This window comes from Pseudoalteromonas agarivorans (assembly GCF_024518735.1).
Lineage (GTDB): Bacteria > Pseudomonadota > Gammaproteobacteria > Enterobacterales > Alteromonadaceae > Pseudoalteromonas > Pseudoalteromonas atlantica.
The window spans coordinates 57,672-114,806 of record NZ_JANIGJ010000012.1; the positions used below are offsets into that span (position 1 = coordinate 57,672).

At 41.9% G+C, this 57,135-nt stretch carries 60 protein-coding genes and 1 pseudogene (2 of these 61 running past the window's edge); 24 read left to right on the top strand and 37 right to left on the bottom strand.

Going from position 1 to position 57,135, the window contains the following annotated elements; translation table 11 throughout:
* Positions 1–531 carry the 3' portion of a ComF family protein gene (locus NQT65_RS17675; protein WP_256851676.1) on the top strand. Its footprint begins 147 nt before the window's first position, so only the last 531 of its 678 coding nucleotides appear in the window; the start codon falls outside the window, past its left edge; its stop codon occupies positions 529–531.
* Positions 532–539: 8 nt separating this feature from the next.
* On the opposite strand, the gene NQT65_RS17680 is transcribed toward NQT65_RS17675, so the two are convergent.
* The gene (locus NQT65_RS17680; protein ID WP_256851677.1) at positions 540–3,095 is read right to left on the bottom strand and encodes a M14 metallopeptidase family protein; all 2,556 of its coding nucleotides are present in this window, start codon (positions 3,093–3,095) and stop codon (positions 540–542) included.
* A 146-nt stretch (positions 3,096–3,241) separates the two neighbouring features.
* Between NQT65_RS17680 and nfuA the strand changes: the two genes are divergently transcribed.
* A complete protein-coding gene (gene nfuA, locus NQT65_RS17685) occupies positions 3,242–3,817 on the top strand; it encodes a Fe-S biogenesis protein NfuA (protein WP_096042447.1) in 576 nt (191 codons plus the stop codon).
* 6 nt (positions 3,818–3,823) lie between these two features.
* On the top strand, positions 3,824–4,093 hold the full coding sequence (locus NQT65_RS17690) for a hypothetical protein (protein WP_029774191.1): 270 nt from the start codon (positions 3,824–3,826) through the stop codon (positions 4,091–4,093).
* A gap of 9 nt (positions 4,094–4,102) precedes the next feature.
* Here NQT65_RS17690 and NQT65_RS17695 read toward each other — a convergent pair whose 3' ends face one another.
* The gene (locus NQT65_RS17695; protein ID WP_054983329.1) at positions 4,103–5,374 is read right to left on the bottom strand and encodes an MATE family efflux transporter; all 1,272 of its coding nucleotides are present in this window, start codon (positions 5,372–5,374) and stop codon (positions 4,103–4,105) included.
* 42 nt (positions 5,375–5,416) lie between these two features.
* On the opposite strand from NQT65_RS17695, the gene NQT65_RS17700 reads away from it, so the two are divergent.
* On the top strand, positions 5,417–6,442 hold the full coding sequence (locus tag NQT65_RS17700; RefSeq protein ID WP_256851678.1) for a polysaccharide deacetylase family protein: 1,026 nt from the start codon (positions 5,417–5,419) through the stop codon (positions 6,440–6,442).
* A 3-nt stretch (positions 6,443–6,445) separates the two neighbouring features.
* Here the strand turns inward: NQT65_RS17700 and NQT65_RS17705 are convergent, their stop codons facing one another.
* The 13 genes from NQT65_RS17705 to NQT65_RS17765 form a co-directional block, all read right to left on the bottom strand.
* Positions 6,446–7,477: a protein-glutamate methylesterase/protein-glutamine glutaminase gene (locus tag NQT65_RS17705; protein WP_256851679.1), complete on the bottom strand. Its 1,032-nt coding sequence runs from the start codon at positions 7,475–7,477 to the stop codon at positions 6,446–6,448.
* An 8-nt stretch (positions 7,478–7,485) separates the two neighbouring features.
* On the bottom strand, positions 7,486–8,109 hold the full coding sequence (gene cheD, locus NQT65_RS17710) for a chemoreceptor glutamine deamidase CheD (RefSeq protein ID WP_029774194.1): 624 nt from the start codon (positions 8,107–8,109) through the stop codon (positions 7,486–7,488).
* On the bottom strand, positions 8,093–8,923 hold the full coding sequence (locus NQT65_RS17715; RefSeq protein ID WP_054983326.1) for a CheR family methyltransferase: 831 nt from the start codon (positions 8,921–8,923) through the stop codon (positions 8,093–8,095). The genes cheD and NQT65_RS17715 overlap by 17 nt, the downstream gene beginning before the upstream one ends.
* Before the next feature lie 60 nt (positions 8,924–8,983).
* Complete coding sequence (locus NQT65_RS17720) at positions 8,984–11,689, bottom strand: methyl-accepting chemotaxis protein (protein ID WP_121638242.1); 2,706 nt, start codon at positions 11,687–11,689, stop codon at positions 8,984–8,986.
* Between the two features lie 48 nt (positions 11,690–11,737).
* Entirely contained in the window at positions 11,738–12,223 is a 486-nt protein-coding gene (locus tag NQT65_RS17725) for a chemotaxis protein CheW (protein ID WP_004588228.1), read from the bottom strand.
* Entirely contained in the window at positions 12,220–14,307 is a 2,088-nt protein-coding gene (locus NQT65_RS17730; protein ID WP_256851680.1) for a chemotaxis protein CheA, read from the bottom strand. The genes NQT65_RS17725 and NQT65_RS17730 overlap by 4 nt, the downstream gene beginning before the upstream one ends.
* 14 nt (positions 14,308–14,321) lie before the next feature.
* On the bottom strand, positions 14,322–14,684 hold the full coding sequence (locus NQT65_RS17735; RefSeq protein ID WP_029773320.1) for a response regulator: 363 nt from the start codon (positions 14,682–14,684) through the stop codon (positions 14,322–14,324).
* Between the two features lie 8 nt (positions 14,685–14,692).
* Complete coding sequence (locus NQT65_RS17740; RefSeq protein WP_004588224.1) at positions 14,693–14,965, bottom strand: STAS domain-containing protein; 273 nt, start codon at positions 14,963–14,965, stop codon at positions 14,693–14,695.
* A gap of 163 nt (positions 14,966–15,128) precedes the next feature.
* A complete protein-coding gene (locus NQT65_RS17745; RefSeq protein ID WP_256851681.1) occupies positions 15,129–15,746 on the bottom strand; it encodes an SCO family protein in 618 nt (205 codons plus the stop codon).
* A complete protein-coding gene (cyoE, locus tag NQT65_RS17750; RefSeq protein WP_256851682.1) occupies positions 15,743–16,672 on the bottom strand; it encodes a heme o synthase in 930 nt (309 codons plus the stop codon). The genes NQT65_RS17745 and cyoE overlap by 4 nt, the downstream gene beginning before the upstream one ends.
* A gap of 12 nt (positions 16,673–16,684) precedes the next feature.
* Positions 16,685–17,674 carry a COX15/CtaA family protein gene (locus NQT65_RS17755; RefSeq protein WP_024033913.1) on the bottom strand — a complete coding sequence of 330 codons (990 nt, stop codon included), beginning with the start codon at positions 17,672–17,674 and terminating at the stop codon, positions 16,685–16,687.
* Positions 17,675–17,704: 30 nt separating this feature from the next.
* Entirely contained in the window at positions 17,705–18,199 is a 495-nt protein-coding gene (locus NQT65_RS17760) for a transmembrane cytochrome oxidase associated protein (RefSeq protein WP_126008519.1), read from the bottom strand.
* Positions 18,189–18,929, bottom strand: a complete 741-nt coding sequence (locus tag NQT65_RS17765) for an SURF1 family protein (protein WP_121638116.1) — start codon at positions 18,927–18,929, stop codon at positions 18,189–18,191. The genes NQT65_RS17760 and NQT65_RS17765 overlap by 11 nt, the downstream gene beginning before the upstream one ends.
* Positions 18,930–18,943: 14 nt before the next feature.
* Between NQT65_RS17765 and NQT65_RS20265 the strand changes: the two genes are divergently transcribed.
* Positions 18,944–19,255 (top strand): DUF2909 domain-containing protein, encoded by a 312-nt coding sequence (locus tag NQT65_RS20265; RefSeq protein ID WP_337939369.1) that lies wholly within the window; start codon positions 18,944–18,946, stop codon positions 19,253–19,255.
* On the opposite strand, the gene NQT65_RS17775 is transcribed toward NQT65_RS20265, so the two are convergent.
* The 5 genes from NQT65_RS17775 to lexA form a co-directional block, all read right to left on the bottom strand.
* Entirely contained in the window at positions 19,155–20,030 is an 876-nt protein-coding gene (locus NQT65_RS17775; protein WP_004588217.1) for a cytochrome c oxidase subunit 3, read from the bottom strand. The genes NQT65_RS20265 and NQT65_RS17775 overlap by 101 nt on opposite strands.
* A gap of 35 nt (positions 20,031–20,065) precedes the next feature.
* Complete coding sequence (locus tag NQT65_RS17780; RefSeq protein ID WP_004588216.1) at positions 20,066–20,596, bottom strand: cytochrome c oxidase assembly protein; 531 nt, start codon at positions 20,594–20,596, stop codon at positions 20,066–20,068.
* Positions 20,596–22,188 (bottom strand): cytochrome c oxidase subunit I, encoded by a 1,593-nt coding sequence (gene ctaD / locus NQT65_RS17785; RefSeq protein WP_004588215.1) that lies wholly within the window; start codon positions 22,186–22,188, stop codon positions 20,596–20,598. Before ctaD ends, NQT65_RS17780 begins: the two co-directional genes overlap by 1 nt.
* The gene (coxB, locus tag NQT65_RS17790) at positions 22,188–23,324 is read right to left on the bottom strand and encodes a cytochrome c oxidase subunit II (RefSeq protein ID WP_126008528.1); all 1,137 of its coding nucleotides are present in this window, start codon (positions 23,322–23,324) and stop codon (positions 22,188–22,190) included. The genes ctaD and coxB overlap by 1 nt, the downstream gene beginning before the upstream one ends.
* Before the next feature lie 462 nt (positions 23,325–23,786).
* On the bottom strand, positions 23,787–24,404 hold the full coding sequence (lexA, locus tag NQT65_RS17795; protein WP_004588213.1) for a transcriptional repressor LexA: 618 nt from the start codon (positions 24,402–24,404) through the stop codon (positions 23,787–23,789).
* A gap of 177 nt (positions 24,405–24,581) precedes the next feature.
* Here lexA and NQT65_RS17800 point away from each other — a divergent pair, with 177 nt between their 5' ends.
* A complete protein-coding gene (locus tag NQT65_RS17800) occupies positions 24,582–25,022 on the top strand; it encodes a PaaI family thioesterase (protein ID WP_004589367.1) in 441 nt (146 codons plus the stop codon).
* Between the two features lie 10 nt (positions 25,023–25,032).
* Here NQT65_RS17800 and NQT65_RS17805 read toward each other — a convergent pair whose 3' ends face one another.
* Positions 25,033–25,413 (bottom strand): hypothetical protein, encoded by a 381-nt coding sequence (locus NQT65_RS17805; protein ID WP_004589368.1) that lies wholly within the window; start codon positions 25,411–25,413, stop codon positions 25,033–25,035.
* 231 nt (positions 25,414–25,644) lie between these two features.
* Here NQT65_RS17805 and NQT65_RS17810 point away from each other — a divergent pair, with 231 nt between their 5' ends.
* Complete coding sequence (locus NQT65_RS17810; RefSeq protein WP_029773325.1) at positions 25,645–25,896, top strand: DUF7218 family protein; 252 nt, start codon at positions 25,645–25,647, stop codon at positions 25,894–25,896.
* A 143-nt stretch (positions 25,897–26,039) separates the two neighbouring features.
* Positions 26,040–26,756 carry a hypothetical protein gene (locus tag NQT65_RS17815; protein WP_256851683.1) on the top strand — a complete coding sequence of 239 codons (717 nt, stop codon included), beginning with the start codon at positions 26,040–26,042 and terminating at the stop codon, positions 26,754–26,756.
* Here the strand turns inward: NQT65_RS17815 and NQT65_RS17820 are convergent.
* Positions 26,731–27,081 carry a VOC family protein gene (locus tag NQT65_RS17820; protein WP_138579339.1) on the bottom strand — a complete coding sequence of 117 codons (351 nt, stop codon included), beginning with the start codon at positions 27,079–27,081 and terminating at the stop codon, positions 26,731–26,733. The two genes, NQT65_RS17815 and NQT65_RS17820, sit on opposite strands and share 26 nt — an antisense overlap.
* A 126-nt stretch (positions 27,082–27,207) precedes the next feature.
* Here NQT65_RS17820 and NQT65_RS17825 point away from each other — a divergent pair, with 126 nt between their 5' ends.
* The 3 genes from NQT65_RS17825 to NQT65_RS17835 all read left to right on the top strand — a co-directional run bounded on the left by NQT65_RS17825 (position 27,208) and on the right by NQT65_RS17835 (position 29,963).
* Entirely contained in the window at positions 27,208–27,867 is a 660-nt protein-coding gene (locus tag NQT65_RS17825; RefSeq protein WP_256851684.1) for an endonuclease, read from the top strand.
* A 108-nt stretch (positions 27,868–27,975) separates the two neighbouring features.
* Positions 27,976–29,595: a S41 family peptidase gene (locus NQT65_RS17830; protein WP_256851685.1), complete on the top strand. Its 1,620-nt coding sequence runs from the start codon at positions 27,976–27,978 to the stop codon at positions 29,593–29,595.
* Entirely contained in the window at positions 29,595–29,963 is a 369-nt protein-coding gene (locus tag NQT65_RS17835) for a hypothetical protein (RefSeq protein ID WP_138579345.1), read from the top strand. The genes NQT65_RS17830 and NQT65_RS17835 overlap by 1 nt, the downstream gene beginning before the upstream one ends.
* A 60-nt stretch (positions 29,964–30,023) precedes the next feature.
* Here the strand turns inward: NQT65_RS17835 and hmpA are convergent, their stop codons facing one another.
* The 3 genes and pseudogenes from hmpA to NQT65_RS17850 form a co-directional block, all read right to left on the bottom strand.
* Positions 30,024–31,205 carry an NO-inducible flavohemoprotein gene (gene hmpA / locus NQT65_RS17840; RefSeq protein ID WP_256851686.1) on the bottom strand — a complete coding sequence of 394 codons (1,182 nt, stop codon included), beginning with the start codon at positions 31,203–31,205 and terminating at the stop codon, positions 30,024–30,026.
* 20 nt (positions 31,206–31,225) lie between these two features.
* Positions 31,226–32,456 (bottom strand): annotated as a pseudogene (locus NQT65_RS17845) (NnrS family protein).
* Positions 32,456–32,725 (bottom strand): hypothetical protein, encoded by a 270-nt coding sequence (locus NQT65_RS17850; RefSeq protein ID WP_054983355.1) that lies wholly within the window; start codon positions 32,723–32,725, stop codon positions 32,456–32,458. Before NQT65_RS17850 ends, NQT65_RS17845 begins: the two are co-directional and overlap by 1 nt.
* A gap of 160 nt (positions 32,726–32,885) precedes the next feature.
* Here NQT65_RS17850 and norR point away from each other — a divergent pair, with 160 nt between their 5' ends.
* Positions 32,886–34,442, top strand: a complete 1,557-nt coding sequence (gene norR / locus NQT65_RS17855) for a nitric oxide reductase transcriptional regulator NorR (protein ID WP_256851688.1) — start codon at positions 32,886–32,888, stop codon at positions 34,440–34,442.
* Here norR and NQT65_RS17860 read toward each other — a convergent pair.
* Entirely contained in the window at positions 34,435–35,334 is a 900-nt protein-coding gene (locus tag NQT65_RS17860) for a LysR family transcriptional regulator (protein WP_256851689.1), read from the bottom strand. The two genes, norR and NQT65_RS17860, sit on opposite strands and share 8 nt — an antisense overlap.
* Before the next feature lie 117 nt (positions 35,335–35,451).
* Between NQT65_RS17860 and NQT65_RS17865 the strand changes: the two genes are divergently transcribed.
* Positions 35,452–36,018 carry an NADPH-dependent FMN reductase gene (locus NQT65_RS17865; RefSeq protein ID WP_029773331.1) on the top strand — a complete coding sequence of 189 codons (567 nt, stop codon included), beginning with the start codon at positions 35,452–35,454 and terminating at the stop codon, positions 36,016–36,018.
* Between the two features lie 3 nt (positions 36,019–36,021).
* On the opposite strand, the gene NQT65_RS17870 is transcribed toward NQT65_RS17865, so the two are convergent.
* A complete protein-coding gene (locus NQT65_RS17870; RefSeq protein ID WP_024033928.1) occupies positions 36,022–36,465 on the bottom strand; it encodes a tellurite resistance TerB family protein in 444 nt (147 codons plus the stop codon).
* Between the two features lie 98 nt (positions 36,466–36,563).
* On the opposite strand from NQT65_RS17870, the gene NQT65_RS17875 reads away from it, so the two are divergent.
* Complete coding sequence (locus tag NQT65_RS17875) at positions 36,564–36,938, top strand: hypothetical protein (RefSeq protein ID WP_004589382.1); 375 nt, start codon at positions 36,564–36,566, stop codon at positions 36,936–36,938.
* Between the two features lies 1 nt (position 36,939).
* On the opposite strand, the gene NQT65_RS17880 is transcribed toward NQT65_RS17875, so the two are convergent.
* Positions 36,940–37,533 carry a hypothetical protein gene (locus tag NQT65_RS17880; protein ID WP_256851690.1) on the bottom strand — a complete coding sequence of 198 codons (594 nt, stop codon included), beginning with the start codon at positions 37,531–37,533 and terminating at the stop codon, positions 36,940–36,942.
* A 43-nt stretch (positions 37,534–37,576) separates the two neighbouring features.
* The gene (locus tag NQT65_RS17885) at positions 37,577–38,563 is read right to left on the bottom strand and encodes an SRPBCC family protein (protein WP_256851691.1); all 987 of its coding nucleotides are present in this window, start codon (positions 38,561–38,563) and stop codon (positions 37,577–37,579) included.
* Between the two features lie 341 nt (positions 38,564–38,904).
* On the opposite strand from NQT65_RS17885, the gene NQT65_RS17890 reads away from it, so the two are divergent.
* On the top strand, positions 38,905–40,416 hold the full coding sequence (locus NQT65_RS17890) for a DUF3360 family protein (RefSeq protein ID WP_256851692.1): 1,512 nt from the start codon (positions 38,905–38,907) through the stop codon (positions 40,414–40,416).
* Positions 40,417–40,499: 83 nt separating this feature from the next.
* Here NQT65_RS17890 and leuD read toward each other — a convergent pair whose 3' ends face one another.
* From leuD to fabR, 5 genes are all read right to left on the bottom strand, one after another.
* Positions 40,500–41,099 (bottom strand): 3-isopropylmalate dehydratase small subunit, encoded by a 600-nt coding sequence (leuD, locus tag NQT65_RS17895; protein ID WP_004589386.1) that lies wholly within the window; start codon positions 41,097–41,099, stop codon positions 40,500–40,502.
* Positions 41,099–42,499, bottom strand: a complete 1,401-nt coding sequence (gene leuC, locus NQT65_RS17900) for a 3-isopropylmalate dehydratase large subunit (protein ID WP_024033932.1) — start codon at positions 42,497–42,499, stop codon at positions 41,099–41,101. Before leuC ends, leuD begins: the two co-directional genes overlap by 1 nt.
* 54 nt (positions 42,500–42,553) lie before the next feature.
* A complete protein-coding gene (gene leuB, locus NQT65_RS17905; protein ID WP_004589388.1) occupies positions 42,554–43,630 on the bottom strand; it encodes a 3-isopropylmalate dehydrogenase in 1,077 nt (358 codons plus the stop codon).
* Positions 43,627–45,180, bottom strand: a complete 1,554-nt coding sequence (gene leuA, locus NQT65_RS17910) for a 2-isopropylmalate synthase (RefSeq protein ID WP_004589389.1) — start codon at positions 45,178–45,180, stop codon at positions 43,627–43,629. The genes leuB and leuA overlap by 4 nt, the downstream gene beginning before the upstream one ends.
* 405 nt (positions 45,181–45,585) lie before the next feature.
* Positions 45,586–46,206, bottom strand: a complete 621-nt coding sequence (fabR, locus tag NQT65_RS17915) for an HTH-type transcriptional repressor FabR (RefSeq protein ID WP_004589390.1) — start codon at positions 46,204–46,206, stop codon at positions 45,586–45,588.
* Positions 46,207–46,333: 127 nt separating this feature from the next.
* Between fabR and NQT65_RS17920 the strand changes: the two genes are divergently transcribed.
* Positions 46,334–47,467: an acyl-CoA desaturase gene (locus NQT65_RS17920; protein ID WP_054983308.1), complete on the top strand. Its 1,134-nt coding sequence runs from the start codon at positions 46,334–46,336 to the stop codon at positions 47,465–47,467.
* A gap of 13 nt (positions 47,468–47,480) precedes the next feature.
* Positions 47,481–48,911, top strand: coding sequence for a Si-specific NAD(P)(+) transhydrogenase (gene sthA, locus NQT65_RS17925; RefSeq protein ID WP_029774151.1), 1,431 nt, complete (start codon positions 47,481–47,483; stop codon positions 48,909–48,911).
* Positions 48,912–48,979: 68 nt separating this feature from the next.
* On the opposite strand, the gene hemE is transcribed toward sthA, so the two are convergent.
* A complete protein-coding gene (gene hemE, locus NQT65_RS17930) occupies positions 48,980–50,044 on the bottom strand; it encodes a uroporphyrinogen decarboxylase (RefSeq protein WP_256851693.1) in 1,065 nt (354 codons plus the stop codon).
* 522 nt (positions 50,045–50,566) lie between these two features.
* Here hemE and NQT65_RS17935 point away from each other — a divergent pair.
* Positions 50,567–51,037, top strand: a complete 471-nt coding sequence (locus tag NQT65_RS17935) for an Rsd/AlgQ family anti-sigma factor (protein WP_004589394.1) — start codon at positions 50,567–50,569, stop codon at positions 51,035–51,037.
* 58 nt (positions 51,038–51,095) lie between these two features.
* Here the strand turns inward: NQT65_RS17935 and fkpA are convergent, their stop codons facing one another.
* A complete protein-coding gene (gene fkpA, locus NQT65_RS17940; RefSeq protein WP_004589617.1) occupies positions 51,096–51,842 on the bottom strand; it encodes an FKBP-type peptidyl-prolyl cis-trans isomerase in 747 nt (248 codons plus the stop codon).
* A gap of 204 nt (positions 51,843–52,046) precedes the next feature.
* Between fkpA and NQT65_RS17945 the strand changes: the two genes are divergently transcribed.
* The gene (locus tag NQT65_RS17945; protein ID WP_024033936.1) at positions 52,047–53,045 is read left to right on the top strand and encodes a WD40 repeat domain-containing protein; all 999 of its coding nucleotides are present in this window, start codon (positions 52,047–52,049) and stop codon (positions 53,043–53,045) included.
* Positions 53,032–53,244: a SlyX family protein gene (locus NQT65_RS17950; RefSeq protein WP_004589619.1), complete on the top strand. Its 213-nt coding sequence runs from the start codon at positions 53,032–53,034 to the stop codon at positions 53,242–53,244. The genes NQT65_RS17945 and NQT65_RS17950 overlap by 14 nt, the downstream gene beginning before the upstream one ends.
* 24 nt (positions 53,245–53,268) lie before the next feature.
* On the opposite strand, the gene NQT65_RS17955 is transcribed toward NQT65_RS17950, so the two are convergent.
* Positions 53,269–53,472 (bottom strand): YheV family putative zinc ribbon protein, encoded by a 204-nt coding sequence (locus NQT65_RS17955; RefSeq protein WP_004589620.1) that lies wholly within the window; start codon positions 53,470–53,472, stop codon positions 53,269–53,271.
* Positions 53,473–53,604: 132 nt separating this feature from the next.
* Here NQT65_RS17955 and NQT65_RS17960 point away from each other — a divergent pair, with 132 nt between their 5' ends.
* From NQT65_RS17960 to NQT65_RS17975, 4 genes are all read left to right on the top strand, one after another.
* Positions 53,605–55,527 carry an ATP-binding cassette domain-containing protein gene (locus NQT65_RS17960; protein ID WP_064384660.1) on the top strand — a complete coding sequence of 641 codons (1,923 nt, stop codon included), beginning with the start codon at positions 53,605–53,607 and terminating at the stop codon, positions 55,525–55,527.
* Entirely contained in the window at positions 55,511–55,933 is a 423-nt protein-coding gene (locus NQT65_RS17965) for a TIGR02444 family protein (protein ID WP_256851694.1), read from the top strand. The genes NQT65_RS17960 and NQT65_RS17965 overlap by 17 nt, the downstream gene beginning before the upstream one ends.
* 245 nt (positions 55,934–56,178) lie before the next feature.
* Positions 56,179–56,325, top strand: coding sequence for a hypothetical protein (locus NQT65_RS17970; protein WP_004589623.1), 147 nt, complete (start codon positions 56,179–56,181; stop codon positions 56,323–56,325).
* Positions 56,326–56,436: 111 nt separating this feature from the next.
* Positions 56,437–57,135 carry the 5' portion of a hydrolase gene (locus tag NQT65_RS17975; protein WP_024033940.1) on the top strand. Its footprint extends 294 nt past the window's final position, so only the first 699 of its 993 coding nucleotides appear in the window; its start codon is at positions 56,437–56,439; its stop codon lies off the right edge, out of view.

Below are 57,135 nucleotides of genomic sequence, written 5' to 3' on the forward strand. Positions count from 1 at the left end.
CCGGATATTGTAGAAATGTTTCCGCATTGCGAATTTGATAAGCTCTTTGCCTGTACTTTTTATCAGCCCCCTTTTGAGCATTGGCTTAAACGGCTCAAATTTAATAATCAAATTCACTATAAAAAAGCGCTGCAACAAGTAATTAAACGCCAGCTATCGGTGTTTTTTGAAAATTTAACTACCCAGCCCGACATAGCTATTATTTTACCTTTGCACCGAGGGCGCTTTTTAACACGCGGGTTTAATCAGGTAAGCCAAGTGTGGCAACCGTGTTTGGCAAAACATATTTGTATAAGTAATGTGCTAATACGCAATAAAGCCACGCAAGCACAGTCACAATTATCTAGAGCCAAGCGGATTAAAAATGTAAAAAATGCCTTTGTATGTACACAAGATATGAGCGGTAAAACGGTGGTTATTGTAGATGATGTAATGACCACAGGCGCCACGCTCAACGCGGCTACCCGAGTATTAAAACAAGCGGGCGCTAAACAAGTCTGGGCTTTTGCTACGTGTTTAACGCCACTTTAAAGGGGTAGTTAATCACCTCTTACTCTAAATGTGTGGCCAAAAAATAAAGCATTACTAAGTAATCGGCTTGTGCCGTACCAGTATCCTCTAAATACAGGGTTATCTGTCATCGCAATAACACTGCCACGCCCGTATGAGTGGGCCATCATGGCTGCTGCACCGGCAATTTGCTGCTCATTTACGCCATCGGTAAACCCTGCTAATAGTGGTTTTTGCGGATAAGTGAGTATGTTTACAAACGGGGCGGATGATTTTTCTAATAACCAGGTACTATTTTTAAATACAGGCAGCGTTTCACGATTAAGCGAAAACGTTAGTGGATGCGTGGTGTCTACATCGGTATTAAAAATAGCGCCGGCTATGCGTTGTCGCCCTGCTAAATGATCTTTATCGGCGTAATTTAGTCCTTGAGTATTAAAAGCGCTGGCTACATCTTGCCTAGATAAATAATTAGCCTTAAGTAATTGCTGATCAGCTAAAAATTTAGCGCCGCCTTTGTGGCCCCAAATTACGCCGCCTTTTCTTACCCAGCTTTTAATGGCAACTTTATCGCTATCGGGTAAGCCCGAATAATTGCCATTAGCTAGTACAATGTGGCTGTAATTATTTAAATCTAGGTTACCTAAACGTTCCATTTCTACTATGGTCGGAGAAATACCAACAAAGCGGTCAAGGTAATACCATACTTCACCCGCTTCGTATTGGCTTACGCCTTTACCGCCCACAAGCAGTACTTTTGGCTCTTTTAATACCGCCATAGTGCGCGACCCTAAATCGGCGCCTTTCCCTGTAAGGCCCGTGGTAATAGGCTTTATCGCAATGCCAAACTGGGTTTGAGCATCGTTTAAAATAGCCACCCAATCAGGGTTTGTTTGCAGCCCTGCAGGAACAATAATGCTGCCAGGTGCAAAGTCTATTTCGGTGGAGCTGCTTTTAGCTGTTAAGGCGCTTAACGCGACACGCGCTTTAATGCCTTGCTTTAGCAAGCTATTTAACATTTTAGGCGCTAAGTAATCGTCCCAGGCAAAGCCAAATGCATAGCTTTGCTTTAACGCAGCAAATGATGGTTTAACTGCTTTTTGCCACGCAGTGCTGGCTACTTCTAAGCCCCAACTACTTTTTACTTGTGCAAACTCTAAATTAAAAGCGTGGGCGAGTGTCCAGCCCGACACATCATAAAATGTGTTATCGGCAAAACTTTTTTGCTCACTAAAAATAGCTTTTACTAAACGAAACTGTGGCTGAGCTAACGGCACAAAATAGCTCTGGGTGCTAAAGTTTTTGCCATTGGCTTTTAGCGCTTTTGTAAGTGGATAGGCGTTAATTTGATGCTGCTTTAACAGGTTTAAAAATAGTTTAATCCGGGTGTTGTCTTTAGCACCCTCAACCACATAGCCTTCAAAACTTTCATCATGAGCTAAATCAACTGCTTGGTTATAAAATTTAGCCTGATAGGTTAATAGCGCCTCGCGGTTATCTACCGCTGCTTGAAAGGTTGATAGGCTTGTTAATAACTGATTTTTAATAGTAAAAGGAAACGTAAGCGTACCATTTATGGTTTCTTGTACATGCCCACGTGAGCTGGCTTGCTCAAATAAAATACCTATACCGCCGTTTACATCGGGGTAGGTTGAACCCTTGCCGTAATAAAAGTCGTCAAAGCTTTCTTCGGTAAAATAAAGAGCGTTATTTTTATCTAAAGTTTTAGCATGGTAATTGGCTATGGCTTTAGTAAGCGTTACGTTTTCATCTGGGGTAATTGGGTGCTTGCGACTGGCAATGCCAGGTTGAAAAAAGTAGCTGCTGTTTGGCCCCATTTCATGAAAGTCGGTAAGAATATTTGGCTTCCATTGATGAAATTTAGCAATGCGTGCACGTGACTCTGGGTGTTGTAGTAATAACCAATCGCGGTTTAAATCAAACCAATAGTGATTTGTACGGCTACTTGGCCAGCTTTCTACGTGTTCACGCGTTTTAGGGTCGCTTGATAAGTTCATCCCCCGATTACTATTAGCCCAATTGGCAAAGCGAGCCAAGCCATCAGGGTTAAGTGAAGGGTCGAGCAAAATAACGGTATTATTTAATAATTTTTCTATTTCTGGGCCTTGCGCTGCAGCAAGGTAATACGCAACCAATAAAGCGGCATTGCTGCCTGATGACTCATTGCCATGCACACTGTATCCCATCCAAACTACAGCAGGCTCATTTTGTGTGTTTTTAGCTTGCTCACTGTTTGTTAAACGGGCTAAGTGCGCTTGGCGAATTTGCTCTAAGTTAGCTAGTTTTTCAGCGCTGCTAATACTTAGCATCACAAGCGGACGTTGCTCGTGTGTGCGCCCTATTACTTCAAAATTTATACGATTACTTTTTTGCGCTAGAATTTCCATGTAACGCACCAGTTGGTCGTGCCTTACATGCCACTCACCTACTTCGTAACCAAGTACGTCTTGTGGGGTGGGTATTGTTTTATCAAACTCTACATCTTGTTCAAAATAATACGAAAGTGGTTTTGCCATACTTGAAAAGCTAAGCATTGCCACCATTATAGTTACTATCCAGCGCATATAAATCACTCTAAAAATGTTTGTTATTTGCACGCTAGCATTGCTTAAAATAGATGCCAACTTTTTACGCTCAACACTAGCCGCAACACGATGAGCGGAGTATGATATGCAGTATCCGAGTAATTTAGTCAAGTATAGACGGTTTTATGATTTCTATTTCCGAAACAGCACAAGCGCATTTTGCTAAACTTTTAGCAGATCAAGCACAACAAACTAATATTCGTGTGTTTGTTGTAAACCCTGGTACATCACAAGCGGAATGTGGTGTTTCTTATTGCCCAGAAGACGCCGTAGAAGACAGCGATATTCGTCTTAACTTTAATGGTTTTGATGCCGTAGTAGATACAGAAAGCGCTCCTTTTTTAGAAGAAGCTGAAATTGATTTTGTTACCGACAAAATGGGCACTCAGTTAACTTTAAAAGCGCCTAATGCAAAGGCACGTAAACTAGGCGATAACGCATCGCTAAATGAGCGTGTTCAACACATGCTAGAAACCGAAGTAAACCCGCAGCTAGCTAACCACGGTGGCCAAGTAAGCCTAGTTGAAGTAACCGCTGAAGGTATTGCAGTACTTCAATTTGGTGGTGGTTGTAATGGCTGTTCTATGATCGATGTAACGCTTAAAGAAGGCATCGAGAAAGAAATGATTGCAAAGTTTGATGAAATCACCGGTGTTGCCGACATTACCGAGCACCAAGCGGGCGATCACTCTTATTACTAAGCAATAATGTTAAAGCCGCTTATTTATCGCTTAGGGAGTAACCCTAAGTTGAGTTTAACGCGCTTTTTTCGCGGCTTAGCACTGTTTGTGCTAGCCGTGATATTTATTGCCCTTGGCTACTACACCCACTTTAGTTTACAAATTATAGGTGTGGTTATTTTAATCCCGGCATTATTTTTTGCTGCATGGGGTTATAGCGGTATTTTTGCCAATCGTTTCTCGCAAGTTTTAAAAGATATGGGGCCAAAAGATCACGACCCCGACCTATGGAAATGACACGTTCGCTTAATCTAGCAGCTGATTAGTTGCTTTTAACTGCAAATACTTAATAATTAACGTAACGCCGCGCATAAGCATAAAGCAACTCATAGCCAGCCATAACGCATTATTTTGCCACTCTATAAACACCCAAAACACCCCAAAAAAGCCAACAGCAGCAGAAAGAATCATACTGTTACGCATATTTTTTGCCCGTGTGAGCCCTACAAATACGCCATCAAACAAAAAGCAGCTCATTGCTAACATAGGCAATACTATTACCCACGGTAAGTAATTTGTCGCAGCTTCTATCACCTCGGGTACATTGGTTAAAAGCTTAATAATAGCGCTGCCAAACACAGCAAAAAATACGCTGTATAACACGCCAAAAAGCATCCCCCAAAACACACTTATTTTTACCCATAATCTAATGTTATTAACGCTTCGCTGGCCTTTAGCTTGACCAACTTTGGCTTCGCTTGCATAGGCTATTCCATCAAGTGCAAAGCTTACTAACATTAAAAAGTTAAGTAACACGGCATTCGCTGCAAGCGTTGTTTCACCTATGCGGGCGCCATAAAAGGTCATAAAGCTAAAGCATAATTGCAAAATTAAAGAGCGAATAAATATATCTCTATTTAAACTAAGTAGCTCTGCCATTTTGCTAACACTGAGCCAGTTGGGCACGCTTAGCTCCACGCCTTGCTTTTTAGCGAGCTTAATCACTAGTAGCAACGCAAAAGCCAACGCGCTGTAATCTGCAATTAACGACGCCCACGCAGCTCCCGCTACTGCCCAGTCTAAATACACCACAAAATATATATCGAGCACTATGTTGGTAATATTGGTCACTAGCAGCAAGTAAAATGGCCCACGCCCATAATGTACGCCAAGCATCCAGCCAAGCAGCACTAAATTACAAAGTGCGGCAGGGGCACTAAATATACGAATACTGAAATACTGATATGCTTGAGCAAGAACCTCACTATTTGCGCCTGATAAAAATGCAATAGCTTGTTTTATCAAAGGCGATAAAGCTATAAGCGCTAACGCCACACACACGGCAAGTAATAAGCTGCGTTTTAAAAGCGCTGCCAACTGTGTTAAGTTATTTTGCCCGTATGCTTGGGCCACTAACCCTGTGGTGCTCATACGTAAAAAACCGGCGAGCCAAAATAAAATAGAAATAACAGCTGAGCCAAGTGCGATGCCCGCTAAGTAATGCGCGCTACCTAAGTGGCCAATAACAGCGGTATCAACAATTCCTAACAGTGGGACAGTAATATTTGATAATATCATTGGACCCGCTAGCAACAGCAAGCTTTTATGGTGTGCCTTATTATGTTTAAGAAATTGTTTCATTTAGTTTTAATTACTCTCATTTGTTTATCAGTACGTGCTCATGCGGCGGTTATTTTACAGTATCACCATGTAAGCGAAACCCTTCCGGCTGTGACCAGTGTAAGCGCAAATACGTTTACCAAGCATTTGAGCTACTTAAAAGAGCATAATTTTAATGTTATTGCACTAAATGAGCTAATAAGCGCTATACAACAAGGCAAAACCTTACCTGAGAAAACAGTCGCTATCACCTTTGACGATGGTTACAACAATAACTACGAACAAGCTGCGCCTATTTTAGAAAAATTTGGTTACCCCTATACTATTTTTGTAAACCCTACCCTTATTGATGAAGGCAAAGGCTACGTAATGGGGTGGGATAAATTAAAAGAGCTCGCAGGCAAAGGGGCGTTAATTGCCAATCACACTGCCCAGCATGACTACCTGCATATTAAGCTAAAAGATGAGAGCGATGCACAGTGGCAAGCACGTATAAAACAAGATATTTTGCATTCTCAACAGCGTATTAAAGAAGAAATAGGCCACGACTATAAATACCTAGCGTACCCGTATGGTGAGTTTAATAACAAACTACAAGCGCTTGTAAAAGAGCTTGGCTTTATTGGCATTGGTCAGCACTCAGGCGCTGTAAATAAAAACGCTAACTTTACCCGCTTACCGCGTTTTCCAGCCTCTGGCTTTTACAGTAAATTAGATACGTTAATTACAAAATTAAACTCTCGGGCGTTTAGTATTAAAAACCTAGATTACCAAGACAGTGTAACCTCACAAAACCCACCAACGCTCAGCATTGAGTTTGAAATGGGTGATTTTCATAAGAGTCAGTTTGCGTGTTATGTATCAAGTGTTGGGCAGGCTAAATTAACTTGGATAAACGACACAACTGTAAAAATTGACTCGCCAAAGGCGCTAAATAAAGGTCGTTCACGCTTTAATTGTACCGCCCCTTCGATTAAGCACCCTGGTAGTTACTATTGGTTTTCGCAGCCGTGGGTTATTCAGTAGCAATTACACCTTTATAGTCTGATGCAATAAGCGTTGGGTTACTTTATCAAGCGCAACAATTTCGTGAGCGGCGCCTAAATCAACCGCCGCTTTGGGCATTCCCCACACCACAGAAGAAAACTCATCCTGTGCAATGGTGTAACCACCCGCTTGTTTAATGCTAAGCAAGCCCTTTGCTCCATCGCTCCCCATACCGGTTAGTAACGCTGCCACAATGTTTTTTCCACCGCACTCAAGTAACGAGTTAAATAATACATCTACTGCCGGTTTATGGCGGTTAACAGGCTCAGAATCATCAAGCTCGCAATATAAACTTGCCCCTCTTTTTTTTATACTTAAGTGCAAACCACCTGGGGCTATATAAGCCCATCCCGCAGTGAGCTTGTCGCCGTGCTGCGCTTCTTTTACGTTAATTGCACAGGTGCGGTCCATACGCTGGGCAAACGAGGTACTAAATACCGGAGGAATATGCTGGGTAATCACAATGGCAGGGCAATTGGTCGGCATTTTTATAAGCACTTCTTTTATTGCTTCTGTGCCCCCTGTTGAAGCCCCTATCGCTATTACCTTGTTTAATAAAAATTGTGCATTGCTAGGTAAAGGCTCACTTACGGTGCTTACCTTTTTAAAACTTCTTACCCTTGCACCTGCCGCCACACGCACTTTTTGCTGCACAACATATGCATATTGACTCATTTGCTGCTTAACATTCACAGTTGGCTTGGCAATAAAATCCACGGCACCAAGCTCAAGCGCTTCTAAGGTGATAGGCGAGCCTTGCTGGGTTAGTGTAGAAATCATCACAACGGGCATAGGTCTTAAGCGCATTAGGTTTCTTAAAAAGCTAATGCCATCCATTTTTGGCATTTCTACATCGAGGGTAAGCACATCTGGATTGAGCAATTTAATCATTTCTCGTGCTTGATAAGGGTCTTCAGCACAGCCAACAACCTCGATATCGCTAGCCTGAGATAATATTTCGCTCAGCAAACGCCTTATCAGTGGTGAATCATCTATTATCAGAACTTTAACCATTACGGCTCCTAAAACAGCTCTATGTTAGTCTCGGTGGCTTTATCTTGTTGCTTAAGGTTTTGCAGGTAGCGCACTTCGCGTTTTTCAATTGTATTGTTGTGCAAATTCTTCAGCTTCTTTACGTGGACTTTGCCCGTATGCGGATGAAAAAAAATTTTTCGAGGCCACGGCCCCCCCATATCTTGTGCAACAAGATTGAGCGACTCTTCCTGAATATACGCATTGGCAAAGCTAATATTACCTATCCCTATGTCGGTCATTGCGCTAATTATTTTGCCGCCACCAAAGAGTTTTATTTTTAAATTTTTTCGCGCAGCACCACCTTTGAGTACTTCGTTGATCAGGTATTCCATTGCCCAATTCCCGTAGCGGCAGCTCAAACTATGGGCACTGTTTAATTCTAGGCCTTTTTTTACTGGCAACATAAAATGATTTACGCCACCTATACCGGCTTTTTCATCGTAAACACACGCTGCTATGCACGACCCAAGCACTGTAGAAATAAGCTCATCATTTTTTGAGACATAAAATTCGCCAGGTAATATTTTTGCCACCACGCTTGTGCGCCCTGCATCCCAGTAACGTTTTATATGTTCAAACCCTGGGAGCACCGGCCTAAACTGTGCGTGCATTGTGTTGCTTTTGATACATGGTTTTCCCTAAATTTTTAAACTCAGAATGCTCTTTTCCCATACTCTCTGAGTGCCCTAAAAACAAATAACCGTCACGATTAAGTGCATTTGCATAACGTTTAAATAAGGTGTCTTTTGTTTCTTTATCAAAATAAATAACCACGTTACGACATAAAATTAAGTCAAACTGCCCTTTCATGGGCCATTCTTGTAAAAGGTTAAGGCGTTTAAAAAAAATGTGTTTATTTAACTGTGGTTTTACTTTATATGTTTGCCCATCTTTGCTTTTTAAAAACCACTTTTTAAGTACATTGTTTTCTAAGCCATTTACATTAGCCGCGGTATAAATACCCGCTTGTGCTTTGGCTAATACATTAGAATCTAAATCGGTTGCTAAAATTTTTACATCCCAAGAACTTGGGAATAAATCGGCAAGGGTTATTGCTAAGCTGTAAGGCTCTTCGCCTGTAGAGCAACCCGCTGACCATACGCGTACTCGTTTTGTTACTTTGTTACTGCTAAGTAACTGCGGCACTATGGTGTTTTTTAAAAACTCAAAGTGGTGGGGCTCTCTAAAAAAGGAGGTTAAGTTAGTGGTAATAGCATTAATAAATGCGTCAAACTCAGCCTCTTTATTATTGTGTAAGTACTCTAAGTATTGAGAAAAGTTTTTAAGTTTATGCTCTCTTACCCTTCTTGCTAAGCGGGAATACACCATTTCGCGTTTGTGATCGCCAAGCACAATTCCGCACGCGTTATAAACTAAAGTGGCAATGTCTTTAAAATCTTTATCGGTACATAAAAATTCTTTCATTGTCATACCATCCCTTGTAAAGCAGGCTTGCTAGGGTATTAACTAGCAAGCCAGTAATGACTAAAACTCTTCCCATTCATCTGCTGAGTCTATAAAGTTTTCGCCTTTGGGTTGGGTATTTTTTAAATAGCCACTAGGTTGGCGTGCAGGGGGCGCTGAGCGTTCAAAGTGCGTATTTGGCAATGTGTTCATGCCTTGCTGCCCGAGTGAAAAAAAGTGCAATAACTGACGCATCTCGTTTGCTTGCTCAGCCATTGACTCGCCCGCCGCAGACGCTTCTTCTACAAGTGCCGCATTTTGCTGGGTCATTTCATCCATTTGGGCAACCGCTTTATTAACTTGCTCAATGCCTGCGCTTTGCTCTTCAGAGGCCTCGGTTATATCCGAAATCATTTGCGTAACACGTTGTACGCTTGAAACAATTTCTCTGAGTGTTTCGCCCGACTCATTTACAAGCACAGAGCCATCGGTCACTTTTGCAACGCTGTCTCTAATAAGCTCTTTAATTTCTTTGGCTGCTCCAGCTGAGCGCTGCGCTAAATTACGCACCTCACCAGCAACAACGGCAAAGCCACGGCCTTGCTCACCCGCTCTAGCTGCTTCAACGGCGGCGTTAAGTGCCAGTAAATTAGTTTGAAAGGCAATTTCATCAATCACGCCTATAATGTCTGCAATTTTTTTACTCGACTCGTTAATGGCCGACATACTCGTTACAGCTCTATTAACTACTTCACCACCTTGAATTGCTTTCTCGCAGGTTTCTTCGGCTAAATCGTTAGCGACTTTTGCGTTATCTGCATTTTGTCTTACGGTACTGGTCATTTCCTCCATACTTGACGCGGTTTCTTCAAGTGATGAAGCTTGTTCTTCGGTACGCTGGCTTAAATCGGCGTTGCCTTGCGAAATTTCCTCTGCGCCACTGGCCACTAACGTGGCCGATGAGTTAATTCGGTTAATCACATCGGTCAATTTATCTGCTGTGGTATTAGCATCTTGCTTGAGCTTATCAAACGAGCCTTGATACTCTTTTTCTATGCGTTTTGATAGGTCGCCATTGGCCATTGCATCAAGCATTTGCGCGGTATCACTAACGGCATCATCCACAATTTCAACTAAGCTGTTTAAGCCCTGCGCTAAGCGTAAGAAAAAGCCTTCTTTACCTTTTTCATCTACTCGGGTTTCTAAATCGCCATTTCCTGCATCGCTGACTAATTGTGCAATTTCTTTTTCTATTGCAACTTCGCCCGTTCTATCTTCCCACTCAACTACGGTGCCTATGCGTTCTTGTTCTGGTGTAAAAATAGGGTTTGCAACTAAACCAAAGGTGCGCCCGCCTACTTTTATTTCGGCTCGGTAAGTTGTTGTAAGCTTAGCTAGTAGGTTTTGTTGATGAGCCGGATTTTTATGGAATATATCAATGTTTTGCTGCATTAAATTGGTGCTATCAAAGTTTGGCAGCTCCTTTTTCAAATCATCTTCAGCAATACTCATCATCGATTTAACCGCGTTGTTCATGTATACAATTACATTTGAAGCATCGGCTATCATGGTGTTTGTTGCTACGGTATCAAGGGCTTGTTTTACTCGTAAGTTTTCTTGTGCTTCAGCACGTTCTTGCTCTGCTTTTGCTACGCTATCGGTAATATCTTCCCACTCAACAATAGTGCCTAAATGCTTACCTTCATGGTTTATCCACGGTGTAGCAATTAAACTAAAAATAAGCCCCGCTAAACGTAACTCAGTTTTATAAGGTTGTTTTAAGTTTTTTAATAGTTCGCGTTGATGAGCTGGGTGCTTATGAAAATCATCAACACACGTGCCTATTAAATTATCAACAGAAAAACTAGGTAGCACACCTTGCAACTCAGTTTCTCGCGCTTTGAGCATTAACTTAACCTGATCGTTTACAAATACAATATTTAGGTCTTTATCGGCAATCATTACATTGGCTTGGCAAACAGTTAACGCACTTGCTAAATCGGCAGCCTTTTTAGACTCGCGCTCTAGCTGTTTTTGCGCGGTGATATCACTGGCGTATTTAATAACTTTATAAGGCTTGCCGTTTAAATCGAAAATAGGGTTATAAGAGGCTTGAATCCATATTTCTTGCCCTTGTTTGCCTATTCGCATGTACTCGCCCGAGTCGTACTCGCCTCGTCCTAACTTATCCCAAAATTGTTTATACTCGTTTGTTTTAGCGTATTCTGGGTCGACAAATAATTTATGATGCTGGCCTTTTATTTCGCTAAGTTGATAGCCTAAACCATTTAAAAAATTGTCATTGGCAGTAATGATTGTGCCATCAAGATTAAACTCAATCACCGCCTGAGATTTACTAATTGCCTCAAGTTGGCCTTGCGCTTCAGCGGCCTGTTTCTTTTGTTCGGTAATGTCGGTAGCAAATTTAATTACTTTTAGCACTTGCCCTTGGCTATCAATAATTGGGTTATAGGTAGCTTGGATCCATACCTCTCGCCCTCCATTAGCAAGACGCTTAAACTCATTAGAAATAAACTCACCACCGCGCAAGCGTTGCCAAAAATTTTTATACTCGCTGCTCTGTGCTTCATCTGGTTCAACAAACATAGAGTGGTGCTGCCCTTGCACTTCCTCTAAGCGGTATCCCATTGCATTTAAAAAGTTTGAATTAGCTGTAATTATTCTGCCGCTGGGTTCAAACTCAATAACCGCTAATGATTTATTTAATGCATTAACGATTAAGTCATTACTTGATTCTGACTGCTTCGGATTACTAAACCATCCCATGCCCATCACCACCTTTATGTTTGTTTTTGTTGCTACATAGCGCTGTGGCTATATATCCATTGTTCTTTGTAAATCAATTAACGAGACCATTTTTTCGCCCACGTTCACCAACCCTGCGACATATTCACAATTACTCGAATCAGACAGGCTAGGGACGGGCTTGGCGTCTTGCTCTGCAATGCTGTAAACATCTGACACCGCATCTACTGCGATGCCCATTATTTTTGAATCGTTTTCAAAAATAACTTTTACAACAATAACAACCGTTAATGGCCCATACTCAGTGCTTGGCAAGCCAAAACGTAAGCGTAAATCTATTATTGGCACTATGGTGCCGCGAAGGTTTATCACTCCTTTAACAAAATCCGGCGCGTTGGGCAGTACGGTAATTTCTTCCCAACTTCTGATCTCTTGCACGGTTAATATATCTACGCCGTATTCTTCGCCAGCCATAATAAAGGTTAAAAACTGCTTAACGCCTTGCTGTTGTCCTAAATCAATTTTGTTGTTTAGCTCGCTTTGTTCACTAATCATGAAGCCTCCAGAGGTGTTTTTGATTCTATGATTAGCTCTTGGCTACCTGGTTTTTTAAGCCCTGATAATTTTATTAAGCCGCTAATATCAACAATTAACGATACACGCCCGTCGCCTAAAATAGTTGCTCCAGACACCCCATCTACTTTTTGGTAATTAGCCTCTAAACTTTTTATGACTACCTGCTGCTGCGAAAGTAAGTCATCTACCAGCAAACCCACTTTTTGGTTGTCGGTTTCAACAACCACCAGCAAGGTTTTGTCTAATGACTCTATGGCGTTTTGATGATTAAAAATTTGATATAAGCGTAAAATAGGAATGTATTCGTCACGCAGCCTTAGTACATCTAAGTCTTTACCCACTCGGCTTACTTTAGTGATATCAATCTGTAGTGATTCAACAATAGAAATAAGCGGAATAATATAAGTATGCTGGGCAACTTTAACTAATTGACCATCTAAAATGGCAAGTGTAAGGGGCAGCCTAATTGTAAAGGTAGAGCCAACGCCAGGCGCTGATGAAACCTCAACCGAGCCATTTAAAGATTGAATATTGCGCTTAACAACATCCATTCCTACACCACGCCCAGATAAGTCGCTAACCGCATCGGCGGTAGAAAAGCCAGGCATAAAAATAAGCTCGTTAATTTCATCATCTGTTAAATTACAATCAGCGGTGATCAGCTCATTAGCAATGGCTTTTTCTTTAATTTTTTGCGTATTTAAGCCTTGCCCATCGTCCATTATTTCTATCACGATATTGCCGCCTTGATGAAAGGCATTTAAGGTCACAGTGCCCACTGGGTCTTTACCTGCGGCAACCCGCTGTTCAATTGTTTCAAGGCCATGGTCGAGCGAATTTCTGACTAGGTGCACCATAGGGTCAGATATTTTTTCCATTACCGTTTTATCTAGCTCGGTTTGCTCGCCTAATAATTTTAACTCCACCTGTTTATTTAGTTTTTGCGCTATATCGCGCACTAAACGCGGAAACCGGCTAAATACAAAGTTAATCGGTAACATACGAATACGCATAACATTTTCTTGCAGGTCTCGGGTATTGTGCGCCAGTTGTGCCAAACCTTCTTGTAATGACGTAATGGTCGATTCGCTAATTTCTTGCTCGCTCAACTGATTTAACATGGCTTGTGTTATCACCAGCTCACCGACCATGTTTATTAACGAGTCTACTTTATCTATTCCTACTCTTATGGAGGTAGACTCTGGTGCTGATGCTGGCTTTTTATCGGCTGTGGGTTTGCTTTTAGGTTTGTCGGGTGCTTTTTTAGCATCGCTAATAGGTGGTGTTTGAGCTGTGCTGTCGTTGCTCTTTTCATCAGCGTTTGCGCTGTGAGAAGTGTCTTCATCAAATAACCCGCCACAAAGCTCTATTTTTATATCGGCATCATCTTCTACCCATTCAAATACCTCTTTAATGGCGGCTTCTTTTTCGCTGGTATTTAAAAAAAAGCGCCAGTGTAAGTAGCACTCGTCACTGCTTAAATCTTTAATATCTGGGATATCGTCTAAAAATGCCTGTGTTTCAAGCTCACCGAGTTCAGCTAATTCGCTGATCATAAATAAAGGCTCGTTGCCTGTTTTAAAAAGGTGATGATGCGGTTTAAAATCAATTTGAAAGGTATTTACCTCAGCAGCAGCCGTTACTTCGCTTACCTCGCTTGGGGCTGAATCGGCTTGCATCTCGAGTACAATTTCAAACTGTTTTTTTAAGGTTGTAGCGTGTGATAAATCAGGCTCTTGCTCTGCTTGCAGCTCACCGAGTAACCCACGCAAGCAATCAACAGCTTTAAGCAATAAATTAACGTGCTCGGTGGTGAGTTCGCGCTCACCTTGGCGTATTTGATCCAGTAGGGTTTCTAGCACATGGGTAAACTCAGCAACAGAGTTAAAGCCAAAGGTGCCACTGCCCCCTTTAATTGAGTGCGCAGCTCTAAAAATAGTATTTATTATTTCTAAGTCTTCTTCGCCGGGCTCTAAATTTAATAGCTCGGCCTCCATTGTATCTAGGCCTTCAAAACTTTCTTCAAAGAACACTTCAAAAAATTGACTTAAATCTATACTCACGCCGCACTCCTCAGTTAACGAATTACTTTTTTAAGTACCGCTAGTAACTGATCCGGGTTGAAAGGCTTTACAATCCAGCCTGTTGCGCCAGCTGCTTTACCTTCTACTTTTTTATCTAATCCTGACTCTGTAGTTAGCATAAGTAGCGGCGTAAATTTGTAATCAGGAAGGCCTCTGAGCTCTCTGATAAGCGTAATGCCATCCATAATGGGCATATTTACATCTGAAATTACCGCATCAAAACTTTGCTGCTTGGCAATCGCGAGGGCTTCGCTGCCATCTTTTGCTTCGGTAACATCAAAACCTGCGGTTTTAAGCGTAAAGCTCACCATTTGACGCATTGACGCAGAATCATCAACCGCTAAAATTTTCTTCATATAAACCTCTAACCTTTACTTTCAAGTGTTAAATATTGACTTAAGCCAAGTTGATTAATGGCGTTTTGAAGTGCATCACTGCTGCCTACCCATACAATTTTATGGTGTATGGTAAGTAGGTGTTTTTGTAAGGCACACAAAAGTTGAATTGACGCGGTATCGGCTGAAACAACCTCACTGACATCTAAACAAATATCGTTGTTGCTATTGAGTTCTTGTAATAAATCTTGGTGAAGAGTCTCTACTTGCATAATCGCAAGTTCGCTTGGAAGTTTTAGCATTTTTTCAGGACTTTCCCTGTCAATTCAATTCATAACAAAAGCTTAGCCTTAGTTATTAAAATTGCCATAAAAGGCTCAAAAAAATTAATAAAACTTTTAAAAGTGGCGCTAAAAAGCAAAAAAGGAGCCTAAGCTCCTTTTAAAATTCGTGAAAAGTTTAAAACTAGTTTTTATAGTAATCCGCTATTTGTTTAAATTCGCTAATGAGTTGAGTGGTATTAATAAGGGGCGCATTTCCTTGTTGGAACTCAGGCTTAAATATGGCTCTTACCGCTCCATTTGCATCAACTAAAGCCACCGAAGCACTATGATCGACCGCATATTCTGATTCTTGCGAGTCACTAATGGCATAAATTAGGCCAAGCTCTCTAACCACCGGGAATAGGTTTTTGTGCTCACCCGAAACAGCTAAAAAGTCAGGGTTAAAATAATCAATATACGCTTTGCGTTTTTCCGGCGTATCGCGTTGAGGGTCTACCGACATAAACCAAATGTGCAGTGGGTATTCGTTATGTAACTTTTTATACACGCTGTTTAGTTTAGCAAGCGTTAATGGGCAAATATCTGGACAACTGGTATAGCCTAAAAACACTAAGTTCCATTGCCCCAAAAATTGCGCTTTGGTGACTAACTCACCGTTTTGGTCGTTAAGTGTAAAATCAGAAAGAGGCTTTGCTTGCTCATACACTAAGGCTTGCACATCGGGTGCACTATTTTGCTCTGAGCAAGCGACTAATAAAAACGAAAAAATTACAACTAAGCTAATCCGTAACTGCTTCATAAAGGGAGCCATTTATCTATAAATAAGATCACGAAGAGTACCATTAAATGCACAATTGAAAAGCGAAATAAGTCCATTGCGGTGTCATCGCTAGGGGCTAATTTAAGCTTAACTGCTTTATACAAAAAGAGTGCGTTGAGTACACATGCGCCTACTAAATAAATACCGCCCGACATACCAATTAAATAAGGTAATACACATACAAGCGCCAGTAATATGGTGTAAGCCACAACACAGGTTTTGCAAAAATCGATACCGTGAGTCACTGGCAACATAGGAATTTTAGCGCGTTCGTAATCGCTTTTGCGTGCTATTGCCAGTGCCCAAAAATGCGGTGGGGTCCACGTAAATATAATCATTACGAGTAACCATGGCGCGGCTGCCATTTGATTGGTTTCAGAAACCCAACCCAATAAAGGCGGCATTGCCCCAGCTAAGCCACCAATTACAATGTTTTGCGGTGTGGCACGCTTTAAAAAAGAGGTATAAATAAAAGCATACCCAACTAATGCAAACAAAGTAAGTACGGCTGTTAGGGTGTTTGCCCAAAGCATTAGCATTATAAAACCAGCAACCCCTATCACGCCTGCAAAGCTTAACGCATGGGTTTTACTAAGCCGGCCTTTAGCTACAGGGCGGTGGCGTGTACGCGCCATTTTTGTATCTATTTCGCTATCAACAACATGATTTATTACTGCCGCAGTGCCAGAGAGTAAACCAATGCCTAATAAACTAATAAATTGTACTGCAATGCCTCGCCCTACGTCAGGCGCCAGTGCCAAGCCAACCCAGGCAGTAAGTACCAACATAGCCACTACTTTAAACTTGCTAATAGCTAAGTAATCTTGCAGTAAATTATAAGCACGTTGAATAAAAGGGTGTGCGCTAATAACCTGTAGTTCTTTTTTGTCGAGTGTGAGTGCCATAATTATTCCCCTTTAAGTGCGTGCTTTTAGGTAGTAACACAACCTAACCATAGTCAATAACAAGATAGCTGCCATTAAATTGTGCGCCAACGCCACTCCAAGCGGAAAGTGCCAATGCACCACCGCAAGCCCCAAACTAATTTGGCAAAGTAGCGCAACGAGCACGCTGACAGTACAGTGCTTTATTTTTGCAGATTGCGCCTGACTGTATATACGCCACATAATTAGCGCCAACACAATACATGTAACTAGCGCCCAAATTCTGTGTAGTAAATGAATAGACATACGCGCCTGTTGCGATAGCACTCCGTACTCATAATTACTGTGCTCAAGCGGCAGCTGAAACACACTACTGAGTGAAAATGGCTGCGCATAACTACACAGCGGTAAGCCATTACAGTGTGGCGCCGCATAATTTGCTGCAAGCCACCCACCTAATGCAATTTGAATAACCAACACAGCCAATGCAACTAAGCTCAATGAAAAATAGCCTTTAGCGCTACTATCTCCGCCCTCTATGGGTTTAGTAGTTAAACGCAGGTATAAAAGAGTGATTAGCGATAAAATACTAAATCCCCCCAGCAAATGCCCCATTACAATAAGCGGTTGTAAGTTCATAGTAACGGTCCACATACCCAGCGCAGCCTGAAATATAACTAACAATAATAAGGCTAGCGGTAATTTAACCGGCGTGTTTGAGTAATGGCGCTTTACAAAAGCCAATACGAATAGCGCTAAAATAAGCAACCCCAGCGCGCCTGCAAAGTAACGGTGGATCATTTCTTTCCACGCTTTGGCGGTTTCAAACATCATATCTGGGTAACTTTGGGTAGCCAGTGCGATATCGGCTTCATGCTTTGGTACAGTTAAAAAGCCATAGCAACCGGGCCAATCAGGGCAACCAAGACCTGCGTCACTTAAACGTGTATAAGCACCTAGCCCTACTACTAACAGCGCAAGTAACCCCGTTGCAAGTACCCAGTTTTTATAATTTTTATACATAGGAATCTCCCATTAACAATGCGCTATTAATTAGCTTGAACGAGAATAATTAAGCAGTTTTTTTAAATCTTTTAATAAACCTTTTTGCACTAAACGGTTTTCTTGTGGCTGCTCTTTAAACGGATACTCAAGCACCACTAACCCCATGTGATCGATTAAATATAGGCTAGCGGGCTGCAAATTTTGTTGCGCGTTAAAGGTTTTCCAAGGAATGTTTTTAACTTTAGGCGCTCCCATTACAGCCATATCAACCTTGCCCTGATTTTTTCCTAAGGCGATATATAAGTTATTAAGCGCATTGAGCTGCTCATTGCACGAAGCGTTACATTTATTGGAGTAATTAAGCGCAATTGTCCATTGCTTAGGGTTATGTTGCTGCCAGTTTTCAAGCTTTACTTCGTGCTGTAAAAACTCGCCATTATTGGTAATGGCGCTCGGCAACCAGTCTAGTTTTAGCGCACCGTATGCAAGTACTAGCGGTACAGCGCAACATACAACAAACAAAACTAAGGGGTTATTTTTCATTGTTAGTCCTCTTTTTGCTGGCAAAAATGGCCACCACTACACAGGCTAAGGCTATTAAAAACCATTGCACTGCATACGCTTGGTGCTTTTGCGGACTCATCACCACCGCTTTATAATGCGGTATAGCTAGCGCATCTCCAGCACCTTGACGATAAGCCATAAAGTTAAATAACGATTGATTACTCTGCTCACTTAGCTTTTGTAAATCTATTGATTGAATTCGTTTTTGAAGGTCTTGTTTTGTCGCATTGGTTTGTAAGTTAAAGCTCGTTAAATTTCGCTCTTTTATCTGCGCTTTAAACGTAATATTACGTTTAGGAAGTTGGATGTTCGGTAGTTCGCTGCGTGAAATAGGCGCTTTTACCCACCCTAAATTAACGAGTAAAGCGTCACTTGCTTGGCTTGGCTTAAATAACACCAATAAATCGTAACCGACTTGCCCTTGGTAAACTTGGTTATCTAAAAGCCAGTATTGCTGATTTATTATTTTTCCGACAAGCTCAACCACTACACCTGTTTTATTCCACTTTGAAGGCATTGCCTGTAATTGCTGCCAGCTCATTACGCCTTGGGTTTGCATGTTAGCTATAGCTGTTAGCTGTTGCTGCTTTTGCTCAGCCCTTGCTAATTGCCAATACCCTAAACGTACACATACCAGCACCACAGCTACCACAACGCAAAGTGCGATAAATGAGCTAAGCTTTTGTTTACGCCTTAAAATTAACTGCATAAAGGGTCAACCCAGTGATTATTAAAATTATTATTGTGCTGCTGTTACTATTTATACTTTTCAACTTGTTTAGAGCGCTATTTATTATGGTGACCGATAAATCTGGCGGTCGGCCTATGTCGCATTTTTTAGGCCGTCGCGTGCTGTTTTCTGTGGTGGTTTTGGTGATGGTGATAGCCGCTGTAAAACTTGGTTTTATAAAGGCTAATCACTCACCATTAACCGTTACAACACATACACAAAAACAAATAAACACAGCCACACCACATCAACAAAATGCCAGTACCAAGCCGCTGCTTGAAACGCAAAATGTTTATCTTTCGTAAAGTGGCCTTTTAAAATACGCACAAATACAACAAACAAAATGATGGCGCCAAGGGTCACATGCATGCCATGAAAACCTGTCAGCAAAAAGAACGTATTCCCGTAAATGCCTGCATCTAGTGTTAAGTTTAAGTCGTTGTAGGCATAAATATATTCTTCTACCTGCAATGCTAAAAAGCACACACCCAATAAAATGGTTGCCCCTAGCATCACTTTTAGCGGTTTACGTTTATTGTTTTCAATGGCTACGTGAGCAAAATGCAAAGTAACCGAAGACGCTAATAAAATAAGCGTATTAATAAGGGGTAAGCCTTGCCACCCCATAGCTTGCGTGGTTTCACCTGCTGGTGTGGTTAGTAGTGGCCATACGGCCTCAAAGGTAGGCCAAAGCACCTCGTTGGTCATCGCATTATTCCCAGCGCCGCCAAGCCAAGGCACCGACAGTATGCGGGCGTAAAATAATGCGCCAAAAAAGGCCATAAAAAACATAACTTCAGAGAATATAAACCAGCTCATTCCTTGTCGAAATGAGCGGTCCATTTGCGCTGAATATAAGCCCTGATCAGACTCGCTAATTACATTTTTAAACCAGCTAAAAATCATATACAGCAGCACTGCAATGCCTGCATATAGCAGGTACACACCGCTGCCCCCTTCACTTTCTAAGTTCATGACTGTTAAAGCCGCACCCACTGCAATAAAAAATAACGCCACCGCGCCCACTATGGGCCAAGGACTTTGCTCGGGTACGTAGTAGTTTTCATAATCTTGATTCATGTTACTTGCTCCTAGTTTTACACTAGACATGCAGGCTAGTTATTACTTGCTACTAGCTGCTCACTAATATCAAATACGGTGTACGATAAAGTTAGCTCTTCTACATCGCTCGGCAGTGCGGTATCAACATAAAAAAGCAGCTTAAACTCAAGCTCTTCACCCGCTTTTAGGGGTTGTTGATCAAAGCAAAAGCACGCTATTTTATGTAAGTACTTGGCTGCCTTTCCGGGCGATACAGAAGGCACCGCTTGCATTACTTTATCAATATCACTGGTGTTTTTTGCGCTAAACATCACCTCACGCATGGCACCTGGTTTCACATCAACACTGTATTCTTTAGATTTAACAATAAACGGCGCACCACTTTGCGCATGGGTTGTAAAGCTCACACCTATTTCTCGATTTTGTGCAACCTGTGTACTTTGTTTAGCTTGCTCAAGCGATGGCTTGCCATTAAGCCCAGTTATGTCGCAGAACACGTCATATAAGGGCACTAAGGCAAATGCAAAAGCAAACATACCTATACAAATAAGAATTAGGCGCTTTAATAGCGGTGCATGTGTCATTATTTAATTTCCGGCGGCGTAGAAAAAGTATGATACGGCGCAGGAGAGTCCACTTCCCACTCTAAACCTTCAGCACCATCCCATACTTTTGCAGGGACTTTATCGCCCCCTCGGGCACATTTAATTACCACCGCCACAAAGAGTAACTGCGATAAACCAAAGGCAAACCCACCTATACTAATAATTGCGTTAAAATCAGCAAACTGCAGAGCGTAATCGGGAATGCGGCGCGGCATGCCTGCCAGCCCTACAAAATGCATAGGGAAAAACAATACATTTACGCTTACCAGCGATAACCAAAAATGCCACTTAGCCAAGGCAATGTTGTACATATTGCCCGTCCACTTAGGCAGCCAATAATAAGCCCCCGCCATAATCGAAAATATTGCCCCCGTAACTAACACGTAATGAAAGTGCGCCACCACAAAGTAAGTATCGTGATACTGAAAATCAGCAGGGGTTATAGCCAACATCAGCCCCGAAAAGCCCCCTAAGGTAAACAGCACAATAAAGGCAATACTAAATAGCATGGGCACTTCAAAACTTATTGACCCTCGCCACATAGTGGCCACCCAGTTAAATACTTTTACCCCTGTAGGCACCGATATCAGCATGGTCGCGTACATAAAAAATAGCTCGCCAGCAACCGGCATACCGGTCGTAAACATATGATGCGCCCACACTATAAAACTCAGTAATGCAATAGAGGAGGTTGCGTAAACCATTGAGGCATAACCAAATAGTTTTTTACGTGAGAATGTAGGCACTATGGTCGAAATAATACCAAAGGCGGGTAAAATCATGATGTACACTTCGGGATGGCCAAAAAACCAAAATATGTGCTGAAACATCACCGGATCGCCGCCGCCTGCCGCATCAAAAAAGCTGGTTCCAAAGTATTTATCGGTGAGCACCATAGTGACCGCTCCGGCCAGTACGGGCATAACAGCAATTAATAAAAATGCGGTTATTAGCCATGTCCATACAAATAATGGTAGCTTCATCCATGTCATGCCTGGGGCACGTAAATTAACAATGGTCACAATTACATTTATTGCGCCCATAATTGAGCTAATCCCCATAATGTGCACTGCAAACACAAACATTGCGGTGTTGTCGTTACTGTACGTTGTTGAAAGCGGCGCATAGAACGTCCAGCCAAATGCGGGGCCGCCTCCAGGCATTAATAACGATGCCAATAAAATTAAAAAAGCGAAGGGTAAAATCCAAAAGCTCCAGTTGTTCATTCTGGGCAGTGCCATATCTGGCGCGCCAATCATGAGCGGTACCATCCAGTTAGCAAGTCCCGTAAAGGCTGGCATTACAGCACCAAACACCATAATTAAACCGTGTACTGTGGTCATTTGGTTAAAAAAGTGTGGGTCTACCAATTGTAATCCTGGCTGAAATAACTCAGCCCGAATAACCATGGCCATTGCACCGCCAATTAAAAACATAGTCAGCGAAAAAATTAAGTACATGCTGCCAATATCTTTATGGTTTGTTGTGTATAACCAACGTTTAAAACCTTTGGCTGGGTGATGGCCGTGGTGAGCATCATTGGCGTTAGGTTGTTCTACTATGCTACTCATTAGTTCGCCTCCGCATCAAGTGCTGCCTGAATTTCACTAGGTTGGATGACATCACCCGTTTCATTACCCCACGCATTACGTTTATAGGTAATTACCGCTGCAAGTTGTTTAATTGAGAGCTGCTTTGCAAATGCCTGCATTGCAGTTCCTGGTCGGCCATGAATCACTACATCAATGTGATCTTTTATATCACCCAAAACAATGGGGCTGCCTTTTAGCGCAGGAAATACGCCCGGTAACCCCATACCTGTAGGTTGATGACACGCAGCGCAACTTGCCATATACACTTGCTCACCTAGTGTCATTAGCTCTTCTTTAGGAATTGTTTTATCAAGCAATGCCGCATCAGCAAGTGCGGCTTTTTGCTTAGCTTGCTTAGCATCTGCAAGCCATGCGTTAAAGTCCTCTTGCGATTTAGCTTCAACCACCACGGGCATAAAACCATGATCTTTACCGCACAGCTCTGCACACTGTCCCCGGTAAATACCTTCTTCGTTAATGTTGGTCCACGTTTCGTTGATAAACCCCGGATTGGCATCTTTTTTAACGGCAAAATCGGGTACCCACCAAGAGTGAATAACATCATCAGAGGTCATTAAAAAACGCACCTTTTGATTAATTGGCAGTACTAAAGGTTTATCAACCTCAAGTAAATAATTAGGGTTTTTATTAGCAAGGTTGGCTATTTCGTCTTGAGGGGTAGATAAAATAGAGTAAAACTCTACGTCTTCGCCCATATATTCATAATGCCACTTCCACTGTGACCCTGTAATTTTAATGGTTAAGTCGGCCTTACTGGCATCTTCCATCGCAATGAGGGTTTTAGTGGCAGGGATTGCCATGGCAATTAAAATAACAAACGGAATGGCAGTCCAAAGAATTTCTACTTTGGTACTTTCATGAAATTGGGCAGGAACTGCCCCTTTAGATTTACGGTGATGAATCAGTGCCCAAAACATTATTGCGAACACTATCACCCCAATCACACAACATATTAAAAATATGGTCATGTGTAGCTGATATACATTATTACTTATATCGGTTACGCCCTTGCGCATATTGTATTGGCTATTAGCCAGCACTTGCTGCGGGAACATAATCAACACAAGCCACAAGGTAGAGGTCAGTTTACCCATGTGACGGCTCCTTTGATGCTATTGCGAATGCAAAGCGAAGAGGCATACGGCTTAAACGCCAATTCGTTATTTTTATTTTTTAACCAATCTTATTTTTAATTGGTATCGCTAGGACAACAAAAGGTTTGTGTATATTGTGTGTTCTCATAACTAAAAAGCTGTGAGTTATTGTTAGTCCAGCACATTAATGATTAGCTAAAAAACGTACAACAAGCAAGTTTTAGTATAAAAAACAATCAAGTGATATTTTAAAATTGACTAAATGACGGCGTATTAAATTGTTATTTAACAGCCAAGATACGAGCAAAATTAAGGGATGTAACACGCTTAGGAAGATAAAAGTATGAGTGAAAAAAAGTTTACAGCCTAAATAATTTTAGGGCGCTTTGAGGTGGGGGAAGGTTTGTTTTTAAAACAAAAATGCACACTAAAAAGTGCGCATTTATAGATATTACTTAAAAATTACATCCAGTCGGCATTTCTTATTACGCCAACGGCTAACCCTTCAATATTAAAAGATTCGTTTTCAAGGTCTACCTCTATAGGCGTAAACTCTTCGTTTTCGGCGTGTAATAATACTTTTCGGCCTGCTTTTTCTAGGCGTTTTACGGTTACGTCTTCATCTACTCGTGCAACCACAACTTGGCCGTTTTCTGCTGTTTGAGTACGGTGTACGGCAAGTAAGTCACCATCCATAATACCTATATCTTTCATACTCATGCCGTTAACACGCAGTAAAAAGTCGGCGGCTGGTTTAAACATAAGTGGGTCTATTTTACAGTGACTCTCAACATGCTCTTGCGCCAAAATAGGCGAACCCGCTGCAACTCTACCTATTAATGGCAGACCCAGTTGCTCAGGCTCCTCTTCTTCAACCAATTGAATACCACGGCTTGCGCCTGGTTTCATTTTAATAACACCTTTTTTGGCAAGCGCTTTTAAGTGCTCTTCTGCGGCATTGGCACTTTTAAAACCGAGTGTTTGCGCAATTTCGGCACGTGTAGGAGGCATACCAGTGTCTTTAATAAAAACTTTTATTAGTTCGAGTATTTGAGCTTGGCGTTTAGTTAATGGTCGCATACAACTGGTTTTCCATACAGTACATTTAACTGTGAGTATATACAGTTAAATAAAAATCGCAAATTTAAATTGTGCTTTAAAATAGCTAAATACACCGCACCTGGATAAATTTTAGGTAATTACAGACGTTCAGTATTTAAAATGCTATAAATTTGCTTTCAATATAAAGGAGTAATTATGAGTATTTGGCATCAACCCATCACATTAGAGCTTTGCAAACAGTTAGATGAGGGAATAAACGGCCAAGGCACGCTAATGAAAACCATGGGCATAGAAATAACCGAAATAGGAGATGATTACCTAGTGGCTACCATGCCCGCAATTCCTGAGCATCATAATCCTATTGGTATGGTACACGGTGGCGCAAATGTGGTACTTGCCGAAACCGTAGCAAGCTACGCCGCTAACTTTGTAGTGGACTTTACAAAATTTTATTGTGTTGGACAGGAAATTAGCGCCAGCCACTTAAAGGCCTCTCGAAATGGCACTTTAACCGCCGTTACTCGTGCATTTCATATTGGTAAGCGCAGTTCTGTATGGGAAATAAAAATAACCAATAGCCGCGGCGAGCTTTGCTGCGTATCAAAAATGACCGCAGCGGTTGTCGAGCGCAAATAGTTAACTATGGCTACTTTTCGATAGGGTAAATCGTTATTTCCATACCAGCGCCAATTGCAGATATACGTAGCAGTGTATCTGCATGTAGAGCTTGGTTAAAACACTTAGGTGACGTGCCCGACTCAAAGCCTATATCAAACGTTCTGCGCGAACAGCTTAGCCACTGCTTAAGCGCATTACGTGAACACGACTCTATTAATTCACATAAGTGGTTGATTGCTTTGTCTGGCGTGGTTATATCACCTGAGGCTTCAATACGCGCCAATTGACGATATTCGTCTTTGTCATAATGCAAAACCATCGCGTTTTTCTTTAAGTCTGCCACTAGGGCGCTAATATCTTGTTTAGACTCAAGCTCTAGATCTACATTTAAAAATTGAATTTCCGACATTGTCTGCTTTTTACCCTCTTATAGTTTCATCGCAAACTTTAACGCAGTTTTACTTTTATACCAAATCAACTAAGCGCTAAACATGGCTTTATTCATAGAAAATACCTGTTTAAACGCCATTGGCACCTAATTTGCCTTATAAAACGGGTTAGGCTAGTTACGCTTAATTTTACCGTTTATGTATGAAAGTTATACACACACTGTGTAATTAAACGCTTCAGGAGGACAATTATGGTAGATCATGGCCCGCAAATTAAAAACGACGATCAGTACGATGCGCTTCGAGATGAAGGCATGAGCAAACAAAAAGCCGCGCGCATTGCTAATAGCAATACTCATAAAACCGCTGTTAAAGGCGGCAAAGCCTCAAAGTATGAGCAGCGCACTAAAAAGCAGCTGTACAATAAAGCTAAAGAGCTCGGCATTAGCGGCCGCTCAAAAATGAGCAAACAAGGGCTAATAAATGCCTTACGTGAGCATTAAACACAGCCTCACTGATTTTTTACCGCTCCTTTTTATTATTTTTATAAAGTTAGAGTAAGCTTATGAATAACTGCGACAAAATGCCGCAGTAAAAGCATGGGTTGTTGTAAAACACTAACGCTAAAAATAATAAGAAACACAAAATGAAAAAACAACTATTTAAGCGCGCTCGAAAACTACATAAGTGGCTAGGCTATTTACTTGCCTTACAAATTTTAGCTTGGCTTTTAGGCGGCTTAGTAATGAGCGCGATACCACTTGAATACGTACACGGTAAGCACCTTGCTAAGCGCACACTTACAAACCCATTTACTCAAGCAGACTACCCCACATCACTCGATAATATTACTGCCCAAGTGCCTAACCCCACGCAAATAGTGTTTGAGCACTTTTTAACGACCCCGCTTATTACTGTTATTAATACTGAGGAGCAGCAAAGCTTTAATGGTTTAACGGGGCGCCCTTTTCAGCCACCGACTAAAATACAAATTACCGCTAATGCACAAGCGCATTTACTCATCGACGCTAAGGCAATTAGCACTACACTTTTAAAACAAGGCACTCGAGAGGTGGGATACAAAAAAAATGTGTGGCAAGTACAATTTAACGACACCTTTAATACTACGCTGTATTTAAATGCAATTAACGGCAAAGTTATCAGCGTTCGCAGCACACTATGGCGCATATTCGACTTTTTTTGGATGCTACACATAATGGATTACGACGAGCGAGAAGATTTTAACAACCCGCTCCTCATCAGTTTTGCAGCCACCAGCCTACTATTTTGTTTATGCGGTATTATTTTATTAATACAAAACGTTAGGCTAAAAAAACTTACACGTGTTGGTCAATCAAAATAGGGTTGCCGTCTGGGTCGGTAATAATAAAGCTTTTATCACCCACAGGTTCAACCTGGATATGAGCGTTTTGAAAATATTCGCTAAGCGTATCAACATCCTTAAACTCTGTAACGGTTTGTGCGTTTTGATCCCAGCCAGGATTGAAGGTCAGCATGTTTTTATCAAACATACCCGAGAACAAACCAATTAAATGTTCACCGTTTTTCATCACTAGCCAATTTTGCTCTATCTCACCTGCAAACTCGCTAAAGCCCAGCTTTTCGTAAAACGCTTTTGAGGCTCTAATATCTTTAACCGTTAAACTTATTGAAAAAGCACCTAGCATAGTCATCTCCTCGCTATTTTTTATATCAGTATAGAGTGTACTAAGCATTGCGGATTAAAATTTGTTCAGGCTTTATCTTTTAGCAGCAAAACTTTAGACTAGCGCCTCCTGTAGTTCACGTATGTGATGGATATGCTTAAATTTATTTTGGCCTTTGTGGCTTGTTGTATTTGTTTTTCTGCATCGAGTGAAGAATTTACCCGCTTTTCAACGGCTAAAAGGCACTTAATTAAAACCCTACCCGAAAACGCCAAAAGCCTTTACTGCGGCTGCGACATTAAAAAACAAGGTAAAAAGCTAATCCCCGACCCTAGCAACTGTGGTTATATTCCGCGTAATACGTTAACTTCCTCTGGCAAGGTTAATGTACGTGCACTGCGTATAGAGTGGGAGCATATAGTGCCGGCGTGGGAATTTGGACACCAGCTACAATGCTGGCAAAACGGTGGTCGTAAAAACTGTCGCAAGGTCAGTGCTAAATTTAGAAAAATGGAAGCCGATATAAACAATTTAGCCCCTGCTATTGGCGAAATTAACGCAGATCGCTCTAACTATCGCTTTGGTATGCTTAGCGAAAACGCCACCCAATATGGCCGCTGCCAAGTAAAGGTTAACTTTAAACAACGCGTTGTAGAGCCTCCTTTTTATGCCCGTAAGCGCATTGCCGACACCTACGCCTATATGCAAAAAACATACGGCTTAAAAATATCAGCTAAACAACAAAAGCTATTTGATGCCTGGCAAAAACAAGCATTTGCAGATAAAAGCAGCGCAAGTAAGTTGTAGCACACCTAAGTGTATACACTCATTTACATAATTTAGGGGCTAATACGTTGAATAAATGAGCGGGTGTTGTAGTATTTTAAACAACTTATTTACAAAAAGTAGTTTTGTATGTTTAAAAATAATAAAGCAACACTCGCTATTATTGCTGCACTTTCAAGCCTAACGCTTGTGGGCTGTGGCGGTGGTAGCAGCATGAATGAAACGCCCGACCCAGTCATCACACCTCCTGCAAGTACAGCCCCAACATGGACGGCAGGTGTATTTGAGCCATCGGACGAGTTAAAAAACTTTTGCGAAAACCCACGCACAGGTAACGATCCGTTTAATAATAATGCGCCTTACCCTGACCAAGCCGGTTCGGCCCTTTACGAAAAGCTTTGGCTTCGCTCGTGGAGCGACGAAACCTACCTTTGGTATGATGAAATAGCTGATAACGACCCTGAAAACTTTGCTACAGTGGCGGATTATTTTGCCCAACTAAAAACCGAAGAACTAACCGATTCTGGTGATAAAAAAGATAATTTTCATTTTTCAGAGCCTTCTGAGGACTACTTTCAAGAAGCGCAATCAGGGGTAACCTCAGGCTATGGTATAAATTGGGCATTTATTGGCGACCCAGCTGATAGAATTTTACGTGTTGCCTACCTAGAAGACGACTCACCAGCAAGCCAAATTGGTTTTCAACGTGGCGATACCGTACTTGAAGTTGATGGCGTAAGCATTAATACCAGCACACAAGCAGGCGTAGATACCTTAAACGAAGGCTTATTTAGCCCTACTAATGGCGACTCGCACACCATCGTTGTGCGCAGTAACGATGGCGCTGAAAAAACCTTTAACGTAACTGCCGACAACATAGAGCAAACGCCTGTTCAAAACGTAAAAACCATTACCACTGCAAATGGCACTAGCGTAGGGTACATGCAGTTTAATAGCCATATAGGTATTGCCCAAGAAGGCTTAATTGCTGCCGTTAATAAATTTAAAACCGATAACGTGGAAGAGCTTGTTATCGACTTTAGATATAACGGAGGCGGTTTATTAGCGCTTTCTTCGCAGCTGGCTTACATGGTGGCGGGCAGCGCCAACATTCAAAACCGTATTTATTACCAAACTCAGCAAAACGATAAACAACCGGTAGAGTCGCCTTTTCCGTTCATAGATGAAGAAATTGATTACTCAACTTTTTTTAGCACTGGCGAAAGCCTCCCCGATTTAAACCTATCTAAGGTGTATGTGCTTAGTACATCGGGTACGTGTTCAGCCTCAGAAGCCTTTATTAATGGCTTAAAAGGCATTGACGCCGAGGTAGTGCTCATTGGCGACACAACCTGCGGTAAACCATACGGTTTTACCCCAACACATAACTGTGGCACCACCTATTACACCATTCAATTTAGCGGTATTAACAGTAAAGGGTTTGGTGAATATGCAGCAGGCTTTACGCCAACGCCTACACCGCAGTTTGATGCTGATGTCAAAGGCTGTGTAGTCAATGACGACTTTGATAATCAATTAGGCGATCCAAACGAAGGGGTACTCTCTACTGCGCTTTATCATATTGATAATAACGGTACGTGCCCTGTTAGCACCGCCTCTGCAAGTATTAAAACGCAAGTACAAAGCGCTGCTGGCGATAGCAAGCAGCTATTACCTTTAAACGCACCTAATAACGTTAACCGTGGCAATATGGATTTAACATGGCCTACGTTAAATAAGGATAAGTAATGGCTAAACTACTGGCAATATTAAGCTTATTATTTATTGGAGGCTGTAACAGTATGAGTAATGCCACAGCTAAGCCTGCACTACTAACCGAGGTAAACCCAGGCGTTATAGCCACGCTCCAGCAAGCGATTATAAAAGCAAAGGGCGGCACACTAGTTACACTGGCCGACACCGTTTTTACTAAACGCAGCGAGCTATTATTAAGCCATGGAAATAGTAAAGACTCAAATGGTATGCCCATAATGGGCGCGCATAATATCAAGCCAGAAAAGTTTGTTTTACAAATAATCGGCAAGCAGTGCGTGCTTTATTATCCTAAAAAAGATATGTCTATTGAGCTTAAAAACGTAAGCTGTAAAGCACAATAAAATACTATTAAAAAGGCACACAACATTTATGCTATGTGCCTTTATCGTTTTTCACTTGGTTTATAAGTCTTGATGCGGACCAAACACTTCGTAATGAATATGCTCGTTTTTAACACCTAGTGCCAGTAACTGGCTTTTCACAAACGCCATAAACCCAGCGGGGCCGCATAAGTAAAAATCGCCATTTGTAAGAGGTAACTGTGTTTTTATGGCAGTTAAGTCCATTAACCCTGTAAAATCAGCCCCTTCACTACTTTGATTAAACCACGTAATAGTTTGCAAGCTGTTATAAGCCGTACTTAATTCATTTAAATAGTGTGCAAATGAGTGCTGCTGCGTATTTTCGCACGCATGTAAATACATAATATTTTGCTTAGGGTTATCGCTTAATAGCGTTTCGAGCATCGCAAGCATTGGGGTTTGCCCAACACCTGCTGAAATAAGTACCGCTGGATTTTTACTATTTCGTAAAAAGAAATCTCCTGCAGGCGGGTACAGTTCAACTACGTCGCCTTGAGCTAGTGAGTGTAAATAATTAGACACCATGCCAGGCTTTGGCTGTAGCTCTTTTTTAACACTAATACGGTAGTTTTTACCGTTACTTTTTTGCGAAATAGAATACTGGCGAATCTCTTCATATTCAGCGCCCTCTGGCTTAACTTTAACCCCTAAATACTGGCCTGGTTTATGGGTAATCACCGCTTCGCCATCAACCGGCGTAAGTGTAAAGCTTGTTACGAGTGCTGATTCAACCTGTTTGTTGGTTATTTCAAATTGGCGCGTGCCCGCCCAACCACCGTGTTTATTTTTACTGTGCTCATATAAAGCCGCTTCTTCGGTAATACAAATATCAGCAAGCAGTGCATATGCTTCACGCCAAGCGTATTCTACATCTGGCCTAAACTGCTCTGGTATTAGCTCTTTTAAGGTGCCAATTAAGTGAGCACCAACAATGGGGTAGTGCTCTGGTAAAATATTTAAACTGGTGTGTTTATGGTTAATGCGCGCTAATGCCTCTTTTAACACCGCTAAGTTATCAATGTTTTGGGCGTATGCTGCTAAGGCGTTAAACAAAGCAAATTGCTGACGCCCAGTGTTTTGGTTAGTCATATTAAAAATATTTTTAAGCTCTGGGTTATGGCTAAATAGTCGCTTATAAAAATGTTCGGTCACAACCGTGCCAGCCTGTGCTAATAACGGAACAGTGCTTTTAACAATCTCAATGGTTTTTTCAGATAACATAATGTAGTCCTGTAGGTAAACTAACCACGGCGCCCATCAACACGACGGCGCGTTAATATAGGTGTGCAGTAAATTAAAAATAACAAAAAAGCCACTAACCACAGCAAGGCACTGATCTACCAAGCAAAGTGTGGCCCAATAATTAAGGGGAGTATGGAGCGAGTAATAGCTGCCACCAGCACAAGCGCAAAAGCAACAGATATATATAGGTGTATTAAGCGTACGCCCTGTATGCCCAAGTGATACACGGGTCATCATGGCTAAAATCATCATCCCTATTGTGCCAATAGTGATAAGGTGGAGCGCATCTTTAAAATGTATTTCGCTTGTGTAAAAGCTCAGTGCAATCATCATTAAGCCAACACCAAAAGCAAAATAAGAAAAATGCAAAGACCATAATAAAGGCACTTTTAGCACGTTTGCATGCCACCAAAGTTTTGCGCGAATTAAGTGAAGCGCAGCCACCATTGCAACAATGAATGCAGGGCTAATTGAGCTTAAAAATAATTTACTGATAAAAAATAAAGTAATTGCCAATATTGATAAATACAGCAGCGCTTTATCAATTTTAGGAGTGCGTACTTGCTCGCTAAGCGCTAAGCCTTTAGCTGTAAAAAAAGGAATAACCCGCCCTGCTACAATGCCGACCAGTAAACTGACAACCAGTACCGCAGTGTCAACCACAGCTAATGCAAGCTGCATGTTGTTATTTAAAACAAGTAGTAAATAAAGAGTATTAAGGGCGCACAACACGCTTAAAATAACTAAAAACGGGTAATTATTTTTACTGCGTACTGTTATTAGCATATTAGCCAGTGCCGTAATTGCCCCTAGCCACCATGCTAGCTGTAGCACAGTAACAAGCCATAAATTAGCATTAGCAAAATCAGGCAGCTTTATAAAAAACGCTAAACGAGCACTTATCCATACAAAAGTAAGCAGCATAAGTGCTTTGCCACTTATACTTTCAACGCCCGTCCAAGTTTGTGCCGCCGTAAGTAAAAAACCGACTGCTACCACTCCTGCAAAGCCAAATAGCATTTCGTGCGCGTGCCAAAGTGTGGCTGGCATGGTTAAGTGCCAACTAGCATAGCCCGTTAAAATAAGTAGCCAATACCCTATCGATAAAAATGCAAGCAAACCGCCTGCTAAAAAGTAGGGTCTAAATGCAAGCATCCATAACGGCCATTTTGTTACGTGATGAATAGCTATGTGCGCTGGTATTGGCTCTGTTAAATTTAGTGGGCGCATTAGCGTACTTCCTGCCCTAAACCATGTTGCGCAACACAACGCAGCACATAACTAACTTTTAAAATAGCTGCCACTACAATCGTACTAATATGCGCTGATATTTGTACCTGCATCGAAAAGTGCTCTGCGTACGGGTAACTAATTAAAATGCTCACAACCATACAAATAGCGCTAAGCCCTAATACTGCATTAGCAGTAAATAATAGCGATTTAAAAAATGCGCCTAACTCAACCTGGTTGTTTACATTATTTAGTGTAAGTGTGTTCATAACTACCTCAGTAACCATTAACGTCACTTAGCTATTACACATAGCGTGCCAATAAGATAAAACATTAATATTCAGTAAGTTAAATATAAACACTTTACAAATTGAGTCTTTATGACACACTCTAATTTAAATCATAAAAACACGAATAGGTCATTTTGACATGAATCAACAATTCAACCTTACCCAAGTGGCTTTAGAGCTTGCCCAATGCACGCTGCACGAGCACAGCTTTGATCAGTTATTGGCAACGGTTGAACGTGTAATACCTAGCGATGCCAGTGCATTACTTGTCGTGCAGGGCGAGCAACTTAAGCCCTTAGCCATCAAAGGTCTGATGCCCGATAGCCTTGGCAGGCGCTTTAAAATAGCAGAGCACCCACGATTAGCGGCCATTTGTAGTGCAAGCCACGCATTACAGTTTGCACACGACTGCCCCCTGCCCGACCCATACGACGGCCTACTGCTGGCCAAAACGGGCGATATTCCTGTGCATGCTTGCTTAGGTTTACCCCTTTACGATAAAAGCACTTTGCTAGGCGTGCTTACATTCGATAGCTTAAACGCAAATGCCTTTGGCAGTATTAGCGCAGATACACTCAGTACCTTACAAACACTGTGCAGTGCGCATTTTAAAACAGCCCTAGAGCTTGCCCATTACAAACACCATGCACAGCATTCGAGTGCACTTGTGCAAGAGTTAACGCGTGATGCACTTACTCGCGATGGCGGCGAAATTATTGGCCAAAGCCCTGTAATGCAAACGCTTAAAAATGAAATAAAACTCGTAGCGGCCTCTAATTTTAGTGTATTGGTGTTAGGAGAAACGGGCGTAGGAAAAGAGCTAGTAGCGCGTAATATTCACTTAAATTCTGCCCGAAAAGATCAACCGCTGATTCACTTAAATTGTGCCTCTCTTCCCGAGAACCTTGCAGAGAGTGAGTTTTTTGGCCACGCCAAAGGCTCATTTACTGGCGCACAAAATGCCCGCCAAGGTAAGTTTCAGCTAGCTGATGGCGGCACGTTATTTTTAGACGAAATTGGCGAGCTACCATTGGCTATGCAAAGCAAATTATTACGGGTGTTGCAAAGTGGTGAAATACAAACAGTGGGAGAAGACACGCCAAAATATGTGGATGTAAGGGTAATAGCAGCCACTAATCGTGATTTAAAACATGAGCTAGCGCAAGGCCGCTTTAGAGCCGATTTATATCACCGGCTAAGTGTTTACCCTATTACCGTGCCGCCACTTAATAAACGCGAGCACGACATAACTTTACTGGCTGGTTATTTTATTGAACAAACTGCCCGTAAATTAGGTATAAAACAATTAAAGCTAAGCACTGAAGCGCAAGTATTGCTCAACCAATACAGTTGGCCTGGTAATGTACGCGAGCTTGAACATGTTATTAGCCGCAGCGCATTAAAGGCTAAGCAAAGCCAGTGGCAAAACCCAATAATAACAATTACAAACGAGCACTGCGATTTAGCCCAACAACCAAACAACAACGCGCACGTTAGCACGCCAATTACTGCCCACATTGCCCATCATCAGCCTTTAAAACAGGCCGTTGAATCTTTGCAATTTACGGTTATTACCGAGCAATTAAAACAGCATAATTATAATTGGGCAGCTACTGCACGAACCCTTGAACTCGACAGAGCCAACCTAGTTAGGCTTGCCAAACGCTTGGGCATTAAAGTTAAAAAAACTATTTAACGTGTGGCATGTTACTAAAGTAGGTTTTTAATAAGTCTGCAAAAGCTTGCACTTTGGCCGTGCGGTGTACTAAATGGTGAGTAACCAACCAAGAGTCAAACTCCCAATGTAATTTGTCGTGCAATATAGGCACTACGTCGGGGTTATTTTCTATCGTGCTTTGATGCAACCCCCCTATGCCTAAGCCTTTAATAACCGCGCGCGCCGCTTCTGAGGTTTCTGATACTCTTAATTTAATTTGCGACTGAGGAATAAACTCATCAACCCAGCTAAAGTACGGTACACGCGCATTAAATCCCGCAATACCAGATATAAAATTATGCTGCTTTAAGTCATCTAAGGTTTTTGGCATGCCGTGTTTAGCAATATAACGTTTGTGAGCATAGAGGCCGGCCGATAGCTTAGCTAAGTGCTGCGCTATATAGTCGCCTTCATCAGGTTTGGGGCCTACACGTATTGCTATATGAGCTTGTCCGTGGTCAAGCCTTAGGCGCTTTTGCTCTAAAATAACTTCTAGCTGCACTTGCGGATGCAATGTTTGAAATTGCTCACACACGTTGCTTAGCATATCCATAAAACCACTTACGGTAGTCAGTAACAAGCTCCCTCTGAGCTCACTATCGGCTGCGGCAATCGCATTATGTAAACCTTCGAGTGAGTTATCTATTGCTTGTGCGGTTTCAAATAATTTTGCCCCGCTTTCGGTTACTTTATATCCGCGCGCATGGCGATGAAATAACCGTACATTTAAGTTTTTCTCTAAGTTATTTATGCGTCTCAACACTGTGCTATGGTGCACACTTAGTGCCTCTGCTGCGGCGGTCAAAGTACCTAGCCTTGCCACTTCAAAGGCAACTTTTACGTCTTGCCAGTCGTCAAATTTTATTGCCACGCTACCCGCCTTCTACTTATGTGCATATACGCACATAAGTGTTGCGTTTATTCGGGTTTTCTACAAGCAAAAATTTGCTACATTAGTGTCATACCCAACCAATAAAAGGTCTAAATTATGTCAGCACCAAAAATTATCGCGCTCGCGGGTAGTCTGCGTAAAGATAGCTTTAACCAAAAACTCATTAACGAAGCAGCTCGTTTTGCTCTGCAAACCGGTGCTGAAGTGGAAGTAATTACACTCGCCGAGTTAAATTTGCCATTATTTAGCGAAGACATTGAAGCGCAAGGCACACCTACCGATGCACAACTATTAAAAGATAAACTGCGTAATGCTGATGGTATTTTACTGGCAAGCCCTGAGTACAACGGCTCAATTACTGCTGCGCTTAAAAATGCAATTGATTGGGCATCGCGAACTGAGCAAGGCGCAGTACCCGCATTTCGCAACAAAGTAGTGGCGTTATTTGCTACATCACCGGGTGGTTTAGGTGGTTTGCGCGGCTTAAACCATGTACGCGATATTTTAAGTGGGATTGGCTCGTTAGTACTTGCCGATCAGCTCGCTATCCCATCAGCATTTACTGTATTTGACGAAGATGGAAAAATTAGCGACCCAACCACTGCAGAAAAAGTTAGCGTATTAACGCAGCAGCTCGTTTCTGTTGCTAGTAAATTAAGCTAATTTTTACGATTGTGTCGCTGCTAATTTAGCAGCGATAAAATCGGTGTGCGCTACATATAAAAGCCCAGCCACTTTGCGTATTACATACTCTTCTTGAGGATCTATCTCTCCATCGGCATACGCCAATCGCCATAATAGCTCAATTATTTCAATGCGCTGCGCCGCACTGCAATGATCGTTAATCTGCTTAGAAAATTGAAAGTAATCAATAGCCCCATCTAAGCTACCAGCGGCATTGTTGGTGAGCTCATCAACTTCCGATTCTGTTAAATTAAAGTATTTTTTTAAGGTTACAGTCAGGGTGTGTTGTTCATTATGGTCGAGCTTAGAATCAGCACGCATTACTTCAATAAGCAGCGCAGCAACCGCTGTTTTTAGATCATGCTGCTCTATGCTTGGCTGTTGCTCGTCAAAAGCGGCAAACAGTTGTTTTATTTGTTTGAACATCACATATTCTCTTTTTGGGTGTTAGACTTAACTTAAATACATCGCACTTAATGCTTTATTAATGGGTATTAAGTTCGCAAATTAAAGGATACATTTTTATGAAAGGCTTATACACACCGCATTTAGTTGTTGGCGCTGCATTGCTAGCCTTTTCTGGTATAGGGAGCGCCTTTGCAGAAGTGGGCGAAAAAGAAAAGTCATACGACTTTGATAACAAAGTACATTACTACCAAACCAAAATTGGTGAAGACAACTATAAAATAGAAATACAATCAGACGACTACAAACATTTTGCTAATCAAAGTATGTTTTTACTGCGCCACGCAGACAGATTATGCCGCGGCAGAACCTTTATGTTAAAAGTGCTTGAAGGCGTGCAAGAGTACGAACGTTTTCCTACTAAACCACGCGCTTATCAACCACCATTAAACGTTTTACTACAATGTGACGCACCCGAGAAAAAAGAAAAATAGTTTATTTTTCGTAGCCCCACGGCGCTGCTGGTGGAGTAATTGGTTTAGTTAAATCAAAGTCCACCTTAAACTCGCGCCCTTGGCGAATTAACCGATACGTAAATACCTCAGGATAAATATACATTTGCCAAGTATTACCTGCCGACTGTGCTATCCCTTGTGCTACAAATAACTCTTTAGAGTATTGATCGGCCGGGAAAGACTGCATTTGTGCAAAACCCGCATCAAGGGTATGACCGCCATACATAGTTGAAGCATCGTCGCTGCCATCTTCATGGCGATGATCATGCTTTAAGCTCAAACCACTGCCCGTTTTAGTAATGATCCATGTACGCGATGCATCATCTCCCACATGAAATGGTACTTGTAGCTCGCTATCTGTGCATTTACGAACATGCATAATTAGTTTTTTATTCTCAAATGAGCTTGGGCCTTTTGCGTTATCTAAGCTTACTTTGCCCTCAAACGCTTTACCACAATGCGCTGCTATATTATTAAAAAATGCATCGTGTGTTGGTATAGATACCAAAGGCGCAGGACGCGCAATAGCCGCTGATGAGGCAAGTAATAACGTTGCTGCCGTTAATAATTTCATAAAGTACTCTTATAATAGTTTTTTAATACCATAGCGGTTTAAGTTAATAATGGGAAATAGCTGCGACAAGTGGCTTTTCTGCTCTGTTTTTCATTAATGTTAAAAGTGAATAATGGAAGTCTTGAAAAATCACCTCACCCCATATTCGCGAATAAACACCAAAATTTGTATTATCTTGCACAGTCGTTTTTAAAGTTAAAATCATATTGCCGCTTTTATCTTCACTTAACGCATACCCACCATAAAGAGGTGAAAAGTATTCGCCGCCTAGTTTTACGTGTTTATCGAGTGCATCATCGGGAATAGCATCAGGGTCTATCTCAAATCTATAGAGCATCTGTTTATTTGGCTGCCAATCCGTAATCACTTCTTTAAATATAACTCCTTTTTGCCATTTACTCGTTCTAACAGCCCCAACACCCATAGCATTCATATTTGCCTCTAAAGGTTTAGGTACACCTATTAATTGGGTAAGCGAAAATGGCAATTCTTGTGGCTCTATGGTGCTTACATTAGCAAGCTGCTGCCATACACGATTTATAGGCGCTTCAATAACTATAGAGTTGGTGACTTCATACGTTTTTGATAAGTGTAAATAATTTACCTCAATAGGTGAGAGCAATACAGGAAGCAAAGCTATTGAAAGTAAAGGCCTGTTAGCGTTTTTTGTTTGACAGTTTTTAATAAAGCCTGCCAGCAAACCACCCATACTTGCAAAGAGCATAAAGGCAGGCAAAGCCATTGCCACACAAATACTGCCTTCCAGTAGTGTAATAATGCTTACAAGTAAAAAAACAAAAATTGGCTGCCAAGCAATTGTCACCATTTGCCTTTTAGTTAATGTATTTGAGCTTTTAAATTCAAAATGAATACGAATATAGCCAATTGCAACGGGCACTAAAAACATAAATGAAATGGATACAAGGCTACTTAAATTATAAGTATCAAGCAGCTCCACAAACAGCCGCATAAATATGCCGTAAAGCGTACCAAGTAAAATACCAATTGATTTAGGAGATTGAATTTGCATTGTATTTCTTATTATTTGAGTAACCATTGAACCTAGCAGATGCGCTATTTCAGTTCAATTAAAATACATAAGCCACTACTTAGACTAAAGGATAACAGCCTTGTTTTTACAATGTTTCACCAAATTAGAACACATAAAAAAACAAATCAACACACTGATTTTAAACAAAATATACTTTACATTTAAGAATGCCAACACAATGATTTAGCATAAAATAAAGCCATACACGACCTTTTGCCTATACATTCATGAGTAAAAGCTGATCTACTCTGCTCCTTCACTATTCATTTGCTTTAACAAAAGCCGTATTAATAAATAAGCAACGAGTAACAGGAGGGACTATGTCAGTAACCCCAAAGGGTAACGAGCCAGAAAAAACAAGCACATCCCAAGTAGATGATGCCAACAGCTATCAAAATAAGCATAAAGCTAGTTCAGAGTTTAATACTCGCGACGAATACCTAGAGCACGAGCTGCAAATTATGCAGCCTAAGCGCTGGCGGCCTAATTTACCCTTTAGAGACTACCGCTTTGAATTTGAAGATACTATTCCTGCCATGGCGGGCACCATAGGTAAAGTCGTTATGGTGGGTGCTATTGCCGCTACATTTGCAGCGCCACTGGGTTTAAGTGATGCATTTGTGTTAGAAAACGTACGCTATGAATTACTGATTGTTTCTATTTTTATTATTTTGTTTTCGGGCTTTATTTTACCTACCGCTAACTTAGCGGGTACACATGGGCCACTTATTCCTCTTATTCCTATTGTGGTTGCCGCTGGTGGCCACCCTATGGCGTTTGGCTTACTGATTGGTGCCTTTGGCTTTATTTTAGCCATAACCAAAGGAGGGAGCTTGCTGGCACGCTTAACGAGTAAAGGCGTGTGCGGGGGCTTACTTATATATTTAGGCTTTATTGGCACAATTTCGCAGGTTAAAAAGCTGTTTGCATGGGCTGAGGCCATTAATATGGCGCACATTGCATTTATTGTTATTTTGGCGACCATTTTATTGTATGCGTTACTTGAGCACTTTAAAAAGCGCTGGTTAGCTGTGCCGCTTAGCTGCCTTATTGGCGGTGTGGTTGCATTTGCACTCGGTGCGCCGTTTGAATTTAATACCGCGCCGGGCTTACCAAATATGAACCCAGCTTATTGGTGGGGCGAAAACACGGGCTGGATGCTTGGCTTACCTACGCTTGAAAGCTTTGTGGTTGTGCTGCCGTTTGCGGTATTGGCTGTGGCTATGTGGTCACCGGATTTTTTAGGGCATCAAGTATTTCAAAAAATTAGTTACCCGCAACGCACTGAAAAAGTTCAAATGAACATAGACGACACCATGCTAAGCGCATCGGTTAGACAAACCTTTGGCTCGCTGGCCGGTGGTGCTAACTTTACCTCATCGTGGGGGACTTATATTGTCCCTGCCGCTATTGCTAAACGCCCTATTCCGGCAGGCGCCATTTTAACAGCCGTATTTTGTATTATTGCGGGTTTATGGGGCTACCCGATGGATTTAGCCATTTGGCAACCTGTGCTGTGTGTTGCGCTTATTGTAGGTGTGTTTATTCCGCTGCTTGAGGCGGGTATGGAAATGACACGCGAAGGTAAAACAACGCAATCGGCCGCTATTGTTGTATTTGCGTCAAGCTTGGTTAACCCTGCTTTTGGTTGGTCTCTAACTATGCTGCTTGATAACTTAGGCTTAATTGGCTGTAAAGAGCGCAGTGCTAATTTAACTAAAATGAGCCGTTGGGTTATTCCGCTAATTATGTTTGTTATTTTAACTACCGTTATGGCTATTGTTGGTATGCTGCCAGGCATACCTGCGCTAATGGCAGATTTTAGACATTAATAATTAGAAAACTTAAACATAAAAAAAGCGCGGCTTATATACTCAGCCGCGCTTTGTTTTCATATGTAATTAATTGCTTTTCGTTACTGCCAAGGGCGCTCAGCAGCAAGTTGTTTTTCAAACGCATCAATTTGTGGATTTAGCGTTTCGGTCACACCAATAAAATCTAAGCCACTTAATAAACGCTCTTTTACGTCTTTACGAATATCAAAACTAATTGGCGCAAACTTATCGCTTGTTAGTGTTTGGTTTTCAAGATCGATTTGAATGTTTATATCGTCGTGTTGCTCACTAAGTACAAACAATTGCTCAAGCGTATCAGCCGGTAGCGCAATGGCTAGCATTTGGTTGTTGCCACAGTTATTAAAGAAAATATCAGCAAAGCTTTCCGCTAAAATCACTTCAAAACCATATTGCTTAAGCGCCCACGGTGCATGCTCGCGTGATGAGCCACAACCAAAGTTGTCGCGGGTTAATAATATTTGCGCGCCTTGGTAGCATGGGCGGTTTAAAATAAAATCAGGATTTGGTTCGCCGTTTTCTAGGTAACGCCAATCGTAAAACAGTGCTGCATCAAAACCATCACGGCTAGTTGATGTTAAAAACTGCTTAGGAATAATTTGGTCTGTATCTACATTGTTTTTATCAAGTGGGGCCATTAAGCCACTAAAAAATACGCTCATTAGGCTTCTCCTCTTATATCAACAAAGTGACCATGTATTGCAGCAGCGGCTGCCATTGCAGGGCTCACTAAGTGCGTACGCCCGCCACGGCCTTGGCGGCCTTCAAAGTTACGGTTAGACGTAGATGCACAGCGTTTGCCCGCTTCTAAGCGGTCGTCGTTCATTGCTAAACACATTGAACAGCCCGGCTCGCGCCACTCAAAACCTGCCGCTTTAAAAATATCGGCTAAGCCTTCATCTTCGGCTTGCTTTTTAACAAGGCCAGAGCCCGGTACGATAAGTGCTTCAATGCCAGCTACAACCTGCTTACCTTCAACAATTTTTGCCGCTGCACGTAAATCTTCAATACGGCTATTAGTACACGAACCAATAAAGACCGTATCTACTTTTGCGCTTGATAATTTATCGCCGGCTTTTAAGTCCATGTATCTAAGTGCGCTGCGTATAGCATCAGCTTTAATTAAATCTGGTTCTTGGTCAGGATCTGGTATGCATTCATCAACGCCAATTACTTGCTCTGGGCTTGTACCCCACGTAATTTGCGGCTGAATGTCGTCAGCTTCAAGCTCAACACTCAAGTCAAACTCTGCGCCTTCATCTGATTTTAAGGTTTCCCAGTATTCAACTGCAGCGTCAAAGTCAGCGCCTTTAGGTGCAAATGGGCGACCTTTTAAGTAATCATACGTGATTTGATCTGGTGCTATTAAACCTGCTTTTGCACCCATTTCAATACTCATGTTACATAGCGTCATACGGGCTTCCATTGAAAGTGCTTCAATGCCTTCACCACAAAATTCAGCAACATAACCTGTACCGCCAGCTGTACCTAACTTACCAATAACCGCCATAATTAAATCTTTAGAGGTTACCGTTGGGCGAAGCACACCGTTAATTTGAATTTTTAACGATTTTGCCTTTTTTTGTTGTAGCGTTTGCGTTGCTAATACGTGCTCAACCTCAGACGTACCAATACCGTGCGCTAATGCCCCAAACGCACCATGCGTAGAGGTATGGCTATCACCACATACAATGGTAGTGCCAGGCAAGGTAATACCTTGTTCAGGCCCCATTACATGCACTATGCCTTGGTTAATTGAGTTTAAATCGTAAAGTACAATGCCAAACTCTTTACAGTTAGCATCAAGTGCCATTAACTGGTTTTTAGATACTTCGCTTGCTGCATCAAGTGATCGGCTTTTAGTCGATACGTTATGATCCATTGTTGCAAAGGTTTTTTCTGGGCAACGTACCGTACGGTTTTTTTCACGTAGGCCTGCAAAAGCCTGCGGTGATGTCACCTCGTGTACTAAATGACGGTCAATATAAAGTAAATCAGTTTGCTCGTTTATGCTGGCAACGGTATGTGCTTGCCAAATTTTGTCGTATAACGTTTGGGCCACTTGCTAATTCCCTACTTTGTTAAGTCGCAGCATAACGGTGCTGCGATTTATATATTAAATACGTGAAACGATGGCAGCTGCCACATCGCTTGTGCTGTATCCACCTTGTGGGTAGATATCTGGCGTGCCAACGCCTGCTTCTACGGCTTCGGCTACGGCTTTTTCAATGGTGCGCGCAGCTTCGTCTTGGCCTAATGAGTAACGTAGCATAAGTGCAGCACTTAAAATTTGTGCAATCGGGTTTGCAACGCCTTTGCCTGCAATATCTGGTGCTGAGCCACCGGCTGGTTCGTACAAACCAAAGCCCGATTGATTCAAGCTTGCCGATGGTAATAAGCCCATTGAGCCTGTAATCATTGCACACTCATCTGACAAAATATCACCAAATAAGTTATCGCAAAGTAGCACGTCAAACTGGCTAGGCTGTTTAACTAATTGCATAGCTGCGTTATCTACGTATATGTAATCTAGGCTTACTTCTGGGTAGTCTTTGCTTACTTCGGTAACGACTTCACGCCATAATACGCTTGATGCAAGCACGTTTGCTTTATCAACCGACGTTACATGGTTACTACGTAATTTTGCTGCTTCAAAGGCAAAACGGGCAATGCGTTCAATTTCTTTACGCGAGTAAGTTTGTGTATCAAATGCAGCTTCTTCAGCGCCTTCGCCGCTTCGGCCTTTTTCACCAAAGTAAATGCCGCCAGTAAGTTCGCGTACACATAAAATATCAAAGCCTTTTTCGCTAATATCTGCACGTAATGGCGATGCTGCGCTAAGCGCCGGTAAAAGCTGTGCTGGGCGTAAGTTACAAAACAAACCAAAGTGCTTACGAAGCGGTAAAAGCGATGCACGCTCAGGTTGCTCGTTAGGGGGTAGGTTTTCCCATTTTGGGCCACCTACCGAGCCAAATAAAATGGCATCGGCGTTTTCACACGCGCTTAGCGTTTTTGGTGGTAATGCTTCACCAAATTCGTCAATGGCTGCGCCACCAATAGCATGATGCTGACGGTTCAGGGTAAAACCAAACTTATTGCTTACAGCATCAAGTACTTGCTCTGCTGCTGCCATTACTTCTGGGCCAATACCGTCGCCTGCTAATACGGCAACGCTGTAGTTTGTTTTACTCATCCTGCTTTCCTTTGTTGTTTTAAATCAGACACTTTTTGTGCACGATAAATTAAGTTGTAAACACGGATCATGGCGCGTACCGACGCCTCTACCACATCCGCAGCAATACCCGCACCGTGATAAGGGCGGCCATCGTATTTAGCAATAATGTTTACTTGACCAAGCGAGCTTGCGCCTTGGCCAGTGGCTTCTAAATTGTATTCAATCATTTCAACGCTCATACCAGTTAAGCGCTCAATAGCCGCAAATGAGGCTTCAACAGGGCCATTACCTGTAGCCGCTTCTTGTTTGGCTTCGCCATCAATTAACATTCCAATGGTAGAGCTGGCTACCGACTGTGAGTTAGACGCTGAGTTTACAAACTCTAATTGGTATTTTTCGTCTTTGTCGTTAATTTGATTAAAGTAAATCATGGCTTCAAGGTCGTAATCGTATACGGTGCCTTTTTGATCAGCTAACGCTAAAAAGCTCTCGTATAAGCTGTCCATATCGTAGTCAGCTTTTTGATAACCTAACTCTTCTAAGCGGTGCTCAATAACATGACGACCCGAACGCGAGGTCATATTTAATTGGTTATTTGGCACACCGACGCTTTCTGGCGACATAATCTCATAAGTATTTTGCGCTTTTAATACGCCATCTTGGTGAATGCCCGAGCTATGTGCAAAGGCGTTTTCGCCCACAATCGCTTTATTTGGCTGTACCGGCATATTGCATATTTTTGCCACTTGGCGAGATGCGCGATAAATTTCTTCGCTTTTAATATCGGTGTGTACGTTTAAGTGGTCTTTGCGCATTTTCATGATCATCGCCACTTCTTCAAGCGAGCAGTTACCCGCACGCTCACCAATACCATTTATTGTACATTCAATTTGGCGAGCACCGGCTTGTACCGCGGCTACCGAGTTAGCTACAGCTAAACCTAAATCGTTATGACAATGTACACTTAAACGCGCTTTATCTATATTCGGCACGTTATTCATTAAATGGCGGATCATTGCGGCGTATTCGTCTGGCGTTACAAAGCCAACGGTATCAGGTAAATTAATAGTAGAGGCACCGGCGTTAATTGCCTGCTCAACAATTTTACATAAATCCCAGTGCGGCGTACGCCCTGCATCTTCGCACGAAAACTCAACATCATCAGTGTAGTTACGCGCTAATTTAATTGATTTAACCGCCATGGCCGTTGCATCGTCTAGGCTCATACGTAATTTGTGTTCAAGGTGCAAAGGGCTTGTGGCAATAAAAGTATGAATACGGCTTTGCTGTGCTGTGCGAAGCGCCTCACCACAGGCTTCAATGTCTTTTGCTACTGAACGTGCTAAACCACAAATAATTGGGCCTTTAACCTCGGTTGCAATACGTTGTACCGAGCGAAAATCAGCGGGGCTCGAAACCGGAAAACCCACTTCCATCACATCCACGTTCAAGCGGCTAATAGTATGCGCTAGCTGAATTTTATCGTCTTCTGTAAGGCTTGCTTTAAGTGCCTGCTCGCCATCACGTAAGGTGGTATCAAAAATCCATACTTTATCTTTGTCTTGCATAACTGCCCCTCATTCCTCTGTTACCCAAATTTCAATTTATCCCAGCCGCGAGATAATAAAAAACCCCGCAATTGCGGGGTTTTTAGTGTTTAACTCGATGCAAACACACTAATCCCCGCTCACTGACCATAGCAGTAAGAGGTTAAGTTTTAGTGTAATTAAACGAATATTTTGCATCTTGTTTCTTGTGTGTGTGTTCAGTGAGGCCTATTTTTAACATTACAAAGCAGTTGGTGCAAGCATAAATATTCCAAACAAAGGAATAAAAACCCTACATTGAAGAAATTTATATACCTAAAAATAGCATATTCAGGTTTTATAAATCACACAGCTACACTTTTTAGCTTAAATTAATGTGTTGAGTAAACTTGCGTGCTTAGATTAACTTATTGCTAATTTTTTAAGCTAAACCTGATTATTTGTTTCACGAATATAATGACCTGCACCGCGGGTAATATAACGTAGCTGCCAAATAACCCGCTCAATGAGTTCTTCGCGTTGTTGACCTTCTATATCAAGTGCTTCTGCACCGGCATTAAATACCAGTGTTACCATGGCTTCGGCCTGAATATAAGCATGAATTGAATCACACTTGGTTTCGCTTTCTAAATAATGCGCAAGCTCTAAAATAAAGTGTTTTACCTCACGCGCTACGGCGGCTCTAAAGGCTTTTGAGGTGCCAGAACGTTCTCGCAGCAGTAATCTAAATTGGTTGCTTGAGTTATCAATAAACTCCATAAAGGTAACAACCGAAGTATTTATTACGCTGCCACCACTGGCTATACGTCTGCGGGCTTGGCGCATAAGCTGGCGAAGGGTTAAGCCTGCTTCGTCAACCATGGTTAAACCTAGCTCGTTCATATCTTTAAAGTGGCGATAAAAAGAGGTGGGGGCAATACCGGCTTCGCGGGCAACTTCGCGTAAGCTTAAATTAGAAAAACTATGATCAGCACTAAGCTGATTAAATGCCGCCTCAATTAAGGCTTGTCGTGTTTTTTGTTTCTGTTGTGCTCTAACACCCGACATCCACAGCTCCCTGAGTAATTTTATATGAAGTTTTAATGATAATTAGCCGAATTGTCTAGTCTAATACTTGACGCCAAGAGATTGAAACACTATTTTAGCTTACAGTTGTACGCTGAGAGTAAAAACGATGAATAAACCACCGATTATTTGGACAAACGTCCTATTTTTTAGCCTAACCTTTTTGGCGGCTGTCACACTTGTACCTTGGTACGGCATTAGTTACGGATTTACCAGCGCGCATTGGATTGCATTTGTAGGCTGTATGTTTTACGCAGGCCTATCTATCACTGCCGGATACCACCGATTATGGGCGCATAAAGCCTATAACGTACACCCTGCAATAGAATTTATTTTTGCTCTTGGTGGCGCATTTGCTTTGCAAAACAGCGCGTTGCACTGGAGTAGCGATCACCGTATACACCACGGCCAAGTAGATGACCCAGTAAAAGACCCTTACGCCGCAACTAACGGCTTTTGGTACAGCCATATTGGCTGGATGCTACGTGATTACCAAGGCGACAGTTATAACGATTACAGTAATTGTCGCGATTTACAGCGCAATAAAATTGTTATGTGGCAGCATAAACACTACTTAAAGCTTGTTATAGCCATGAATGTTGGTTTACCGCTTGTGCTTGGTTTATTAGTAGGCGATGTGTGGGGTATGCTACTACTTGCAGGTTTATTACGCTTAGTATTGAGCCAGCACTTTACCTTTTTCATTAATTCATTGGCTCATATTTGGGGCTCACGCCCATACACTGAGAAAAACACTGCACGCGATAATGGCTTTTTAGCGCTATTTACTTATGGCGAGGGTTACCATAACTTTCACCATATTTTTGCAAGCGATTACCGTAACGGTATTAAGTGGTTTCATTACGACCCAACTAAATGGATGATTCGCTCTTTAGCAGCGCTCGGTTTAGCCAGTAAATTAAAGCGCACCCCGGTTGAGCGCATAGAAAAAGCCAAAGCCGAAACGCTAATGAGTAAAACGCAAACGCGCCTTTCAAAATTGCCTTTAGCGCAAGATAAGCTTACATTATTACAACAAGAGTACGATTTACTGCTGAAAAAGCTGCAAAATTACTGTTCACTACAAAAACAAGTGTTAGAAGCTAAAAAAAATAACATGGCAAAGCAGTGTGAACAATCAGCATTAATGACACAATACCATGAGCTGGAAGCCGCCTGGGAAAATCAAAAACAGGCATGGCTAGCACTTAATGCGAGGTTATTAAAAGCCTCTTTTAATTAATTTAGGAGTGGCTGTGGCCAAACAACCAGAACAAAAAAAAGCACCCGTAGTTTACCAATATGACGCAATAATTATTGGTACGGGCCCTGGCGGTGAAGGCACCGCCATGAACCTATCTAAAAACGATAAAAAAGTAGCGGTTATTGAGCGCCAACAAGCTGTTGGCGGTGGCTGTGTACATTGGGGAACAATTCCTTCAAAAGCATTACGCCACTCGGTTAGCCGCTATATTGAATACAAAGCAAACCCACTTTTTAATGTTGGCGAGCGCCCTAGCCGCTTAACGTTTCCTGATATTTTAAGCCATGCAAGTTCTGTTATTTCTAAGCAGTCAAACTTACGTAGCAGCTTTTACGACCGTAACCGCATTCATATGTACCAAGGCGATGCGAGCTTTGTAGATAAACACACGGTTGAAATTAAGCGCCTTGATGGCTCAGCAGAGCGTATTACCGCTAAAACCATTGTAATTGCTACTGGCTCACGCCCATACCGCCCACCTGAGGTCGACTTTAGCCATTCACGTATTTACGACAGCGATACTATTTTAGGCCTAGAGCACGACCCACAACGTGTACTTATATACGGTGCGGGTGTTATTGGCTGTGAATACGCTTCAATCTTTAAAGGCTTAGGCGCTAAGGTAGATTTAGTAAACACACGCGACCGCTTATTAGCCTTTATGGATGCAGAAATTTCTGACGCGCTTAGCTACCACTTTTGGAACAGCGGTATTGTTATTCGTCATAACGAAGAGTTTGACCGTATAGAAACGCGCTCAGATTGCGTTGTAATGCATTTAAAATCGGGCAAGCGTGTAAAAGCCGACTGTATTTTATTTGCTAACGGGCGCACAGGTAATACCGATACGCTAAACCTTGAAGCTATTGGTTTAAAAGCCGATGGTCGAGGCCAGCTTAAAGTCAACGAAATGTACCAAACTGAGGTAGACAACGTTTACGCAGTAGGTGATGTAATTGGCTACCCAAGCTTAGCGAGTGCAGCATTTGATCAAGGCCGTATAGCTGCCGATGCTATTGCCTGCGGTAATTGCGAAGATAAGCTAATTATAGATATACCGGCCGGTATTTATACCATTCCTGAAATGAGTTCGGTAGGTAAAACAGAGCAACAGCTAACCGCTGCAAAAGTACCCTATGAAGTTGGTCGTGCTCAGTTTAAGCACTTAGCTCGTGCGCAAATTGCGGGTACAGAAGTTGGTAGTTTAAAAATATTGTTTCACAGTGAAACAAAAGAAGTACTTGGCGTGCATTGCTTTGGTGAGCGTGCCTCAGAAATTGTTCATATTGGCCAAGCCATTATGGAACAAAAAGGGGCAGGCAACACCGTTGACTACTTTGTAAATACCACATTTAACTACCCAACGATGGCAGAAGCCTACCGTGTTGCGGCGTTAAATGGATTAAATAGGTTATTTACTTAACCCGATTACTAAACAGCAAAAAGCCCGCTAATTAGCGGGCTTTTTAATAGCTATTAATACCACTGCTGTTATTTGTGGTATTGCGCGCTTAGCTCATGTACTGCATTAATAAATACACCGGCGTTTTCTGGGTCTACATCTGGTGTAATACCGTGGCCTAGGTTAAACACGTGGCCATCACCTGTGCCAAAGTCTTCTAAAATAGTGCCTACTTCTTGGCGGATACGATTAGGCGTACCGTGAAGCATTGACGGGTCCATATTACCTTGCAATGCAACTTTATCGCCTACACGGCGTTTAGCGTCGCCAATATTAATAGTCCAGTCAAGACCTACTGCATCACAACCTGTTGCTGCAATTGCTTCAATCCACTGGCCACCATTTTTGGTAAATAGCGTTACCGGCACTTTACGGCCGTCGTATTCGCGAATTAAACCATCAACAATTTTATGCATGTATTGCAGTGAGAATTCATTGTAATCGCGCGGACTTAATACGCCGCCCCACGAGTCAAATACCATTAACGATTGCGCACCGGCTTTTACTTGTGCGTTTAAGTAATCAATGACTGAATCAGCTAGTTTATCTAGTAGTAAATGTAGTGTTTGCGGCTCTGCAAACGCCATTTTTTTAATTTTACCAAATACTTTACTGCTTCCACCTTCAACCATGTAAGTTGCTAGTGTCCACGGTGAACCCGAAAAACCAATTAGTGGCACTTCGCCTTTAAGTTCACGGCGAATAGTACTTACTGCGTTCATTACATAGCCAAGCTCGTCAGTTGGGTCTAGCTTAGGAATCTTTTTAACATCAGCAAGTGACGAAATAGGGTTTTCAAATTTAGGGCCTTCACCGGTTTCAAAATACAAACCTAAACCCATAGCATCGGGAATAGTTAAAATGTCACTAAATAAAATAGCAGCATCTAACGGGTAACGGCGAAGGGGTTGTAGTGTTACTTCACACGCAAGCTCAGCATTACGGCACAGGCTCATAAAATCGCCCGCTTGTGCACGTGTAGCACGGTACTCTGGTAAATAGCGTCCTGCTTGGCGCATCATCCATACCGGTGTTACATCAACGGGTTGTTTTGCAAGTGCACGTAAATAACGGTCGTTTTTTAATTCGCTCATAGCGTAAATAATCCTGAGGCTTATAGAAATTGTTCAAGATTGTACCACCATATTCTCCGGCTCTCTATCGCTAAGCTCTTAAAACATGTGTTACAGCTAACAGAACCTAGTTTGTTGCTTATTTAGTCACATTTGAGTGTTAAATAACCAAAAAGAACTAACAATAAAAACTTTTTGTTAATATGTTTGCAACATAACAAAAACCTTGGTATTGTTTGTCCCGCGTTAACAAGAACAATAATAAAAATCTTAAACAACAATAACAAAAATATTTATAATAAAAATAACAAAAATCTTCTATAACAATAAGAAAGCTTGTATTAACAGGCCAAAACAAGAAATTAAGCCACCTTAACCGGTGGTTTTTTCTTGCCTGCAATAAAATAATAATTTACCTACAATAAATACACATGCACCAGCTCATACCTTTTACTTGTTGATATACACTTAAATAAAATATATCTTGATGTATAAGAAAGTTTAAATTTAACCATAAAAGTGACCCAGCTTAGGAGAACAGTAATGCTGACGCGCGTAGAGAAAGCTCAACAAAAATGGGGTGGTAGCCATACTGTCATTGATAAATGGTTAAACGAGCGCCAAGAGTTAATTGTACTTTATTGTAAAATGGCTGGGTTTTCGCCATACGACAAAAAAGATCACGCCTTACCAGAGCCAGAACAAATTCAATCATTTTGCCAAATTTTAATGGATTACTTATCTGCCGGCCATTTTGAAGTGTACGATGACATTGCAAAAGCCTGTGAAAGCAAGGGCCTTGAAAGCCAAGAGCTGGCAAATACAATTTACCCGCGCATTTCTAGCACAACAGATATTGCTTTAGATTTTAACGATAAATACGCAGAAGTAGATAAAGAGGACTTATTAGCAGAGTTTGATAACGATTTGTCGGTACTTGGCGAAACGTTAGAAGCACGTTTTGAACTAGAAGATGAGCTAATAGATAATTTGTTTTCTAACCACACAGATTAATAAAATTGCCTACAAAAAAGGGACCGTTATGGTCCCTTTTTGCGTTATAAGCTACCGCTTATTGCGCAGGTGCTTCGTCATCTTGTATTTCAAGTAGTTCTACTTCAAAAACAAGCGTTGAGTTAGCTGGAATTTTACCTAGGTCACGATCGCCGTAAGCAAGTTCAGAAGGAATAGTGAACTTGTACTTAGACCCTACTGACATAAGCTGTAAACCTTCAGTCCAACCCGCAATTACACGGTTAAGAGGGAAAGTAGTTGGCTCGTTACGCGCATAAGAGCTATCAAACTCAGTGCCGTCTAATAAAGTACCTTTGTAATGTACTTTAACTACGTCTGTTGCTGCTGGCTTTTCGCCTTCGCCTTCGCTAAGTACTTCGTACTGTAGACCTGACTCAGTTACTGTTACGCCTTCTTTTTTAGCATTTTCTTCTAGGTATTTTTTACCTGCTTCTTTGCTTTTTTCAGACTCAACTTTAGCTTTAGCTTCTTGCTTTGCACGCACTGATGTATCTAGCTCAGTTAGCACTTCACGGATTTTTTCTTCATCGATTTTTGCATTACCAGCAAGCGCGTCTTCAAAACCACGAATTAATAGTGCTTGGTCTAGTTCAATACCAATCTCTGATTTATCAGCTAGGTCTTTATTTAAAAAGTTACCTACTGATGCACCAATACCGTATGCTTGTTGCTGCTCTACAGTGTCTAATTTAACTTCAGCTTGTTCTTGTTTTGCTTCTTGATTACAAGCTGTAAGCGCTAAAACCGACGCTGCAATCAATGACAATCTAATCGTCTTTTTCATTTTAAATCTCCGACACACTTTGCAGTTGTCATTTATTGTATTATTACTAGTTAAAGATTAACGGCCTACATGATAGGCTGCTTGTTTAATAACTAACTAAATTAAAACCTAACCTATTATAGTGATTAGACAAACACCCTAGGCCTTCAACGTGACCTAGTCTAACCTCTCAGTCACTAAGAGTTAAGAGGAAATACCTGTAATATGTCGATATTTCGTACTTTTTTAATCGCTTTTAGCTGTTTATTAGCCCTAGCTTGTAGCGATCAAAAACAGCAAGCTGCACAACGCTTTGAACACGCAGCACAGGGTGCGTTTTCCTCGGCAGTATCTAACGATGGTAAATACAGCCTAGTCTCCTCCATTCACCATGGGGTCGCCCTGTGGGATAATCAACAGCAGGTGCTAAAATATCAATGGTTTCAACAGCAATCACAAGAAAGCCTAGTGTATGCTGTGGCTATTGCCTTTGATAATAGCGTGGCCGTTACCGCCGAAAAAACCACCTTTGCCGTGTGGGATATTAGCAGCGGCGAAAACCGCGGCTATTATAAAATTCAACAAGCCACTATTCGCGATATTGCGATAAGTAACCAAGGCCGCAGTGTTTTATACGGCAGAAGCGACGGCGTAGTGGTATTTTTAAACCTAGAAACCGGACGCCGCATTGAGTTTTTAGGCCACCAAGACAAAGTAAACACCGTAGATTTATCGCCTAATGGACGCTATGCCTTAAGCGGCTCAAACGATTACGTTGCTTATTTTTGGGATACACGTACAGGGCAAGTAATTCATCGCTTTAATCACCCGACACGTGTTACCCAAGTAACCCTAGACCCACAAGGTCGCTACGCATTTACCGCAGATAGTATGAAGCAAGCACATGTATGGAAGCTGACTACAGGTGATCTTGTGAGTAAACTGGCGTATATTGCGCGTCAGAAAATTTTTACTGCGGTACGCTTTAACGAACAAGGCACATTGCTGGCCACAGGCTCACCCAATAAGCGCGTTGACTTATGGCAGTTACCCAGCGGAGAAAAAATCCAAACTTGGCAAGTCACACCACGTGAAGGCAGTAAGCCTAAATCGGCTGTGGTGCTAGATGTAACGTTTATAGATAACGGCAAGTCGTTGTTAACCGAGAGCTCGAGCGGAATTGCAGAGCACTTTACAATACGAGAAGCAAATGAACACAATTGAAAATCGTTTAATGGAGCTTGAGGCAAAAGTTGCTTTTCAAGACGAAACAATAGAAATATTAAATGACGAGCTAAAAGCACACCAACAGCAGCTTGCAAAAATGAAGCGCCAAACTGAGTTACTAGCAGAAAAACTTAAAGAAGCGCAGCAGCCGTCATTAATGTCGCAAATGCAAGAGCCGCCTCCGCCACATTACTAAGGTGGGTAAAAAATAAAAACCGGGTTAATCGCCCGGTTTAAATACACCAATTACTTGTTCAAATTGGCGAGTAGATGCCTGAACAGCGTTATCGGGTTGCGCCATTTTGTGACCACACTCTACACACTCTACTTTTTCAACATCATGTTCTCTGTACAGCATCATGGTATCCATGGCTTTACACTCAGGGCACGATGCACCAGCAATAAATCGCTTTTTTTGTCTCACAACATTTTTCCTGTGGTTTGAACTGCACATATTTTATCGTATAACTTCCTATGTTGATACGCTTGATAAGAGCAATACGTTCTATGGTATGATAGCGCCAACTTAACCAGGGCACAGTAAAGTAACGCATTCATGATCCAAATCTCAGAAATAGAACTACTTCGTGGCGGAAAAGCCTTATTAAAAAATGCCTCGGCTACTTTATTTCCACAGCACAAAGTGGGCTTAGTTGGCGCTAATGGCTGTGGTAAATCTACCTTATTTAGTTTATTAAAATCTGAGCTGCAACTCGATGCTGGTGATTGCAATATACCGAAAGATTGGTCTATTGCCTCTGTAAAACAAGAAACCCCAGCCCTTGAAATAAGCGCCATTGATTATGTACTTCAAGGCCACCCTGAATACTATGCATTGCGCATTGCCCTGCGTGAAGCTGAGCAAACAAACGATGGTGACACCCAAGCCAAAGTACATATTCAGCTTGAAAATATTAAAGGCTACAGCATAGAGTCAAAAGCGGGCGAATTGCTGCACGGCTTAGGCTTTGCAAATCACCAAATAGAAAACCCTGTAAGCGCGTTTTCTGGGGGTTGGCGTATGCGTTTAAACCTTGCACAAGCACTTATTCGCGATGCCGACTTACTATTACTCGATGAGCCTACCAACCACCTTGATTTAGATGCCGTTTACTGGCTTGAGCGCTTTTTACGCGCCTACACAGGCACCTTGGTACTTATATCTCATGACCGTGAGTTTTTAGACGCCGTGGTTGATCAAATTTGGCATGTCGATAAACAGCTTATTAATGTGTACAAAGGTAATTACTCACAGTTTGAACGCCAAAAAGCAGAGCGCTTGTTACAACAACAAGCAATGTTTGAAAAACAACAAGAGCAAATTGCCCATCTTGAGCAGTTTATAACTCGCTTTAAAGCCAAAGCCAGTAAGGCCAAACAGGCACAAAGCCGTGTTAAAGCACTCGAACGTATGGAAAAGCTGGCACCTGCGCACGCCGACTCACCGTTTGACTTTGAATTTGCCGAGCCAACAGCCCTGCCTAACCCGCTAATGACCCTAGATAAAGCAAAAGCAGGTTATGGCGATGTTACTATTTTAAATAATATCGCGCTAAACCTAGTCCCTGGCAGCCGCATTGCGTTACTCGGTCGTAACGGCGCGGGTAAATCAACGCTTATAAAGCTATTAGCGGGCGAGCTTGAGCCGCAAGCAGGTAAAGTGGTTCAACACCATGGCTTAAATATAGGTTACTTTGCGCAGCACCAACTTGAATCGCTTGATTTAAAAGCAAGCGCAGTGACCCATATTCAACGTTTAAACCCACAGGCCACAGAGCAATCATTGCGTGATTTTTTAGGTGGCTTTGCATTTATCGGCGATAAAGCACTTGAACCCGTGGCACCGTTTTCGGGCGGTGAAAAAGCCCGCTTAGTGCTAGCCATGTTGGTGTATCAAAAACCCAATTTACTACTACTTGATGAGCCAACTAACCACCTTGATTTAGAAATGCGCCACGCGCTAGTGATGGCACTGCAAGGCTTTGAAGGCGCCATGGTTACCGTATCGCACGATCGCCACATGCTTAAAAACACCGCCGATGAATTTTATTTAGTCGATGATGGCAAAGTGACTCAGTTTGGTTACGACTTAGATGCGTATTACCAATGGTTACTCAATGCCAATAAAGAAGCCGCTAAAAGCCAGCAACCTGACGAGCCAAAAGCAAATCCAAGCGTTAATCGTAAAGAGCAAAAGCGCCTAGAAGCTGAGTTTAGAAAAGCCATTCAACCGCTTAAAAAGCAAATTGAAAAGCTTGAAAAGCAGCTCGATAAATTTACTGCAGAGCTTAGCGAAGTTGAAGTAGCACTTGGCGACAACACACTCTACAACGACGATAACAAAGCCCAGTTAAAAGAGCTAATCGCTAAGCAAGCCACGCTTACCCCTAAAGTAAACGACACTGAAGAAGAGCTACTGATGGCGCTTGAAGAAATGGAAGAAAAAGAGCAGGCCTTTGCCGATGAACTTGCTCAATAAAAACGAGTTTTGGCAATTTGCCTGCGCTTTGTACGCAAAGCCAGGGCAACAACAAACCTTGCTGGCACTGCAAAACCAGCAAGGTAAAAACGTTAATCTGTGCTTATTTTTGCTGTATTTAGACTCACTTAAGCTGAGCATTAATGCCGAGCAGCTCAGTGCGTTAATAGCGTCGATTAATGAGTTTGATACGCAGGCACTTAAGCCACTGCGTTCCACACGCAAGTATTTAAAAGCCAATCAAGAAAGTATCAATGAGTATGCACAAATACGCCAAGAGCTATTAAGCGCCGAATTAAAGCTTGAAAAGCAACAACAGCAAATACTGATTGATACAGCGAATAAACTTAGCTTTTTAGAAGCTGTAAAGCCAAACAATATTGAGCTGTATGTGAAAGCCACTTAGGCTGGCAGTTTTTACACCCTCTTCTAAATGTTCATTCTTTTCTCTTTGTGCAAAAAATCTTTAAGCCAATTGATTATACAAAGCCTATAGGCGCTGCAGTAGAAACTGAATAACCCCTAAAACATGATCTACATCAACTTTATTTGGTTACTTTTTCCACGCAGGGAAATAGTTTGATCTCGATCACATTATGCTTTGCAAAGTCACTTTATGATGTCTCCATCAACTGAACGAGGAGATTAATCATGAACGTATTCTTTAGAGACTTTTTTAGCGACCCTGTTTTATTTATGTCTTTTGGGATTTTAGGCGTCGTGATTTCTCTTTGCCTATTTTACGCTTTTTACTTTATTAAAAAAATTAGCGAGGCTGAAGTTCCCGAGCATCATTAAGCACGACGCACAAAGCGCCTACTCAGGTTACTGATTAGGCGCTTTTTATTTTATAAAGCGAAAAATTTGGTACACTAACGTTTCGTTTTTTTCATAGTGCGTAGTACAAACATGATCAATAAGTTTAAACCAGCATGGTGGATGACCAATCGTCACGTTCAAACCATAATGCCGCGTTTCTTCCGTCCATTTCACAATACGTCCTACGAACTTGAGCAACTTGATACGCCCGACGGCGATTTTATTGAACTTGCATGGTCGCTGCCTCATAATGAAAACGCTCCCCTTGCTGTGGTTTTACATGGTCTTGAAGGCAACATAAATAGCTTTTATGCCAAAGGCATGATGAAAGCCTTAAAAAAACAAGGCTATGCCGTAGTACTTATGCACTTTAGAAACTGCTCAAGTGAAGTTAACCGCTTACCGCGTGCTTATCATAGTGGTGATACCGCCGACTTAGCTTTTTTTATAAATCATTTAAGGGAGCAATTTCCCAGCCGCCCTATTATGGCTGTTGGTTTTTCATTAGGGGGCAATGTACTGGCTAAATACCTAGGCGAAGAGCGCGAAAACTGCCCGTTAAGTGCTGCAGCCGTGGTTTCGGCTCCTTATGATTTATCATCATCAAGCGATGTTATTCGTAAAAGCTTAGGCAAAATTTATCAAAAATATTTGCTCGATAGAATGAAAAAATCAATGCAGCGTAAATTGCCACAAATCAAGCAGCAAATACCTATTACCTCTGAGCAGTTAATGAAAATTGACGATTTGCTAGAGTTTGATAATCAACTAACCGCTCCACTGCATGGC

Bases quoted from the DNA above. Each gene is read 5' to 3' on its own strand.
- cheD (WP_029774194.1), bottom strand. From the start codon at position 8,109: ATGCACGCACAGTTTAGGCCGGTGCTCCCAGGGTTTGAACATATAAAA.
- NQT65_RS17760 (WP_126008519.1), bottom strand. From the start codon at position 18,199: ATGAAAAATAACCCCTTAGTTTTGTTTGTTGTATGTTGCGCTGTACCG.
- leuB (WP_004589388.1), bottom strand. From the start codon at position 43,630: ATGAGTAAAACAAACTACAGCGTTGCCGTATTAGCAGGCGACGGTATT.
- hmpA (WP_256851686.1), bottom strand. From the start codon at position 31,205: ATGTTATCTGAAAAAACCATTGAGATTGTTAAAAGCACTGTTCCGTTA.
- NQT65_RS17700 (WP_256851678.1), top strand. From the start codon at position 5,417: ATGTTTAAGAAATTGTTTCATTTAGTTTTAATTACTCTCATTTGTTTA.
- nfuA (WP_096042447.1), top strand. From the start codon at position 3,242: ATGATTTCTATTTCCGAAACAGCACAAGCGCATTTTGCTAAACTTTTA.
- NQT65_RS17695 (WP_054983329.1), bottom strand. From the start codon at position 5,374: ATGATATTATCAAATATTACTGTCCCACTGTTAGGAATTGTTGATACC.
- NQT65_RS17835 (WP_138579345.1), top strand. From the start codon at position 29,595: ATGGCTAAACTACTGGCAATATTAAGCTTATTATTTATTGGAGGCTGT.
- hemE (WP_256851693.1), bottom strand. From the start codon at position 50,044: ATGAGCGAATTAAAAAACGACCGTTATTTACGTGCACTTGCAAAACAA.
- NQT65_RS17890 (WP_256851692.1), top strand. From the start codon at position 38,905: ATGTCAGTAACCCCAAAGGGTAACGAGCCAGAAAAAACAAGCACATCC.
- fkpA (WP_004589617.1), bottom strand. From the start codon at position 51,842: ATGAAAAAGACGATTAGATTGTCATTGATTGCAGCGTCGGTTTTAGCG.
- NQT65_RS17870 (WP_024033928.1), bottom strand. From the start codon at position 36,465: ATGTTCAAACAAATAAAACAACTGTTTGCCGCTTTTGACGAGCAACAG.
- NQT65_RS17800 (WP_004589367.1), top strand. From the start codon at position 24,582: ATGAGTATTTGGCATCAACCCATCACATTAGAGCTTTGCAAACAGTTA.
- NQT65_RS17780 (WP_004588216.1), bottom strand. From the start codon at position 20,596: ATGACACATGCACCGCTATTAAAGCGCCTAATTCTTATTTGTATAGGT.
- NQT65_RS17875 (WP_004589382.1), top strand. From the start codon at position 36,564: ATGAAAGGCTTATACACACCGCATTTAGTTGTTGGCGCTGCATTGCTA.
- NQT65_RS17705 (WP_256851679.1), bottom strand. From the start codon at position 7,477: ATGGTTAAAGTTCTGATAATAGATGATTCACCACTGATAAGGCGTTTG.
- NQT65_RS17735 (WP_029773320.1), bottom strand. From the start codon at position 14,684: ATGAAGAAAATTTTAGCGGTTGATGATTCTGCGTCAATGCGTCAAATG.
- NQT65_RS17765 (WP_121638116.1), bottom strand. From the start codon at position 18,929: ATGCAGTTAATTTTAAGGCGTAAACAAAAGCTTAGCTCATTTATCGCA.
- cyoE (WP_256851682.1), bottom strand. From the start codon at position 16,672: ATGGCACTCACACTCGACAAAAAAGAACTACAGGTTATTAGCGCACAC.
- leuA (WP_004589389.1), bottom strand. From the start codon at position 45,180: ATGCAAGACAAAGATAAAGTATGGATTTTTGATACCACCTTACGTGAT.
- fabR (WP_004589390.1), bottom strand. From the start codon at position 46,206: ATGTCGGGTGTTAGAGCACAACAGAAACAAAAAACACGACAAGCCTTA.
- NQT65_RS17820 (WP_138579339.1), bottom strand. From the start codon at position 27,081: ATGCTAGGTGCTTTTTCAATAAGTTTAACGGTTAAAGATATTAGAGCC.
- NQT65_RS17965 (WP_256851694.1), top strand. From the start codon at position 55,511: ATGAACTTGCTCAATAAAAACGAGTTTTGGCAATTTGCCTGCGCTTTG.
- NQT65_RS17775 (WP_004588217.1), bottom strand. From the start codon at position 20,030: ATGAATCAAGATTATGAAAACTACTACGTACCCGAGCAAAGTCCTTGG.
- NQT65_RS17830 (WP_256851685.1), top strand. From the start codon at position 27,976: ATGTTTAAAAATAATAAAGCAACACTCGCTATTATTGCTGCACTTTCA.
- NQT65_RS17715 (WP_054983326.1), bottom strand. From the start codon at position 8,923: ATGAAAGAATTTTTATGTACCGATAAAGATTTTAAAGACATTGCCACT.
- NQT65_RS17740 (WP_004588224.1), bottom strand. From the start codon at position 14,965: ATGCTAAAACTTCCAAGCGAACTTGCGATTATGCAAGTAGAGACTCTT.
- leuD (WP_004589386.1), bottom strand. From the start codon at position 41,099: ATGAGCGTATTTTTTAGTGGCTTAATGGCCCCACTTGATAAAAACAAT.
- NQT65_RS17745 (WP_256851681.1), bottom strand. From the start codon at position 15,746: ATGAAGCAGTTACGGATTAGCTTAGTTGTAATTTTTTCGTTTTTATTA.
- NQT65_RS17920 (WP_054983308.1), top strand. From the start codon at position 46,334: ATGAATAAACCACCGATTATTTGGACAAACGTCCTATTTTTTAGCCTA.
- NQT65_RS17680 (WP_256851677.1), bottom strand. From the start codon at position 3,095: ATGCGCTGGATAGTAACTATAATGGTGGCAATGCTTAGCTTTTCAAGT.
- NQT65_RS17825 (WP_256851684.1), top strand. From the start codon at position 27,208: ATGGATATGCTTAAATTTATTTTGGCCTTTGTGGCTTGTTGTATTTGT.
- norR (WP_256851688.1), top strand. From the start codon at position 32,886: ATGAATCAACAATTCAACCTTACCCAAGTGGCTTTAGAGCTTGCCCAA.
- lexA (WP_004588213.1), bottom strand. From the start codon at position 24,404: ATGCGACCATTAACTAAACGCCAAGCTCAAATACTCGAACTAATAAAA.
- NQT65_RS17865 (WP_029773331.1), top strand. From the start codon at position 35,452: ATGTCAGCACCAAAAATTATCGCGCTCGCGGGTAGTCTGCGTAAAGAT.
- NQT65_RS17880 (WP_256851690.1), bottom strand. From the start codon at position 37,533: ATGAAATTATTAACGGCAGCAACGTTATTACTTGCCTCATCAGCGGCT.
- NQT65_RS17725 (WP_004588228.1), bottom strand. From the start codon at position 12,223: ATGATTAGTGAACAAAGCGAGCTAAACAACAAAATTGATTTAGGACAA.
- NQT65_RS17885 (WP_256851691.1), bottom strand. From the start codon at position 38,563: ATGCAAATTCAATCTCCTAAATCAATTGGTATTTTACTTGGTACGCTT.
- NQT65_RS17960 (WP_064384660.1), top strand. From the start codon at position 53,605: ATGATCCAAATCTCAGAAATAGAACTACTTCGTGGCGGAAAAGCCTTA.
- NQT65_RS17690 (WP_029774191.1), top strand. From the start codon at position 3,824: ATGTTAAAGCCGCTTATTTATCGCTTAGGGAGTAACCCTAAGTTGAGT.
- NQT65_RS17805 (WP_004589368.1), bottom strand. From the start codon at position 25,413: ATGTCGGAAATTCAATTTTTAAATGTAGATCTAGAGCTTGAGTCTAAA.
- NQT65_RS17970 (WP_004589623.1), top strand. From the start codon at position 56,179: ATGAACGTATTCTTTAGAGACTTTTTTAGCGACCCTGTTTTATTTATG.
- NQT65_RS17720 (WP_121638242.1), bottom strand. From the start codon at position 11,689: ATGGGATGGTTTAGTAATCCGAAGCAGTCAGAATCAAGTAATGACTTA.
- NQT65_RS17810 (WP_029773325.1), top strand. From the start codon at position 25,645: ATGGTAGATCATGGCCCGCAAATTAAAAACGACGATCAGTACGATGCG.
- NQT65_RS17850 (WP_054983355.1), bottom strand. From the start codon at position 32,725: ATGAACACACTTACACTAAATAATGTAAACAACCAGGTTGAGTTAGGC.
- ctaD (WP_004588215.1), bottom strand. From the start codon at position 22,188: ATGAGTAGCATAGTAGAACAACCTAACGCCAATGATGCTCACCACGGC.
- coxB (WP_126008528.1), bottom strand. From the start codon at position 23,324: ATGGGTAAACTGACCTCTACCTTGTGGCTTGTGTTGATTATGTTCCCG.
- NQT65_RS17755 (WP_024033913.1), bottom strand. From the start codon at position 17,674: ATGTATAAAAATTATAAAAACTGGGTACTTGCAACGGGGTTACTTGCG.
- NQT65_RS17935 (WP_004589394.1), top strand. From the start codon at position 50,567: ATGCTGACGCGCGTAGAGAAAGCTCAACAAAAATGGGGTGGTAGCCAT.
- NQT65_RS17950 (WP_004589619.1), top strand. From the start codon at position 53,032: ATGAACACAATTGAAAATCGTTTAATGGAGCTTGAGGCAAAAGTTGCT.
- NQT65_RS17945 (WP_024033936.1), top strand. From the start codon at position 52,047: ATGTCGATATTTCGTACTTTTTTAATCGCTTTTAGCTGTTTATTAGCC.
- NQT65_RS17815 (WP_256851683.1), top strand. From the start codon at position 26,040: ATGAAAAAACAACTATTTAAGCGCGCTCGAAAACTACATAAGTGGCTA.